Annotated in this window: 53 protein-coding genes, 1 tRNA gene and 1 pseudogene (1 of these 55 running past the window's edge); 27 read left to right on the forward strand and 28 right to left on the reverse strand. The window is 50.3% G+C overall.

Features of this window, described 5'->3' with window-relative positions; translation table 11 throughout:
- Window positions 1-337, reverse strand: a 337-nt coding sequence (gene larC / locus ACUVQO_RS01080; protein WP_445924047.1) for a nickel insertion protein, incomplete at its 3' end; no start/stop codon positions are given.
- A 78-nt stretch (window positions 338-415) separates the two neighbouring features.
- On the opposite strand from larC, the gene ACUVQO_RS01085 reads away from it, so the two are divergent.
- The 4 genes from ACUVQO_RS01085 (at window position 416) to ACUVQO_RS01100 (ending at window position 6,697) form a co-directional block, all read left to right on the forward strand.
- Window positions 416-1,075, forward strand: coding sequence for an L-threonylcarbamoyladenylate synthase (locus ACUVQO_RS01085; protein ID WP_445924048.1), 660 nt, complete (start codon window positions 416-418; stop codon window positions 1,073-1,075).
- A 162-nt stretch (window positions 1,076-1,237) separates the two neighbouring features.
- The gene (locus ACUVQO_RS01090; protein WP_445924049.1) at window positions 1,238-2,605 is read left to right on the forward strand and encodes a HetZ-related protein; all 1,368 of its coding nucleotides are present in this window, start codon (window positions 1,238-1,240) and stop codon (window positions 2,603-2,605) included.
- A gap of 235 nt (window positions 2,606-2,840) precedes the next feature.
- Window positions 2,841-5,165 carry an amylo-alpha-1,6-glucosidase gene (locus ACUVQO_RS01095; protein WP_445924127.1) on the forward strand — a complete coding sequence of 775 codons (2,325 nt, stop codon included), beginning with the start codon at window positions 2,841-2,843 and terminating at the stop codon, window positions 5,163-5,165.
- A gap of 302 nt (window positions 5,166-5,467) precedes the next feature.
- On the forward strand, window positions 5,468-6,697 hold the full coding sequence (locus tag ACUVQO_RS01100) for an S-layer homology domain-containing protein (RefSeq protein WP_445924050.1): 1,230 nt from the start codon (window positions 5,468-5,470) through the stop codon (window positions 6,695-6,697).
- Between the two features lie 67 nt (window positions 6,698-6,764).
- Here ACUVQO_RS01100 and ACUVQO_RS01105 read toward each other — a convergent pair whose 3' ends face one another.
- Window positions 6,765-8,234 (reverse strand): sensor histidine kinase, encoded by a 1,470-nt coding sequence (locus tag ACUVQO_RS01105; RefSeq protein ID WP_445924051.1) that lies wholly within the window; start codon window positions 8,232-8,234, stop codon window positions 6,765-6,767.
- Window positions 8,235-8,477: 243 nt separating this feature from the next.
- Between ACUVQO_RS01105 and ACUVQO_RS01110 the strand changes: the two genes are divergently transcribed.
- Complete coding sequence (locus ACUVQO_RS01110; RefSeq protein WP_445924052.1) at window positions 8,478-8,804, forward strand: DUF3155 domain-containing protein; 327 nt, start codon at window positions 8,478-8,480, stop codon at window positions 8,802-8,804.
- Between the two features lie 86 nt (window positions 8,805-8,890).
- On the opposite strand, the gene ACUVQO_RS01115 is transcribed toward ACUVQO_RS01110, so the two are convergent.
- From ACUVQO_RS01115 to ACUVQO_RS01125, 3 genes are all read right to left on the reverse strand, one after another.
- Window positions 8,891-9,430 (reverse strand): cofactor assembly of complex C subunit B, encoded by a 540-nt coding sequence (locus ACUVQO_RS01115; RefSeq protein WP_445924053.1) that lies wholly within the window; start codon window positions 9,428-9,430, stop codon window positions 8,891-8,893.
- Window positions 9,431-9,442: 12 nt separating this feature from the next.
- Window positions 9,443-9,829, reverse strand: a complete 387-nt coding sequence (locus ACUVQO_RS01120; RefSeq protein ID WP_445924054.1) for a PadR family transcriptional regulator — start codon at window positions 9,827-9,829, stop codon at window positions 9,443-9,445.
- A 512-nt stretch (window positions 9,830-10,341) separates the two neighbouring features.
- The gene (locus ACUVQO_RS01125; RefSeq protein ID WP_445924055.1) at window positions 10,342-11,016 is read right to left on the reverse strand and encodes a response regulator transcription factor; all 675 of its coding nucleotides are present in this window, start codon (window positions 11,014-11,016) and stop codon (window positions 10,342-10,344) included.
- Between the two features lie 189 nt (window positions 11,017-11,205).
- Between ACUVQO_RS01125 and ACUVQO_RS01130 the strand changes: the two genes are divergently transcribed.
- From ACUVQO_RS01130 to ACUVQO_RS01145, 4 genes are all read left to right on the forward strand, one after another.
- The gene (locus tag ACUVQO_RS01130) at window positions 11,206-11,784 is read left to right on the forward strand and encodes a DUF3611 family protein (RefSeq protein ID WP_445924056.1); all 579 of its coding nucleotides are present in this window, start codon (window positions 11,206-11,208) and stop codon (window positions 11,782-11,784) included.
- A gap of 199 nt (window positions 11,785-11,983) precedes the next feature.
- Window positions 11,984-12,415: a bis(5'-nucleosyl)-tetraphosphatase gene (locus ACUVQO_RS01135; protein ID WP_445924057.1), complete on the forward strand. Its 432-nt coding sequence runs from the start codon at window positions 11,984-11,986 to the stop codon at window positions 12,413-12,415.
- 43 nt (window positions 12,416-12,458) lie between these two features.
- Complete coding sequence (locus ACUVQO_RS01140; protein WP_445924058.1) at window positions 12,459-12,908, forward strand: peroxiredoxin; 450 nt, start codon at window positions 12,459-12,461, stop codon at window positions 12,906-12,908.
- A gap of 154 nt (window positions 12,909-13,062) precedes the next feature.
- Entirely contained in the window at window positions 13,063-13,323 is a 261-nt protein-coding gene (locus ACUVQO_RS01145; protein ID WP_445924059.1) for a hypothetical protein, read from the forward strand.
- Window positions 13,324-13,407: 84 nt separating this feature from the next.
- Here ACUVQO_RS01145 and ACUVQO_RS01150 read toward each other — a convergent pair whose 3' ends face one another.
- The 3 genes from ACUVQO_RS01150 to cysS all read right to left on the reverse strand — a co-directional run bounded on the left by ACUVQO_RS01150 (window position 13,408) and on the right by cysS (window position 15,971).
- Window positions 13,408-14,265 carry a tetratricopeptide repeat protein gene (locus tag ACUVQO_RS01150; RefSeq protein WP_445924060.1) on the reverse strand — a complete coding sequence of 286 codons (858 nt, stop codon included), beginning with the start codon at window positions 14,263-14,265 and terminating at the stop codon, window positions 13,408-13,410.
- An 11-nt stretch (window positions 14,266-14,276) separates the two neighbouring features.
- Window positions 14,277-14,358 (reverse strand) — tRNA-Leu (locus ACUVQO_RS01155).
- Window positions 14,359-14,522: 164 nt separating this feature from the next.
- On the reverse strand, window positions 14,523-15,971 hold the full coding sequence (gene cysS, locus ACUVQO_RS01160) for a cysteine--tRNA ligase (RefSeq protein ID WP_445924061.1): 1,449 nt from the start codon (window positions 15,969-15,971) through the stop codon (window positions 14,523-14,525).
- Between the two features lie 124 nt (window positions 15,972-16,095).
- Between cysS and ACUVQO_RS01165 the strand changes: the two genes are divergently transcribed.
- Window positions 16,096-17,223 carry a CobW family GTP-binding protein gene (locus ACUVQO_RS01165; RefSeq protein ID WP_445924062.1) on the forward strand — a complete coding sequence of 376 codons (1,128 nt, stop codon included), beginning with the start codon at window positions 16,096-16,098 and terminating at the stop codon, window positions 17,221-17,223.
- Between the two features lie 161 nt (window positions 17,224-17,384).
- Window positions 17,385-17,663, forward strand: coding sequence for a (2Fe-2S) ferredoxin domain-containing protein (locus ACUVQO_RS01170; protein WP_445924063.1), 279 nt, complete (start codon window positions 17,385-17,387; stop codon window positions 17,661-17,663).
- A gap of 92 nt (window positions 17,664-17,755) precedes the next feature.
- On the opposite strand, the gene ACUVQO_RS01175 is transcribed toward ACUVQO_RS01170, so the two are convergent.
- A complete protein-coding gene (locus ACUVQO_RS01175) occupies window positions 17,756-18,025 on the reverse strand; it encodes a hypothetical protein (protein ID WP_445924064.1) in 270 nt (89 codons plus the stop codon).
- Window positions 18,026-18,127: 102 nt separating this feature from the next.
- Here ACUVQO_RS01175 and ACUVQO_RS01180 point away from each other — a divergent pair, with 102 nt between their 5' ends.
- Window positions 18,128-18,343: a PEP-CTERM sorting domain-containing protein gene (locus tag ACUVQO_RS01180; protein WP_445924065.1), complete on the forward strand. Its 216-nt coding sequence runs from the start codon at window positions 18,128-18,130 to the stop codon at window positions 18,341-18,343.
- 91 nt (window positions 18,344-18,434) lie between these two features.
- On the opposite strand, the gene ACUVQO_RS01185 is transcribed toward ACUVQO_RS01180, so the two are convergent.
- The gene (locus ACUVQO_RS01185; RefSeq protein ID WP_445924066.1) at window positions 18,435-19,529 is read right to left on the reverse strand and encodes a class I SAM-dependent methyltransferase; all 1,095 of its coding nucleotides are present in this window, start codon (window positions 19,527-19,529) and stop codon (window positions 18,435-18,437) included.
- A 208-nt stretch (window positions 19,530-19,737) separates the two neighbouring features.
- Here ACUVQO_RS01185 and ACUVQO_RS01190 point away from each other — a divergent pair, with 208 nt between their 5' ends.
- The gene (locus ACUVQO_RS01190) at window positions 19,738-20,757 is read left to right on the forward strand and encodes a hypothetical protein (RefSeq protein ID WP_445924067.1); all 1,020 of its coding nucleotides are present in this window, start codon (window positions 19,738-19,740) and stop codon (window positions 20,755-20,757) included.
- A gap of 74 nt (window positions 20,758-20,831) precedes the next feature.
- Here the strand turns inward: ACUVQO_RS01190 and ACUVQO_RS01195 are convergent, their stop codons facing one another.
- The gene (locus tag ACUVQO_RS01195) at window positions 20,832-22,229 is read right to left on the reverse strand and encodes a sensor histidine kinase (protein ID WP_445924068.1); all 1,398 of its coding nucleotides are present in this window, start codon (window positions 22,227-22,229) and stop codon (window positions 20,832-20,834) included.
- A gap of 587 nt (window positions 22,230-22,816) precedes the next feature.
- Between ACUVQO_RS01195 and pilM the strand changes: the two genes are divergently transcribed.
- From pilM to ACUVQO_RS01220, 5 genes are all read left to right on the forward strand, one after another.
- The gene (gene pilM, locus ACUVQO_RS01200; RefSeq protein WP_445924069.1) at window positions 22,817-23,932 is read left to right on the forward strand and encodes a type IV pilus assembly protein PilM; all 1,116 of its coding nucleotides are present in this window, start codon (window positions 22,817-22,819) and stop codon (window positions 23,930-23,932) included.
- Window positions 23,933-23,934: 2 nt separating this feature from the next.
- Window positions 23,935-24,765, forward strand: a complete 831-nt coding sequence (locus ACUVQO_RS01205; protein ID WP_445924070.1) for a PilN domain-containing protein — start codon at window positions 23,935-23,937, stop codon at window positions 24,763-24,765.
- The gene (locus tag ACUVQO_RS01210; protein WP_445924071.1) at window positions 24,762-25,625 is read left to right on the forward strand and encodes a hypothetical protein; all 864 of its coding nucleotides are present in this window, start codon (window positions 24,762-24,764) and stop codon (window positions 25,623-25,625) included. The genes ACUVQO_RS01205 and ACUVQO_RS01210 overlap by 4 nt, the downstream gene beginning before the upstream one ends.
- Window positions 25,626-25,664: 39 nt before the next feature.
- Window positions 25,665-28,046, forward strand: coding sequence for an AMIN domain-containing protein (locus ACUVQO_RS01215; RefSeq protein ID WP_445924072.1), 2,382 nt, complete (start codon window positions 25,665-25,667; stop codon window positions 28,044-28,046).
- A gap of 184 nt (window positions 28,047-28,230) precedes the next feature.
- Window positions 28,231-29,556, forward strand: coding sequence for a PQQ-dependent sugar dehydrogenase (locus ACUVQO_RS01220; protein ID WP_445924073.1), 1,326 nt, complete (start codon window positions 28,231-28,233; stop codon window positions 29,554-29,556).
- A 92-nt stretch (window positions 29,557-29,648) separates the two neighbouring features.
- Here ACUVQO_RS01220 and ACUVQO_RS01225 read toward each other — a convergent pair whose 3' ends face one another.
- The 3 genes from ACUVQO_RS01225 to ACUVQO_RS01235 form a co-directional block, all read right to left on the reverse strand.
- Entirely contained in the window at window positions 29,649-31,121 is a 1,473-nt protein-coding gene (locus tag ACUVQO_RS01225) for a DEAD/DEAH box helicase (RefSeq protein WP_445924074.1), read from the reverse strand.
- 107 nt (window positions 31,122-31,228) lie between these two features.
- Entirely contained in the window at window positions 31,229-32,584 is a 1,356-nt protein-coding gene (gene rimO / locus ACUVQO_RS01230; RefSeq protein WP_445924075.1) for a 30S ribosomal protein S12 methylthiotransferase RimO, read from the reverse strand.
- Between the two features lie 356 nt (window positions 32,585-32,940).
- On the reverse strand, window positions 32,941-34,089 hold the full coding sequence (locus ACUVQO_RS01235) for a glycosyltransferase family 4 protein (RefSeq protein WP_445924076.1): 1,149 nt from the start codon (window positions 34,087-34,089) through the stop codon (window positions 32,941-32,943).
- Between the two features lie 287 nt (window positions 34,090-34,376).
- Between ACUVQO_RS01235 and btpA the strand changes: the two genes are divergently transcribed.
- From btpA to ACUVQO_RS01250, 3 genes are all read left to right on the forward strand, one after another.
- Window positions 34,377-35,225 (forward strand): photosystem I biogenesis protein BtpA, encoded by an 849-nt coding sequence (gene btpA / locus ACUVQO_RS01240; protein WP_445924077.1) that lies wholly within the window; start codon window positions 34,377-34,379, stop codon window positions 35,223-35,225.
- A 38-nt stretch (window positions 35,226-35,263) separates the two neighbouring features.
- The gene (locus ACUVQO_RS01245) at window positions 35,264-35,716 is read left to right on the forward strand and encodes a glutaredoxin family protein (RefSeq protein ID WP_445924078.1); all 453 of its coding nucleotides are present in this window, start codon (window positions 35,264-35,266) and stop codon (window positions 35,714-35,716) included.
- A 68-nt stretch (window positions 35,717-35,784) separates the two neighbouring features.
- The gene (locus ACUVQO_RS01250; RefSeq protein WP_445924079.1) at window positions 35,785-36,783 is read left to right on the forward strand and encodes a vitamin K epoxide reductase family protein; all 999 of its coding nucleotides are present in this window, start codon (window positions 35,785-35,787) and stop codon (window positions 36,781-36,783) included.
- Here the strand turns inward: ACUVQO_RS01250 and ACUVQO_RS01255 are convergent.
- The 4 genes from ACUVQO_RS01255 to ACUVQO_RS01270 all read right to left on the reverse strand — a co-directional run bounded on the left by ACUVQO_RS01255 (window position 36,767) and on the right by ACUVQO_RS01270 (window position 41,425).
- A complete protein-coding gene (locus tag ACUVQO_RS01255; RefSeq protein WP_445924080.1) occupies window positions 36,767-38,170 on the reverse strand; it encodes a cytochrome c biogenesis protein in 1,404 nt (467 codons plus the stop codon). The genes ACUVQO_RS01250 and ACUVQO_RS01255 overlap by 17 nt on opposite strands.
- 15 nt (window positions 38,171-38,185) lie before the next feature.
- Window positions 38,186-38,920 (reverse strand): cytochrome c biogenesis protein CcdA, encoded by a 735-nt coding sequence (locus tag ACUVQO_RS01260; protein WP_445924081.1) that lies wholly within the window; start codon window positions 38,918-38,920, stop codon window positions 38,186-38,188.
- A gap of 228 nt (window positions 38,921-39,148) precedes the next feature.
- On the reverse strand, window positions 39,149-40,351 hold the full coding sequence (locus ACUVQO_RS01265) for an FtsW/RodA/SpoVE family cell cycle protein (protein WP_445924082.1): 1,203 nt from the start codon (window positions 40,349-40,351) through the stop codon (window positions 39,149-39,151).
- Window positions 40,352-40,552: 201 nt separating this feature from the next.
- Window positions 40,553-41,425: a 6-carboxytetrahydropterin synthase gene (locus ACUVQO_RS01270; RefSeq protein ID WP_445924083.1), complete on the reverse strand. Its 873-nt coding sequence runs from the start codon at window positions 41,423-41,425 to the stop codon at window positions 40,553-40,555.
- Window positions 41,426-41,634: 209 nt separating this feature from the next.
- Here ACUVQO_RS01270 and ACUVQO_RS01275 point away from each other — a divergent pair, with 209 nt between their 5' ends.
- Both ACUVQO_RS01275 and ACUVQO_RS01280 read left to right on the forward strand, forming a co-directional pair.
- Window positions 41,635-42,489: a TPM domain-containing protein gene (locus tag ACUVQO_RS01275; protein ID WP_445924084.1), complete on the forward strand. Its 855-nt coding sequence runs from the start codon at window positions 41,635-41,637 to the stop codon at window positions 42,487-42,489.
- A gap of 136 nt (window positions 42,490-42,625) precedes the next feature.
- Entirely contained in the window at window positions 42,626-43,255 is a 630-nt protein-coding gene (locus ACUVQO_RS01280; RefSeq protein ID WP_445924085.1) for a precorrin-8X methylmutase, read from the forward strand.
- 29 nt (window positions 43,256-43,284) lie between these two features.
- Here ACUVQO_RS01280 and ACUVQO_RS01285 read toward each other — a convergent pair whose 3' ends face one another.
- From ACUVQO_RS01285 to ACUVQO_RS01315, 7 genes and pseudogenes are all read right to left on the reverse strand, one after another.
- On the reverse strand, window positions 43,285-44,175 hold the full coding sequence (locus tag ACUVQO_RS01285) for a phosphate ABC transporter permease (protein WP_445924086.1): 891 nt from the start codon (window positions 44,173-44,175) through the stop codon (window positions 43,285-43,287).
- Between the two features lie 344 nt (window positions 44,176-44,519).
- Window positions 44,520-45,341: a 4-hydroxy-tetrahydrodipicolinate reductase gene (dapB, locus tag ACUVQO_RS01290; protein ID WP_445924087.1), complete on the reverse strand. Its 822-nt coding sequence runs from the start codon at window positions 45,339-45,341 to the stop codon at window positions 44,520-44,522.
- Window positions 45,342-45,460: 119 nt separating this feature from the next.
- On the reverse strand, window positions 45,461-46,906 hold the full coding sequence (locus ACUVQO_RS01295; RefSeq protein WP_445924088.1) for a sensor histidine kinase: 1,446 nt from the start codon (window positions 46,904-46,906) through the stop codon (window positions 45,461-45,463).
- 210 nt (window positions 46,907-47,116) lie between these two features.
- On the reverse strand, window positions 47,117-48,481 hold the full coding sequence (locus tag ACUVQO_RS01300; protein WP_445924089.1) for a protein kinase domain-containing protein: 1,365 nt from the start codon (window positions 48,479-48,481) through the stop codon (window positions 47,117-47,119).
- Between the two features lie 151 nt (window positions 48,482-48,632).
- Complete coding sequence (locus ACUVQO_RS01305) at window positions 48,633-49,394, reverse strand: FHA domain-containing protein (RefSeq protein ID WP_445924090.1); 762 nt, start codon at window positions 49,392-49,394, stop codon at window positions 48,633-48,635.
- A gap of 123 nt (window positions 49,395-49,517) precedes the next feature.
- Window positions 49,518-50,240 (reverse strand): 6-phosphogluconolactonase, encoded by a 723-nt coding sequence (gene pgl, locus ACUVQO_RS01310; protein WP_445924091.1) that lies wholly within the window; start codon window positions 50,238-50,240, stop codon window positions 49,518-49,520.
- 102 nt (window positions 50,241-50,342) lie between these two features.
- Window positions 50,343-50,648 (reverse strand): annotated as a pseudogene (locus tag ACUVQO_RS01315) (DUF4437 domain-containing protein); the annotation flags it as partial.
- 178 nt (window positions 50,649-50,826) lie between these two features.
- Here ACUVQO_RS01315 and ACUVQO_RS01320 point away from each other — a divergent pair.
- A complete protein-coding gene (locus tag ACUVQO_RS01320; protein ID WP_445924092.1) occupies window positions 50,827-51,966 on the forward strand; it encodes a Glu/Leu/Phe/Val family dehydrogenase in 1,140 nt (379 codons plus the stop codon).
- Here ACUVQO_RS01320 and ACUVQO_RS01325 read toward each other — a convergent pair.
- From ACUVQO_RS01325 to ACUVQO_RS01335, 3 genes are all read right to left on the reverse strand, one after another.
- Window positions 51,938-52,177: a 2Fe-2S iron-sulfur cluster-binding protein gene (locus tag ACUVQO_RS01325; protein WP_445924093.1), complete on the reverse strand. Its 240-nt coding sequence runs from the start codon at window positions 52,175-52,177 to the stop codon at window positions 51,938-51,940. The two genes, ACUVQO_RS01320 and ACUVQO_RS01325, sit on opposite strands and share 29 nt — an antisense overlap.
- 256 nt (window positions 52,178-52,433) lie before the next feature.
- Window positions 52,434-53,915 (reverse strand): cobyric acid synthase CobQ, encoded by a 1,482-nt coding sequence (gene cobQ, locus ACUVQO_RS01330; RefSeq protein ID WP_445924094.1) that lies wholly within the window; start codon window positions 53,913-53,915, stop codon window positions 52,434-52,436.
- Window positions 53,916-53,952: 37 nt separating this feature from the next.
- Window positions 53,953-54,369 (reverse strand): Npun_F0494 family protein, encoded by a 417-nt coding sequence (locus ACUVQO_RS01335; protein WP_445924095.1) that lies wholly within the window; start codon window positions 54,367-54,369, stop codon window positions 53,953-53,955.
- 279 nt (window positions 54,370-54,648) lie between these two features.
- Here ACUVQO_RS01335 and ACUVQO_RS01340 point away from each other — a divergent pair, with 279 nt between their 5' ends.
- From ACUVQO_RS01340 to ACUVQO_RS01350, 3 genes are all read left to right on the forward strand, one after another.
- The gene (locus ACUVQO_RS01340) at window positions 54,649-54,867 is read left to right on the forward strand and encodes a hypothetical protein (RefSeq protein WP_445924096.1); all 219 of its coding nucleotides are present in this window, start codon (window positions 54,649-54,651) and stop codon (window positions 54,865-54,867) included.
- Window positions 54,868-55,030: 163 nt separating this feature from the next.
- Window positions 55,031-56,635: a peptide ligase PGM1-related protein gene (locus ACUVQO_RS01345; RefSeq protein WP_445924097.1), complete on the forward strand. Its 1,605-nt coding sequence runs from the start codon at window positions 55,031-55,033 to the stop codon at window positions 56,633-56,635.
- A gap of 135 nt (window positions 56,636-56,770) precedes the next feature.
- Window positions 56,771-56,904, forward strand: the 5' portion of a protein-coding gene (locus ACUVQO_RS01350) for a MarC family protein (protein ID WP_445924098.1). The gene runs 508 nt beyond the window's last position; only the first 134 of its 642 coding nucleotides appear in the window; its start codon is at window positions 56,771-56,773; the stop codon falls past the right edge of the window.

The following is a 56,904-nucleotide window of genomic DNA, read 5'->3' on the forward strand; positions in this document are numbered from 1 at the left end:
CAGGATGATGGGGGTGGGAGTGAGCGAAAGGGGTGTTGGAAGCTGCCTCTTCTGTAGCAGAATGGACGTGGCCTTGATGAGCTTCGTGATCGAAAGTCGTGAAGGCATCGGAATGGGTGATTTCTGTGGAGTTAAGGACGAGATCAACATGAAATTTGGTGGCCCGCTGGCTATTGCGACGGACTGTTTCCGTCCACAGTTTGTATTCCTGGGCGATTCCCAACCGTCCTAGCTGGTCGATTAAATACTCTAGAGGAACACCTAAATCGATCAGGGCACCCAGGCACATATCTCCAGCAATTCCCGTTGGGCAGTCTAGATAGGCAATCTTAACCATTGATGTCGTCCTTCCCCATCACAGTGTTTCTCGTTCATCTTTCCATTCTTACCTCTAACCCCCTACCTCGTTTAATTCATGGTAACTGTTTATACTCTCCACCCAGACAATCCGCAAACTCGAACTGTGGTCTCCATTGTGGATGATTTGCAGCATGGAGCAGTCATGTTGTATCCAACCGATACGGTGTATGCGATCGGGTGTGATCTTAACTCCAAAAGTGCCATTCAACGGGTGCGGCAAATTAAACAACTCTCAAACGATAAGCCGCTAACCTTTCTGTGCCCTTCTCTGTCTAACATTGCACAATACGCGGTTGTCAGTGATGAAGCCTACCGTTTAATGCGACGGCTGATTCCAGGGCCTTACACCTTTTTGCTGCCTGCTACAAAATTAGTACCGAAACTGGTGATGAGTCCCAAACGACGCACAACGGGAATTCGGGTACCCGATCATCCCATCTGTCAGGCTCTGTTGAGTCGTTTGGATCATCCCATCATTTCCGCCTCAGCCCATGTGCTGGAGGAGGAAAATTCTCATAAGCCAGAAACTTTGTTTCCCTCCCGCTTTGAGTTGTTTGACAGTCTAGAGAAGCTGGTGGACGTGATTGTGGATGACGGGCGAGATCCGGGATATCAGGTTTCTACCATTCTAGATATGACCAGTGGGGAACCTATTGTAGTGCGCAAAGGTCTGGGATGGGAAGCCATAGAAACATGGGTGGCAGAAGTGACTTGAATTTCTCCAGACAATTTTTCCAAGTTATCCGGATAACAGCCCATCGCATAGTTAATGGTTAATAGGGTTCACTAGCCTGTAGCTGTCCACTTTAAGAAGTGCCACACTACACGGGAAGATGACCGTAGTTGCTTCATTTGCCTGTGTAGCTAGTGATGACAGTTGGCCAGCACCCGATTGGGCCAGTTAAGCGCATTACTGAATGTCGCTTCTCCTTCTGTCCTGACGCTCCCTGTATATGTGCACTACCGGGTTATGAATACTGAATCTCTTGTATCTTGTTCTGGAACGGTTTCTGGTCAGCCTGCTGGTAAGGGTAAGCGATCGCCCGCCGACACTTCTCAAAACAAGCGGTGGCTGCGTGTAGAGCCACGACCGCTGCTAGTGGCATTGCCCTCGTCCAGTCAGTTTCTAGATCAGAAAACACTTACCGAATTGCTGGCCCAGGAATTAAGAGCGGAAGTCAAAAATATTAACGACAACGCAGAAATTTTAGCCGCCCGGATCGCCGCAGAAGTAGAGCGAGTTTGTCAAAAAAGTGGCCGGATCCAGATTTCAGAAGATGCTCAATCCTGGCAAATTTCTCTGGCCAGACATCGCCTGCAAAAGTGTCTGACCTATTACCAGTTGGGTTCCCAGCGGGGTCGCGTAGAACTGCACAGTACCCTGGGATCGATCGTCTATCGCTATGTGGCCCCTGCCCGCCTGCAGTTGGGGTTTCAAGCCCGATATAACTTAATTGAAGATTTTCTCCAAGGGTTTTACACTGAGTCTCTCAAAGCATTTCGCCGGGAAAATGACCTGGCAGAGACGTATCAACCCCGCACTCGCTTAGAGTTGGCCGAGTATATGGCTTTTACTGAACAATATGCTAAGCGGCGGATTGGTTTACCGGGTGGTCAGAATCAGCAGTTAATTGTGCTGCGTGCTCAACGGTTTGGTCAGCGGCAACCGATCGAAGTGGCGGTGGACATTGAACAGGCTCTGGAGTCAGCTAAGGGAGAAGAAGCAGAAGCGCATAACCGGGAACCAATTGTGCAGCAACTGCGGGAACACATGGTTACGGACGCTGTCGATTCCTCAGAAAGTGTGCTGCGCGATCGAGTGATTTCTGAACTCATCCAATATCTCAAGTCAGAAGGGCAGAATGACTGCATTGACTATTTAGTACTCAAACTGAAAGACCACTCTGCACCTGAAATTGATGACATTTTGCAACTGACTCCGCGCAAACGGGACTATCTACAACAGCGCTTTAAGTATCATGTCGAGAAGTTCGCCCGTTCCCATAACTGGAAACTTGTTCACCAGTGGTTAGGAGCCGACCTGGATCAAAATTTGGGCCTGTCTACTCAGCAGTGGGAGGTGTTTCTGAGCCAACTGACTCCTGAACAGATCAACCTGCTGCACCTGAAGCAAGAACACCAGGATGACCAGCAAATTGGGGCAACTCTCAAGATCACTGCCAAACAAGTACAGAAGCGCTGGGGGAACCTGCTAGAACGAGCCAGAGAATTTCGGAATCAATGACGGTTTGTTGCAAACTATTTTTCAGGCTCTAGGATTGCGATCGCTACTGATGGCATTCCTGCAGCTTGAGGAATTTCACCATGCAACAGTGCGGGCCATCCGCGCTTTTGCATCACCTAAATTCGAGGCTTTTCAAAATTCCCCGCAGGTAATTTCAAACCTTGTATAAACCGCCCGCCATTCTGAATCGATCGACTACGCTAAGAAAGGCGGTCGATTAAGTTGAATGGATAGCATGACACTAGAGACGATTGAAATTGATGGTCGGACTTTTGTACGAGCCGACCAGTTGATGATTCCGGAATGGCCTTGTGTACTCAGTGAACGTCCTCAACCGACGCTCACGCTCAAAGATGATGACCTATTCTTGCTGACAGATACGCTGGGCAATATTGGCGGCTGCGTAGAAGCCGATCGCAGCGCTGGTATGGGACTGTTCTGCAAAGATTCTCGCTTTCTCAGTCGCCTGGAGTTGCAGATTGAGGGGCGATCGCCGATTCTGCTTAGCAGTACAGCCGATAAAGGATTTGCCATTTCAGTGCTGTGTACTAATCCTTACATTGGCGAAACCATTCAAGCCAAATCGATTGGTATTAAGCGCGAAATGGTTTTGAATGGCGGCCTATTTGAAGAAATTGAAATTGCCAACTACAGCACTACCCCTGCTAGTTTCGAAATCAGCCTCAGCTTCGATGCTGACTTTATTGACCTATTTGAAATTCGTGGCTTCAATCGAGAACGCCGGGGACAACTGCTGCGTGTTCTTCCTCCCCAACCACCTGACGACTTGCAGCTAGAAAATCCCACGATCGCAGATGAGCCTCAAGCAACGACTCAAGACTCTCAGTGCATTCCCTTCCACTCTCACTCACCCTTCCCCTCGTCCACTGCCTCCCCCTCTGAACTGATCCTCGCCTACCAGGGGCTAGATGGCTCCCTCATGGAGTCTCAAATTTCCTTTGTGAACCGTTGCCCCGATTACCTGAAAGGCAATACAGCGATCTGGCGGTTAGACCTGCAGTCCCACGAGAAGCAACTTCTCGGTTATCGGCTACAAATGCTGATTAATGGGCGATCGGCTTCTACCGTTAGCCCTCCCGTGACTCTAGGACAGGCCAAAGCCGCTGAAGTCATGGAAGAACAAAGCTGGCGGCAACAGGTGACGCAAATTCGCGCCGACAAAAATACCTTTAATCAAATTATTGAGCGGGCAGAGCAAGATATTTATCTCCTGCGGCAAACCTTTAGCCAGGGCAAAGCACTTTCTGCTGGAGTTCCCTGGTTTTCCACGCTGTTTGGTCGGGATTCTATCATTGCGGCTTCTCAAGTATTGATGCTGGATCCGCAAATTGCCCGTGAAACGCTGAAAATTCTGGCTTATTACCAGGGGCAAGAAGATGACGAGTGGCGAGATGAGCAACCGGGTAAAATCTTGCACGAAATTCGCTTTGGTGAGATGGCCCGCTGCCAGGAAATTCCCCATACACCCTACTATGGCACCGTGGATGCAACCCCGCTCTGGATCATGCTGTATACCGAGCATTTCGCCTGGACGGCTGACCAGGAAACCCTGGAGGCCCTGTGGCCCAATGCTCTGGCAGCGATGGACTGGATCGATCGCAGCATGAAGGAAACCGGTTACCTGAGCTACTTCCGTAAATCTCGGCGGGGGCTGGATAACCAGGGCTGGAAAGACTCTGGAGATTGCATTGTTAATCGTCGCGGGCAACTGGCTCAGGGGGCAATTTCCCTCTGTGAAGTGCAGGGTTATGTGTATGCGGCCAAGGTTCGGTTAGCCCAAATTGCCCGGATGAAGAAACGAATTGACCTGGCCGATCGCTGGGAAGAAGAAGCCCGCGACCTAAAATTCCGCTTCAACCGGGATTTTTGGATGGAAGACCAGGATTACTGTGCTCTGGCGCTGGATGGGGAAGGCAAACCCGTAGACAGCATCACCTCTAATCCAGGCCATTGTCTGAGCCTGGGAATTTTCACTCCGGAGAAAGCTTACAGTGTCGCTGAACGGTTGCGGGCACCCGATATGTTCAATGGTTGGGGAATTCGCACACTCAGCAGCCTATCTCCAGCCTATAACCCGATGGGCTATCATATCGGCTCCGTCTGGCCCCATGACAATGCTTTAACTGCCATGGGATTACGCTCTCTGGGGCTGATTGACCAGGCGCTGGAACTGGCTGAAGGAATTCTGGATATGACCAAGCGCCAGCCTTATCAACGTCCACCCGAACTCTTTTGCGGATTTGAGCGTACCGACGATAGTGATCCGGTGCAATATCCAGTCGCCTGCACCCCGCAAGCGTGGGCTACGGGCAGCATCTTCCAATTACTGCACATGATGGTCAACCTGGTACCTGATGCTCCCAGTAATACCCTGCGCATTATTGACCCAACATTGCCTGCCTCGATTTCCTCCCTTTCCCTGCATAATCTCCGGGTTGGCCCCACCCTGTTAGACCTGGAATTTGAGCGGGCCAACGGTGCAACAGCCTGCCGGGTTTCTAAAAAACGCGGCAATTTGCGGGTGATTATCGAGGCTTAAGAATAAAAAGCAGCCTCTGGGGTTAGCAGAACTTTGATACTCCCAAAGTAAACGTCGATTAATCGTTCAGTAGACGTTTCTGGGAGTATCATGCATTTGCATCCTCAATAGGCTTTCTGGAATAGCTCAGTCTAGTAGGGGAATTTAAGGTATTTCCCGGTCTATGTACCCGATTCAGAAAGTTCCTTAACAACCCATTTGGGATAGCGGTCTTGTTATTTTACTCTGCTGAATATTTTCAGTATGGCAGGAGTGCTCCCAAAAAAGACGCTGCTAATCGCCCATTCTCGGAGAATCCACCCATGGTGAAATCCAGTACTTTGAAATCAGGGACGGCTCTGCTAGTTGCCCTGACTCTTACAACAGGGACAGTTGCACCGTTTGTCATGGCTGCCCCAACCTCTGCCCAAACTGCTGCTCAAACTGCTTTCCCGGATGTATCGAGGGACTATTGGGCAGCCCCATTTATTTATGGATTAGCGGCACGTGGGATTGTGGTGGGATTTCCCGATGGCACCTTTCGTCCAGAGCAACCCGTCACCCGGGCTGAATTTGCGGCCATGATCAATCGGGCTTTCAATATGCCCAAAATTCGAGAGCCGATCGAATTTCGAGATGTACCGCCGAATTTCTGGAACCGGGGAGGAATTGAGCGAGCCTATACAATGGGCTTTATGTCCGGCTACCCCGGTGGCAACTTCCGACCCGAAGAAAACATTCCCCGTGCTCAAGTATTGGTATCTTTAGCCAGCGGCCTGCGATATCTCCCTACCACACCCATTGATACCACTCTATCCATCTTTGCGGATGCCAGTACCATCCCTCCCTATGCTCGTACTGCGATCGCTGCTGCCACAGAACGTCGGATGGTGGTCAATTATCCCGATATTCGCTACTTGAATCCTAACCAGACCGCCAGCCGTGCCGATGTTGCAGCGTTTGTATATCAGGCATTGGTCAGCACTGGACAACTGCCGCCCGTGCAATCCCCCTACATTGTGGGAGGCCCGGTGGGGATCAGAATTCCTGCCGGCACCGTCATTCCCATTCGATATCCAGGGGTAGATAGACTGTTGTTAGCGAAGAACGAGCCACCGATTCCGCTGACTATGAAGGTGGCTCAGAACGTGGTCACTTCCCAGGGGCAGGTATTGATTCCCGCTGGCAGTGATGTGGTCGGTCAACTGAGAACGACTCCCCAAGGGGTTCAATTTGTCGCGGGTGAACTGGTGTTACCCAATGGCAGACGGTATCGGATCGATGCTGCGTCTAACCTGATTACCACCACAGAACAGATCCGCAAAGGCGTTTCCAATGACAAGATCGTGGCTGGAACTCTAGTCGGTGCGGGTGCGGCACTAGGCATTGCAGCCGTCACGGGCGATCGCAAAATTGAGGGCTGGGAAGTCATTCCTGGAGCCGTGGTAGGCGCTGGGTTAAGCCTTTTGTTTGCCGATCGCATTGACCTCTTCACTGTCAATCCCAATGCAGACCTGAACCTGACATTGAACTCAGATTTAGTGATTCAGTAAGTGTTAGTAAAGGGGTAGAGGAGTAAAGGGGTAGAGGAGTAGAGGAGTAGCTAGAAGCTTCACTCCCTCACCCCTTCACCCCCTCACTTCTTGACTCCTCTCCCTCCAACGCCACAGGCAGCTTGACTACAAAGCTAGTTCCTGACCCCTGATCAGATGGGAGAACAGCACCGGGAAGGTTCAGGTACTCCGGTAACGCCGGACTGAAGACCTGAATAGTGCCATGCATTTGAGTCACTAGGGTTTGGGCGATCGCCAATCCCAGGCCACTACCGCCAATCTCCCCTTGAGCCTGAACACCCCGAAAATGACGTTCAAAAATATGGGGTAAATCCTGTTCTGGAATTCCTGGCCCGGTGTCGGTGACAGAGATAGTGAGCCAGGGTTGAGTCTCTGTTGCCTCCACCTGGACGAGAATCAACCCGTTTGCAGGAGTGTATTTGACGGCATTTTCCAACAGGTTGTTCAGCACTTCTCGTAATGCCTGGGAATTGGCCCACACAGGGGGAAGGTCGTCTGGTACAACAGAATGCAGAGTCAGCGATTTTTCCTGCGAGATCGTCTGGGTCGCCGACAGTAAGGGGTCTAAGATGTCCTCTACCAGGCACCGCTCCACAGGCAACCGCATTCCTGGTAGGAACCCGGTATTTTGTAAGGAGGTAGGAGGTGGAGCTTCCAGAGCCGCATTTCCCAGATCGGCAGGTTGCTCAGCAGATGAACTGGCTAGCGGTAGCAAGGAAGGCGAATAGCCTGCCTTCAAGACGAACTCTAACTGCTGAGAAAGCTCTCGTAATCGTTCGGTTTCCCGCGTCAGATTGATGGCAATGTCACGGTTGGGATTTCCCGGTTGCAGGCGTTTGAGGATCAATTTGCCAAAGGTTTGTAAAGCAGTCAAGGAGTTACGAAATTGATGCAGCAGGTTATCCATCAAATCATGCTGCTGCCGTTGCATCAGATGCTCTTGCCGATGTTCCTGGGCCAACCACTGGTAACGTTGATCCATCACACAGGCGATCGACAGGGTTTTGGCAATTTCTTCAATCTGCTCCTGTTCCCATTTCTGCCAGGCGCGATCGTCTCGTCGAGCCAGCAGCACCCCCATCATGATCTCTTCATGCACCAGGGGCAGGGCAATTTGCCGTTGTTCTACCAGAGTTGTTCCTGGCAATACCAGGTTTGGCAGGCCGATCTCTGGATGGCTCTGAGCGCTGGGTAACGACCTATTTCCGCCTGGCAACAGGGGCCTTGGAGTCAGGGTTGAAGGTTCCGGTGATGAAGCAAGGGGTTGGGCGTTGGCGGGTAACTGAGCGATCGTATCCTTGGGCAGTACCACTGGCGGCAGGGATAACCCTTGATAAGTATCTCTTCCCAATCCTCCCTCTGGATAGACAACCACGGGCACCAGGGAAGCTTGAGATCCCTCTACCAGTTCTTGTGTGAGGTAGACGACTGCGATCGACGCTCCCAGGGCTTGGGTGAGAATGCCAATTTGGGCGCGACAGAGGGCAACAAATTCAGAACTGGCGGGCATCAACATGCCATTAGCGATCGCGAAACTACCTTGAAATGAAATACCCCTCAGCTAGGGGTCACTAATCCTATTCTCCATTTTTAGATTTCTTTCTTTGTAGATCAGAAAAGTTATTTTTTAATTTGGAATAATTTAATCTTTGTATCAAAGGGTTAAGACAAATTGAAATTTTAGCTTCAAATCGATATACTTAGCGTCGTATTTTGTAACCATCACTACATTTGTCCATTTAGTAAGGGGGTAGCAGGATTGGCTAGGAGACGCAAGCGTAAAAGCCGTCGTCGGCAGGAGGGTCGTCGGATTCTGGAGAATGTACCTCAATTTAGTATTGAGTGTGGGGAAGACAAGCCTGTAACAGCAGCTCGGAAGTTCATTCATGCAGAAGGAATTGTTCCTCCAGCGCTATTACTGGTTAAGCGTAATGAGCATACCACGGATCGGTACTTCTGGGCAGAGAAAGGATTGTTCGGCGCTCAATATGTCGAAGAAAATCATTTTCTGTTCCCTAGTTTGAGGCCCTCAGAGGAAGAACCAGCCGAGAAGCAGTTTCACTTCGTTAGGTCTGCATCAGTCTGAATCGGTTTCATGATTTCAATGAATAAGCCTTGCTCAAAGGTTTTTCAACCTCTGGGTAGGGCTTATCCAATATTCATCAGTGCTACTTACGGGGCTTGTTTAAGGGGTAGCGCACGCTCTAGTTCAATTAACTCATCCCGATGCGCTGTGATCGTAATGAAGGATTGAAATGATGATTGGGGCCATTCATCATGGTCAGATTCAAGTCTTAGTAGAACTTGCTCAGGACGTTTCGCTCGCTGCCAGTAGAAAAGACCAGCAAGTGGGGAAATCAAAACCAGTGCATAAGGTGCGCCAGATAAATGAGGAAAGGCGATCGCCAGCACCAGAGCCAAACAAAGCAGCCCAATGGTAGCCAGTAGAGTTAAAAACACAGCCAGAAAAACGCTGGGTCGAACGATCCCCTCAAACACGAAGTGCTGAGGGACTGCTTCTGTGGTTTGCATCTGATAGGAGCGTTCTGCAAAGTACCGCTGTAATTGGGATATAAGAGACTCTTCTGACAAATCAGACCCGTATCGGATTGATTGAGTCCGATCTTTAACCGAAGCCTGGATAAAGAAGAATAGCCCCACACCCAGAAGCATCGTCAACAGAAACGTTGACGATAAAACAGGAATGTCCATGAACCGCAGAAACTAGACTGTACCACTATGGGCTAATCCCGGAGCTTTGGGAACCGTACGGTACTTTTTTACATAGTTCAGCCACAACTGTGCCAAATCTTGAGCACGCTGGGCTGCATCAGCCTGGATCTGGTACATCCGACGAGGCCGTCCCCGCCCTTCAACCTTCTTCCAGTAGCCTGTAATCATGTCCTCTTCCTCCAGGAATTTTAAGGCACTGTACAAAACCGTGTCCGAAAGTCGATAAGCCGGATATTCCGTTTCTAGCAGTTGAATCAATTCAGTTCCGTAGGAATCGCCACGAGTTAAAACCGCCAGAACATAGCAAACAGCTAGTTCCTTGTTCAGATAGAACGGTGGCGGAGCTTCGAAAAATTTGTAAATGTCGTCGAATTTCATCTTTCCCATCCAGCAACAATCATTCAATTAGCAATTGTGAGCTTGATGTGCTCACTTTTACAGGAATACCTTAACTTAACAAGGGATTCCAGACACTTGACTCAATCTAAAGCATAAATTTACCTGAGGAGGTAAATACAGATTTAGTGTAGATTGAGCCATGGCAAACCTGCGTCAGTCTGAGCTAAGACGAGGTAAACATTTTAGGGTTCCCGGAACCATGCAGATGGCAGATCAGCAGTAGTCAGATACCTCACGGTTAGAATAACCCCAGTCTCTTTCATTGTAGAGAACAAAATCTGTAACACTTACAAACATTGTGACAGTAAGATATTAATAATTAATAAGGCTTTGCCTACCAGAGTAAGTTTCCTAAAAGGTATGCGTCCAAAACATTTACAACTAGCTCTGGCAATCGAGAAACCCCTGAACTTTATAGTGATTTTGTACTCTTAATCTGTTGCCAGTTGCTTAATCTGTTGCTAGTTGGATGTATCTAAGCACTAAGCCAGCTAAATCAAGCCAGTACGCAGAGCTACTACAGCCGCTTGAACTCGGTCATCTACAGCTAATTTGTTCATGATCCCCCGGATGTGAGTCTTAATGGTATTGGGGCTGAGATAGAGAGCCGCCGCAATTTCTTGATTGCTGTAACCTTCTACGATTAGCTTCAATACATCTAACTCCCGCTGAGACAACTGCCCTACAGGTGCGCTCGATAGTGGAAGTTTGAGGTGGTTGATAACACGGCGGGCGATTTGGGGATCAAGATAGGTAGCTCCTTCTTGTGCAGCGGCGATCGCGGCCAGCAGGCGATTAACATTCGTCCCTTTGATACAATAAGCATCTGCACCACTCGACAGCGCGGCAATCACTTCCGTTTCCGTGGTATGAGAAGTGAGCATTACAATTCGCACATCAGGCAACACAGCTTTAATTTGTTGAGTCGCAGCAATGCCATCTTGGCGGGGTAGGCCAATGTCCATCACAATCACATCCGGTTGCAGTTGCTGAGCCATTTCTACAGCAGTATGGCCGTCTGCGGCCTGACCTACAATTTGAAAGTGTGCCTGATCCCCTAAGGTTTGTTCTAGCCCTAACTGCATCATGGGGTCATCTTCCACAATCAAAATTTTGACGAGTGGCAATTCGCCGGAAACAGATTGAGCAGAAGTGGAATTTGACATGAGCCACCATAGGAACATTTGACTCAGATCCTAATGCAAAGTGCTTTGACTTCAAACCCTACTAATCCTGGCTTGATCCACCAACAGAATGCTGCGATCCGTGCGAAACTAAAGCATGATTTCAGCCGCCTACTCTGACAACTTTGTAAGATGGAGCCAGGTGACTGTTAAGCCAGGTTCTGACCAGATATGATACGTAATCTGATCGCCCGTGACGATGCCCCACCCAATATTCAGCAAATTGCCAAATCCTTTCGCCTCACAGGCTGGATTAGCTTCTGGACGCAGCTTGTTTTAACCGTGGTGTCTGGTATTACTTTGATCTTTGCGGTTGCTGCAGGCCGGACTCCCACGGGAGTGAGTACAAATCCAGGAACAGGGGTGGGCGGTTTGCTGACAATCGTTGGAATTGGCATCCTGGTGTTCAATATGTACTGGGCCTTGACCCGCTATGTGGTTGTGGGTCGTCGGTTAGCTGGCAGTAAATCCGATCGCCCCAAGAAATCAGAAACAATTCAATCAATTCGGTTGGGGTTAATGGTCAGTCTGGTGGGGATGCTACTGGCCATTTTGGGAGCCGAGACGATCGTTGGGTTATTGGTCGGTAAGGCACTCAGTCAGGGCATTGGTGGGTTTGTCAATACGGATCCCTCCCGATTTATTCAACCCGCTGATACATTTGTGGTGCAGGCCAGTATTAATGTGATCCTAGCTCAGTTTGCCGGAATTGTTAGCGCCCTCTGGTTGCTCAACCGGATCAGTCGGTAAAAAGTTGTTTCCAGTACAATTTTCTCTTTTTCGCGCTCCTTTCCAATTCACCATGAAGCGTTTATTGAAGCTGTCACTCTAATTGGTGAACGACTGATCGCCTCCTCGCCCTAATCATTTAGTAACATTTCGCCATGATAGGTTGCAGGATCACCTAACCGGATCTAACATCAATATCCATTGATCATGACAACTTAGCATGGCGGGTTCATCAATCGCTAAGGATGAAGCGTTTGGCATCGTCCCAATTTTGAACCAGAACGGCAGTTATCAGTTTCTGCTGATTCAGCATCATGCCGGACATTGGGGCTTTCCTAAAGGCCATGCTGACCCAGGAGAATCGGCTGTACAGGCGGCCTGCCGGGAATTTGTCGAAGAAACTGGAATCACTGACTACACACTGATTGACGGAATTACCCTCTCCGAACAGTACAGCTTCACCCGGAATCACCAAAAGTTTGAAAAAACCGTGCTGTACTATCCAGCCTTTGTACAGTCAGAAGCAGTAACCTGCCAGCCCGAAGAAATTCGCAACTTTACCTGGCTCCCCTATGAACAGGCTCTACAGCGCCTCACTTTCGAAGGTGCCCAACGGGTTCTAACGGAAGTGCATCAATATCTATCGCATTAATATTACAATCCGTAATAGTTTCGTAACCAAGGGAATTTGCACTATGCCTTTATCCGTCGGTGATACCGCCCCCAACTTCACTGTCAAAGATACGAACGGCAACACCGTTACCCTATCTGACTACGCAGGTAAACCCGTCGTTCTCTATTTCTACCCCAAAGATGATACCCCCGGTTGCACCAAAGAAGCCTGCAGCTTCCGTGACAACTACCAGCAATACCTTAGTAAAGGGATTACCGTATTTGGGGTGAGCATGGATGATGAAGCCTCTCACCAGGCATTCACCAACAAATTCAACCTACCCTTTCCACTGCTGGCCGATACCGATGGAACGATTACCAGAGCCTATGATGTACTGGGCGATTACAATGGCACTCCCTACGCTCAACGGGTAACCTACGTGATCGGAGCCGACGGCAAAATCAGCCAGGTTTATACCGCAATTAATACCGAAACCCACGCAGCGGATATCCTGGCTGGAATTGGCTCCTGAGGAGTTAAGAGTTAAGAGTTGAAAGTTAAGAATTAAGATAGTTTGTGTTCATCTACTACATTTTAGTTGGGAGAGGCTTCACTTCTAACTCTTTACTCTGAACTTTTCTCGACTCTTCACTCTTAACTTTTAACTCTTAACTACAGAGGTTCCTATGCCCCGTTTCAATCCTTACACCCTGCAGATGCAAATTACTCGTATGTTCGAGCAAGGTCAGTCCTTGTTTGCCGTGATGAAGGTACAGGATTGGTTGAAGGAGCGGAATGAGGATCCGAATGCTTACACGATTCAATTTCACCAAAAACCTGCTCCCCCTGGTTTAGGAGAGGTGATGGTCGTGGAGATTGAACTGCAGCGTAAGGATGGTCAACCTGTGGATTCTTGGCTTCAGCAGGAAGTGAATCGGCATTCTTAGCTCGATGGTGCGCTAATGGAGCATTACTTGTAGAAGCAGGGATGGAACGAATCGAGGTTTTTCACCCTAGATTTTTTGGTTTTTCTACGACTTGAGGGTCAAAAACTTCTCCATGGCAGCGACCATTTTGGGAGGCCAACGGCGGACGTTTTTGATCCAATTCAAATCCTTGTAACGAGAATCTAGTTCAACTGCAGAGACCCATTGACTTTCAGCTTCGCCCTGCTTGCCGTCTACCCATAAAGTGGCTGTCAGGGCAGCTCTCATATCCGCAAACTTAGGGTACTTGCGAACCAGGCTGTACATGGTGCGAAGTGCATCATCGGATTGGCCGGTCTGGTAAAGTGCTAAAGCATAGTTAGCACGGGCGAAGGCGTAATCAGGAGCGAGAGCGATCGCTTGCTTAAAGTCTGCGATCGCTGCTTCCCATTGGCCCAAGCCAGCTTTTGCATTCCCTCGATTGTTGTAGGCCACCGGATCTTGCGGATCGAGTTCTAAAACGTGGTTATAGTCTGCGATCGCCTCATCCCATTTGCCTAATCCTTCCAGCGCCGAGCCCCGATTCAGGTAAGGATCGGGAGCTTCCGGTAACAGTTCGATCGCTTTGTTGTAGTCTGCGATCGCCGATTCCAGTTTGTGCTGACTAACCCTGGAATTTCCCCGGTTACTCCAGACCGCGGGATTTTTGGGGAACCGCTCCAGCATTTGCGTCCAGTACTGTTCTGCTGTGGCAAAGTCGCCCTGATTAGTAGCCTCCAAAGCCTTTTGATAGAGCACATCCAGATCTTTAAACAAATCGGCCAGTGCGGGTTGCTCGATCTCTGATGGCTGAGGAGCAACAGAAGACGTTAAGGTTTCAGCCGCGATCGCCACCGTTGACCAGCCTGTAAAACTGACAATCACAGCACTCAGAAAAGCAATCAGGATACGAATCATTTTCATTATCTCAACAATGCGGATGAAAGGACTTGAACCTTCACACCTTACGGTACTAGAACCTAAATCTAGCGCGTCTACCAATTCCGCCACATCCGCAAAAACCTAGTTTAATTATCATAGCAAGGTCACGAGCGAATAGCATTAAAAAGGCGGTTCAAAAATCAATCAAAACCAAGTACAGATAGAGATTTGATAAACATCAGGAGCAATCTCATTATTGCCCTGGGATCGCTTCGGGGTAGAGTCAGAAACGGATTTTCTCAACTCCGGTACCAGCGAGTTTCGCCGCCAGCTTGATCAACGAGTGTGACGCCGTGGGCCTGGAGTTCGTTACGGATGCGATCGGCCTCGACAAAATTCTTGGCTTTGCGGGCTTCCTGGCGTTGTTGAATCAGGGCTTCGATTTGGGAGACTCGCAGGTCGCTGGCAGGTTCGGGTTCAGCGGTAGGTTGGGCTTCCAGACCGAGAACCTGAGCCAAGTCTACCAGTTCGTGCCAGAGGCTTTCCAGTTGGTTGGCATCGGTTTCGGTCTTGCCTTCGTGAGTGAGTAGATTGCGTTCTCGCTGCAGGATCTTGGCGATCGCAAACAGCACCGCCAGGGCTTCCGAGGTGTTGAAGTCATCATCCATTGCGGTTTGAAAATCTTCTGCCCAGGGGGATGCCGTAGATTTCGCACCCGTGGGGTCGGGAATCCAGGCCAGTTGCACGCCGAAGTCATGACCAAATAGGAGAGCTTCTTTTAGAGTTCTCCAGCCATTTTCGGCAGCCGAGATCGCCTCATCGGTAAAGTCGATCGGACTGCGGTAGTGGGCTTGCAGCACAAACAAGCGCACCACCATTGGATCGGTGGTTTCCAGGAGCGATCGAATGGTGGTGAAGTTTTTCAGGGATTTGGACATCTTATCGCCCCGGATCTTCACAAAGCCGTTGTGCATCCAGTAATTCGCGAGAGGTTTGGAGAGGGCGGCTTCCGATTGGGCAATTTCGTTTTCATGGTGAGGAAAGATCAGATCTTCTCCCCCCGCATGGAGATCGATGCGATCGCCCAGCAAGTCCTTCACCATTGCCGAGCATTCAATGTGCCAACCCGGACGACCTTTACCCCAGGGAGAATCCCATTCTGGTTCCCCCGGTTTAGCGGCTTTCCAGAGGGCAAAATCTAAGGGATGACGTTTTTTGGCTTCCGCTTCGTCTTCTACCCGACCGCTGGCTCCCGCTTCCATTTGCTCCAGTTTGCGGCCTGAGAGTTTGCCGTACTGAGGAAAGCGCTCCACGGCGTAATACACATCTCCCCCAGCGGCGTAGGCATAGCCCTGATCAATCAGGATTTGAATCAGGTCAATGATCTGAGGGATAACTTCCGTAGCTTTGGGATAGGCATCGGCAGGCAGGATATTCAGCCGTCCCATGTCTTCCAGGTAGGCATCCATATATTTACGGGTGATTTCCTGCCAGGGCAGTCCTGATTCCTGCGATCTCCGGATGATTTTGTCATCAATGTCGGTAAAGTTCTGCACATAGTGCACCTGATAGCCGCGCCAGGTGAGGTAACGGCGTACCGTATCCCAGACGATGTAAGAGCGTGCATGTCCCAAATGGCAGTAGTCATACACCGTCACGCCGCAGACATACATCCGTACCTTCCCCGGTTCCAGGGTTTCAAAAGGTTCTTTGCGGCGGGTCAGGGTGTTGTAAATCATCAAGGACATAGGGCAAGTTCATCCAATCATAGATCGGCAATAATGGGAGGAAGTAGAGGCTGACTTGATCAGGTTCAGTCTTACACTACCCATCCCCTCCTGATATTTTCTGACGTTATCGCATAACTACGCCATGCAATCAGCAGCGACTACTGAATCGACGATGGATGCGCCCAAGGTTGGTCTTCCCGTTACCATCATCACGGGCTTTTTGGGCAGCGGCAAAACGACTCTACTGAACCACATTCTCGCCAATCAGCAGGGACTGAAGACGGCTGTGTTGGTGAATGAGTTTGGCGAAATCGGGATTGATAATGAACTGATCATCTCGACCGACGATGACATGGTGGAGTTGAGCAATGGCTGTATCTGCTGCACCATCAACAACGATATGGTGGAAGCCGTTTACAAAATTCTGGAGCGGCAGGAGGCGATCGACTATCTGGTCGTAGAAACCACAGGATTGGCGGATCCCCTGCCCGTCGCCCTCACCTTCCTGGGTACGGAACTGCGGGATATGACACGCCTCGATTCGATCGTCACTGTCGTCGATGCCGAAAATTTCAGCCTGGATTTGTTCAACAGCCAGGCCGCCTACAGTCAGATTACCTACGGAGACATCATCCTGCTGAACAAAGCGGATCTGGTGGATGAGGCTAAGTTAACCAATCTGGAAGACCGGATTCGGGAGATGAAAGAAGGAGCCCGAATTCTACGAACAGTGCGGGGAGAGGTGCCGCTGGGAGTGCTGCTCAGCGTGGGATTGTTTGAGTCGGATAAATATTTTGATGAAGAGGAGGCATCAGGGCACGGGCATGATCATGACCATCATCATCATGACCATGATCATGATGATCACTCGGCTTGCGACCATGATCATGGCAAGTGTGTACATAACCATGACCACGACCACCATCATCATCGCCACTCTAATCACTTAGAAGAAGATGGCTTTACCTCGGTATCGTTCCAGAGCGATCGCCCCTTCGACATCAAAAAATTTCAATACTTCCTGGATCATCAACTGCCAGAGAAGGTTTTCCGCGCCAAAGGGATCCTCTGGTTTGACGAAAGTCCCAAACGCCATATCTTCCACTTGAGCGGCAAACGTTTCTCCCTGGATGATGATGAGTGGAAAGGCACCCCCAAAAATCAGTTGGTGCTGATCGGTCAGGATCTCGACCATGAGCAGCTGCGATCGCAGATCGAACACTGCCTGGGCGCTTCTACTGAGAACCGGGGTAAAGGATTTGGCAAATGAAAAGTTGAGAGTGAAGAGTTGAGAGTGAAGAATTAGAGGCCGTTTAAAAAGCCCCAATCTATACCATGAACCTTTAGGGGAGCGGCATTCGGCCAATGCTCCCTCAAAAACGCCGGAGAATTACTACCCGAATGCCCAGCCCTTACGCAAAGTGATTGCTCATGAAACAGGTGCTTGTTTGTCAGTACATTAGTTGTTCCGCCAATGGATCCAGAAAAGTTCTGGAGAGCTTTCAGGCAAATCAAACACCAGACTTTGAAGTTATCCCCAGCGAGTGCCAGGGGCAATGCAACATGGGGCCAACGGTGCGGGTGCTGCCGGATGAGACCTGGTATAGCCGGGTGAAGCCAGAGGATGTGCCGGAAATTATGCAACAGCACTTAAAGGATGGAGAACCTGTGGAACGGTTACTCCATCCTCGTTTTCATCCCCGCTGGTAAGTTTTACCGAAAGGGGGTGGTTTGGTGCGATTGACAAATATCATCCAGCATTGATCGTGCAGCGGCAGAATTGGCTGGAATATAGCGGCCACTCACAATCCAGCCATGATCCAGACAATTTGTCCGCCCTCGCACGGGGGCACCGTCAAGCAGGCAGATAACTCCACGCGATTCGGAGTGATATGCAAGGAACAGGCATCTAACCGCAAACAACTTCCTTGAGTCGTCCGCCCAAAACGGGGAAAACAGTCTCTAGCATCTGCCTGATCTGGCAAAGCCGGAGGACGGCAGGTCAAAACCTGGGCGATCGCACTCGGTTGCGCAATCAAGGACACTAAAGCCATACTAAGGAACAGAGGCATGGGGGGCTGCATACAAGTTCTCCAACAAATAAAAAAAGCTCAAAGCTACTCCCTGAGACCCTACAACCCTTCAGGACAAGGCAGGAAACGGGTATCAATAGTTTGCATCCGACAACGGTGACGCATCAATTTGTGGCTGAAACCGCCTATGAAGCCATCAGTGCTTCCGCCATTCCTGAACCTCCCGCAACTGCAGGTCTAGTCCTGTTTGGAGCCTTTTTAGCTGGATTGACAGCCCTTAAACGGAAACGGAAACTGGAGATCGCGATCGATCCCCTAGAAGCAAAACCCTTGCTCAACCTGAATAGTAAAGAATAACTGTAGGGGCAAAGCATTCGGCCAGTGAATCTAATTTCATGACTGAGATTTATGCCCGCATGCTGTGCCCTCACCGAATCTCAAAGCCGTTCTAGTCGTCTTCGCTTCTGACCTTCGCCACGATCGTCCGATGGCGGGGACTGTTACAGATGATCGCAGGCCGCTCAAAGCCAGCGTCGTAAATTGCCTGTTCCATATCCAGCGCAAAGTATTGATCCAGATAGGGTTCTGTACTTTTTAAAAGCGTCAGGATATGAGGCGGCATCCTGGCAAATACCTCTGACCGGGGATTCATATCCATAATCGCCAGATGCCCATTCGGACGCAGCAACCGCTGAGCCTCCTGGAGAATGGCGAGCGCGGCTGACTGCGGCAACTCATGAAACACCAAACAGGCCGACACAAGATCATAGGAGGCCGCAGGCAGGCCAGTCGATTCAGCCGCGGCGTGAACCCAGGTTAGGGAGGAAGGCTTTTGGCTTTTGGCTTTTGGCTTTTGGATTGACTCTGAGAAATTTTGAATTTTGAATTTTGAATTTTGAATTTCTCCTGTCTCTTCCCTACCTTCCCCAATCCCTAATCCCCAATCTCTAATCCCCGATCCCTGATCCCTGATTCCTGATCTCCCCTGCCTCTCGTCCGATCGATACTTCGCCACGGCCAGAAAATAGGGAGACAGATCTACTCCCGTTAAATTCGCTTCCGGGAAAGTAGCTTGCAGGGCAAAGGTACTCATCCCCACACTGCAGCCCAGATCCACAATCTCCTTAGGTGCTTCAGGAAGTTGAGCTTTGAGTACATCGTGATAACTCTGGCGAAGTTGGCTATCTCCGGCGGCTCCAGCTTCCGGCCAGATGCGGGCATGAACGGCATAAGCGGCGACTTCCACTTCTAAGGCAGGTTCCCAGCCCAGATTACCTTCTTCATAGGCGTGGAAGGAGGTGACGTAATAATCGGGATACTGCTCTCGATGTTGCAGATTGGGATTTTGGACAGCGGCCAGATCGGCACTCCAATCCCGGGCTTTCAGGGCTGCGACTTCCTGCCGCCAATTCACACCAATCGATTCGGCCCGCTTGATCATCATGTTACGAGCGCGATTTTTGGCAAGCTTGGCCAGGGGTTTAATCGACAGAACCCCATTAACAAGGCGAGAAGCCAGGGTGGGAGCAGCAGTCGCAGTCATGATCAATACCAGTAGCAGCAACTATGAGGGGTCAGGCTTCATTATCTCAGGTGTGGGCACGATCGCAAGAGGCTGAAATTCCTGTCAGAATAGAAGGCACCCTCTTAAGGAAGACCCTGGAAATCCGTTGTTTATAGCTATTACTGAAGTTCAGGATGTCTGAAACGTACTTGAGACTGCTCATCACTGCTCCTCACGCTGTATTCTGATGAAACTCTCCTTGCACTGTCCGGCCTGCGATTGCCCAATTTCACCTGCCAATCGCTCTTTCCAGACAGAAATTGATTGCCCATCCTGTGGTCGTCACTATGGGGTGTTGTACGGCAAGCTATCTAGATTGACTTCTATTCAAGAAGCAATGCTCTACCTGAACGCGAAGCTACCTAGCTTTTACAAACGCCATTACACTTTTCAAATCATTACCCCCGATCGCACCCTCACCAACCTGCAGTTTTCCATTCCTGGCAAAGCCAATGTGATTCCTGTGCGTCAGGGCGATGTGGTCTCGGTGCTGTATACCATGCAGGGCTATGTGATGAGCAAACTGGTGGCGATCGCAAACCATACGACGGGGAAACGTTATGTGTTGTCCACTCCCATTCCCAGCGTCGACCGCAAAATGACCACTTTGGTGATCCTGCTGGTTGGCTTTATCACCTTTTCTGTGTTTGCGGGGCTGGATCTGTTTCTGGTTGCTATTACAGGAACTGCAGGCGTTCTATCTTATCTGAAACTGATTTCTGCAGTGCAACTGACCCAGCCTTCCCTGGAGACAGAACGACATATCGGCAGGCGGTTGCTGGCTGACCAACAATTAATCGCCCAGCAACGCCGGATTGAACACCGGATTACCGAATTGCAACACGAGGATAAGGCCAGCCAACTGTTGATTGAGCAGCTTGAAGCCCTGAAGCAAAAAATGGCGAATCTAGATCCAGGGTTGTACGCCACCCGCATTTATCGCTCCACCACAGCGATCACTATCTTGAAGCAACAAATCGCCAACATTCACCGTTTGGTTCGGGAATATAAGCGTACCCAGAAAATGATCGAAATTGAAATTGACACTTCCTGGGTTGCCGATCAACTGCCGGAAGCGGAAAACTTTACTCGCACGATCGTAGAACGGCTGGCAGAACTGAAAGCGATCGAAGACCAGAACCAGTCCCTGAAACTGCAACTTGCGGCCTATAAAGAGATGATGGGGGGAAGAGAGAGCAGTGAGTGAGGGGTTACACCTACTCACTTACCCACCCACTCTCCTTCCCTTCTACTCCTCCACCCCTCCACCCTTTCCCTCCCTCATCCTGACTCCTCTCGTTGCGGCAGGGTCACTGTCACCGTTGTGCCCTGATTTAATTCACTCTCAACCTGAATCTGTCCCTGGTGATTCTGGACGATCGCCTGAGCAATTGCCAAGCCCAGCCCCGACCCAGTGTTAGAGGTTTGGCTACGAGCAGGATCGACGCGGTAGAAACGGTCAAATAAGTGAGGAATAGCTTCGGGAGGAATGCCCACTCCGGTATCTTTCACCTTCACCTGTAAGGCATAGCTTCCCACGCGGCCAACCCGTTGCAGTTCCAGGTTGACCCGTCCCTGAGCGGGTGTATATTGCACGGCATTGTCAACCAAATTGGTGAAGAGGCGGACTAATTGATCCCGGTCTGCCGTTAGTGTCCACGGATCGGAGGGAGGCTGAGATGGCACAAGCGCGATCGCGCCCCCGCGATCGGGTTCGGTGTCCAGGAACGCAGAAAGGCTGGCAGTAGGGATGGAGTTGGGAGATAATAAGGTCAGCGTGATCCAGATTCCCTTCTCAGCAGAGAGAGTTTGCTGCTCTTCTATCACTTCCTGAAGCAACTTATCCAGTGCGATCGCTTGCCAACGAGATTGCACAATGCCGCTGTCCTGACGGGCCAGAAACAACAAGTCATCTACCAACCGTCCCAATCGCCGTGTCAACCGTTCCACCACCCGTAAATGCTGCAGCAACGATTGAGGATCGGGGTTAGGATCTGCCAGCGCTACCTGGACATTGGTTTGAATGACCGCGATCGGGCTACGTAATTCATGGGACGCATCCGCCGTAAATTGTTTCAATCGCTGATAGGACTCTCTCACCGGTTCCATTGCCAGACCAGAGAGAAACCAGCCGATCGCCCCCACAGCTACCACCATGGCCCCAATGCCCAGCGCCAGATCTACAAAAAACTCTCGACTGGGCTTCGTCACCTCAAACCAGGGATGGCTAACCCTCAGGTATCCCAGCACAGAACGACCGACTTCAATACGCTGGGTAATTTGCCGGAGTACTAAAGGAGATGAAGAAACTCTCGCCGTCTCCCCATTCGAATTGGGATGCAGAGGAACGTCCAGAGGTTGCCCAAGTGTTGACCAGATCAATTCCCCGCTGGGACTGAACCATTCAATATCAATGCGATCGTCCTCCGTAGTGGCCTGATTACCGCGAAAACTGGCTTCAATGTTGACGCGCAGTAGCCCCCCTTCAGAGTGCGGATCAACGGGTTCGATCACGAGCGATCGGCGCACTACCTCCACCACATGGTTGAGGGTGTCGTCCACCCGTTCAATTAACGTACTGCGAACATATAGATAAACACCACTGGCAAAGAACAACAGCAGTATGGCCGTGATTGTGGTATACCAGAGTGCTAAACGACGCCGAGTAGCCTGAAACATAGCTCCGTTTCAAAAATAGCAACCAGAACAGCGGACAGCAGCAAGTATGCGACCCTACAAAATGGCAACGGGGGGAAGCCTGCTGGAAAACGTCGATAAAAAATTTGTGCTCATTTTTCTAAATTGTGTGTACTATCGCTGTAAAGAACCTCGATAAAAGCAGTGTGAGAGGAGTTTCAGCTAACTTCTTCCTGTCAAGGACATTTTTGTTGAAGATGGAAATGCCAAAGCAAAGTTTTATTTCAGGGTAATCCCTGACTAAAAAGTTTTGGTATGCCATAGCAGTTTCTCGGTGTATTTTTTCAGTACGAGATCAAAGATTGGAGTTTTTTCTGAAAGCGATTTAATTTCAGCGATCGCATCTATAATTGATTTTTTTGATTATTAGAATTCCCCTATAAATTAGTTTTCCCTGAAACTAGTTTTCCCGGAAACCAGCTTCCTAAAGGATTACATCTTTTTTCAAACGTTATCATTCTTCCTAAAATTGAGTACCATACATTAGCGTTCAAATGGTTTCAGCAGGGTTAAGTTGACTGGTTTTGCCCGTTTTGTATTCCTAAACCTTTAGTTGAGTCAGCAACATTGTGGTTAAAGCTCTAAGTGGTCTACTGTCTGGTAAATCAAAAGGTATCGGTGTTGAGCTTGCTCCAGACCGAATCAACGTAGCACAGCTACGGAAGCAGAAGCAGGCACTAAAGCTGGTCACTCTAGCCTCTACTCCCGTGCCGGAGGGAATGTTTCAAGAGGGGCAGATTCTGGATCCTCCAGGAATGGCTGAGCTGCTGCAGGAGGTTTTGACAGAGCAAAAAATCAAAACCAGGAAAGTTGCCTCAGCCGTTTTAGGTGGGCGAGATACCGTCACTCGAATTATTCCAGTTCCCGCAGAATTAGATGATATTGAACTGCGGGAAATGGTGTTAAACCAGGAAGCTGGCCTTTATCTTCCTTTTCCTCGTGAGGAAGCTGATGTTGACTATCAGAAATTGGGCCTATTTGTAGATGATGATGGCATTGAAAAGTTTCGGGTATTACTAGTAGCAACTCGTAAGGAAATAACTGATGCCTACATCCGCACCTTTGAAGCGGCTGGTCTCAAGTTAGATGTGCTAGAGATTGCCAGTTTTTCCTTGATTCGCACCATTCGTGATCAATTGCGTCAGTTCTCTGCTCAAGAAGCTGTCGCGATCGTGGATATTGAATTTGAAAGCACCGAAATTTCGATCGCAGTAGACGGCGTACCAGAGTTTTCACGAGCGGTTCCCATTGGCACCTACCAGATTCAAAGTGCCCTATCACGGGCGATGAACCTGCCGCCCTCTCGGAGTACTGATTTGTTGCAGGGAATGACTATTCCGATCATTCCTTCTGATACGATCGGCAGTACTAGTAAGATAGGTGGCACCAATCCGGGGTCAGCGGCGATGCTCCGGATTATTGGTGAGTTGGCAGATGAGTTACGGCGTTCTATCGATTTCTACCTGAATCAGGGAGACAACCTGGAAGTCGCACAGTTGTTGCTGGCAGGGCCAGGGGCCGCGATCGGTCAATTAGATGAATTTTTTACCCAGCGACTAAGCCTGCCTTGCAGTCAGGTGGATCCAGTTACTGCATTAGGGTTGGAAGTTGAACAGGAAATTCCGCCATCTCAACGGCCTGGATTAAGTGTGGTATTAGGTCTAGGGTTGCGGGAGGCACTTTGATTATGTATGGCTTAGATATCAATTTTCTAAAGGAACGCCCGGAGTATCGATCGCAAACGGTTGATCGCCGGAGACCCAGAGGCGGAGCCGCCCCTGAGAGTCGGCAACCCCTGATTTTGGGTTTGCTGACGGCATTAGTGCTAGTCGGTTTATCAGCAGGAGCATGGCTCTTCTTACAGAGCCAGAATGCAGCTTTAAGAGAGCGACAGGCCCAGTTAGACACTCGACTGGGTACTTTGAAAGCGGAACAAGCCAAACTCACCCAGATTACCAACCAAACCAAGCAGATTAAGGAGGAAACAGCCGCTCTGGCAGGAGTATTTAATACGATCAAGCCCTGGTCTGCCACGTTTAATGACATCAGTAGCCGCACACCACCAAAGGTACGGATTATGCAAATTCGTGAGCTGCCGCCTAATGAGATTCCGATCGATAAATCCTCTCCCAATCCCAGTCCATCTCCTGGTGCAGCTGCAGCCCCAGCTCCACCCCCTTCAGGGGTGATCCAAATTTCTGGAACAGCCACCAGTTTTAATGATGTGAATGACTTTTTGCTGGTACTGCAAGAATCCAAGTTTTTGAAACCAGAGAAGACACGGATTGTGAAGGCAGAGTTGGGTCAACCTCGATCGCCCCAACCCATTCAAGTGGGAGGCGGTGCCCCAGCGGCCGGAGACAAGATCAAGTTGCCTGCTGAAGTTGAGTTCACGATTCAAACCGTACTCAATGATGTACCTGCCTCTGAATTGCTCCAGGAACTGGAGAGCAACAAGGCAACGGGGCTGGTGACGCGGATTGAAGCATTACAACAGAAGGGGGTCGTCAAGCCATGACCATTAGTGGAGATTTTATTCCAGATCAAACCTTTGAGGCTGCACCAGATTACCCGGTAGTGTTTGGTGTGCGGTTGACTCCCAGGGTCAGTGGGATTTTGTTAGCCCTTGTAGGACTCTTGGGAGCAGGAGCCTTGCTGTACTACCTGGCTTTACCAGAATGGGAGCAATACCAGGAACTGAAAGCCAAGGTAGATGAAACCGAAGCAGATATTCAGCAGCAAGAGGCGATCGTCCGGCAGATTGATACGGCGAAGCGAGACCTGGAAACAGCCAAGCAACAGCAACAGGATGTACTGACCCTGTTTGCCAACGAGTCGGCTTTGGACACCTTGCTGTTGGATTTGAATCGCCAAATCGATGCTCGGAATGCAGACTTAGCCAGACGTAAAGAGCAGCGGTTAGCTCAATGCCCTCCAGAGGTAAAACGGAATGTTCGTGAATTTGAGGACAAGTATGGGGATCTAGCCACCAAGGCAGAACTCAGGAGGTTTGAGCCGAACAAGGATGCCTCTGGGATTATCAAGGATAGTTCCTATGGCCTGCAGGTCAACAACAAATTGAAGCGGCAGGCGGTTTCGGTTGAGTTGGTTGGTAATTTTGACCAAACTGCCGCCATTCTTCAAAGTATTGAACGTTTGCAGCCCTTATTAGTCATTCGTCAACTGACATCGAGCCTGGATGATAAGTCAAAAAATGTAACGTTCTTTCCGGGATCAGGCAATTTTGTGCGGTTATCGGCTTGCCAGCCTGAACCCAAAATTACGACTAAATTTCAGTTGGAGGCTCTCTTGCCATTGCCCCCTGAGGAAGCAGCACAGGCGGCTCCGCCTCCTCAGGCAAATCAACCGCAGAAATAAGAGTTTATGCATTAGTCTTATGATTGTGAGGAGGGTACTGTGAAATCGGCTCAGGGATTAAATGGAATCTGGCTCAGTGGAGTGATGAGTGGAGTCGCCATTTTGATGGCAGCGCAGGCGGTGCAGGCATCAGCACAAGTAACGGATGTTCGTGTAAATTCTACCCCTATGGGAATGGACATTCTGTTGCAAATTAGCGGGAGCGAGCGGCCTCAGGTGTTCTCTGTGAATCGAGGCAATACCTGGACAGCCGATATTATCAACACACAACTGAAGTTACCTCAAGGAACCTTCAAGCAAGCCAATCCAGCTACTGGAATTGCCATGGTGACAGTTGCTCCCCTGGATGGTAAAAGTGTACGAGTCACTGTTACCGGGCACAAGTTTGCCCCTGTAGGTAAAATTAGTCGTTCCCAGGATGGCAAGCTAGTATTCAATCTCACTCAATCGGCATCTAGTTCTGCAAAAGCTACTTCTGCGGCTAATTCCTCTGCAGTGGCTCAGTCCGCTCGTGTTAATGTGTTACGCCGCGAAAGCCCCGCTTCATTACCGGCTTTGCCTCTATCTGTTGCCCAGACTGGAACAGTTCCCCAGGCTTCCCCTTCGATAACCCCAAGTTCAAAGCCTTCTCTCCCGCTGGTGAAGCCAGCGGCTCCCTCCCAGGTGGCTCAGGTGCCCAGCCCTCTGCCACCTTTTCAAGGAGCGACCCCTATGGTGCCCGCTCCGCAAGTGAGATATCAGCCGGATCCGAATACTCGTCCCATTCCTTCGCCCCCTCAGGCTCCCAACCCCTTGCCTCGAGCGATCGCACCCCCAGTTGGCGATATTGCCATGGGGCAGATTGACGCATCGCCGGGAGTGATTGACCTGGGCACAGCAGAGCGAATTCCCCGATTGGTTCTGCGGGATGCCTCCTCGCGGGAAGTCCTCTCCCTGCTGGCCCGGTCTGCCGGACTAAATATCGTCTTCACGGCGGATCAGGGAGGTCAGCAAGGGGGACAACAGCCAGGACAACCAGGACAACCAGGACAACCAGGAACACAGGACGGCCCCAAAGTCACTTTAGACATTGTGAATGAGCCAGTCCAGAACGTCTTTAACTATGTTCTGCAAGTCACCGGATTAGAGGCCAGCCGTCGCGGGAACACCATTTTCGTTGGTCCCCGGCTGCCTAATTCGGCCCGCAATTTGGTGGTCAGAAGCCTGCGCTTGAATCAAATTCCAGTTGCCAGTGCCTTAAATTTCCTGGTCGGTTTAGGAGCAGAAAGCTCAATTAGCCGGGAACGATTAGTCACCAGTGTGAATGCTGTACCCGTTACCCAGTTGCAGGGAGCAGCAGCTTCGGCGATTACGCAAACCCAAACGACAACAGAGACACGGGTGGAGACGCAGCGTGTGGACTTCAAAGACTCTACACCGTTGCTACGAGGGGTGCAGGTGGCTGGAGATGAGCGGACGAATACCATTACGATCATTGGCGAAGCCAGGAAAGTTGATGTGGCGATCGGCCAACTCACCCAACTGGATGTGCGTCGGCGTCAGGTGGCCGTCAACGTTCGTGTAATCGACATTGACCTACTGGCACTCAATCGGCTTGGGGTGAGTTTTTCCTTTGGAGTCGATAACACCCAGGTAATCAACCAAGGGGGGATCGGGATCGTTAATTTTGGTACCCGCATTCCTGCAGGGGCAGGGGTAACGGCTGACCTAACCAGGAGTACTGTTGGTACCACAGTACCTATTACCGGGCTTAGTCAATTTCCAACGGGAAGCTTCAACAACAATTTCTTCCTGCAACTGCAAGCGGCGGTCACGAATGGATCTGCCAAGATCCTGACCGATCCAACTCTGGTGGTACAAGAAGGTCAGAAAGCAGAAGTGCGGTTGACCCAGGAAGTAGTGACCAATATTGTGCAAAACGTTACAGGCGGAACCAACAATACGCCTGCTACGGTAACGATCACAGTACAGAAAGCGTCTGCTGGGTTAATTCTCCCAGTTCAGGTAGACCGGATTGATGACAATGGCTTTATTTCTCTGTCGGTCGCGCCTTCGCTGGCCCGTCCTGATAGGTCTTTCCAGATTAACTTGCCCGGAACTGGAGGTAGTCCTGGTAGCAGCAACCTGATCACCTTGCTGAATGAGCGACGGGTAGAATCGGGCCAGTTCCGCCTGAGAGATGGTCAAACTCTCGTGCTATCTGGAATCATTCAGGATGAAGACCGCTCCACCGTTACCAAAGTTCCGATTCTAGGAGACATTCCCCTACTGGGTGCGCTTTTCCGGCGTACCGATCGCGCCAATCAGCGTCGGGAAGTTATTGTGATCGTAACTCCCAGAGTGCTGGATGATTCCGATCGCAGTGCCTTTGGCTATAGCTATACTCCTGGTCCCGAAGTTCAGAAAGTTCTGAGCAAGTAAATCTCCGAAGATTTGACCTACGTCTCCGACTTCTCCAGTATCTTCCTAAGAGTTAGGGATTTTCTTGGGAAGTCGGAGATTTTGTCTGTAAGTCAGAGATTTTTGTGCGAATTGATACTGAGGGCAGACTGAGCCGCGATCGCAATTCGTTAAGGTGGTAAGACAGTACAGCGCGTCTAATCCTATGGGTCGAGTCTTCAGTATCCTGGTTGGCAGTATGTTTGCGGGAAGCCTTTTGGCGGCCTGTCAAACAACCAGCCCTTCTCAATCTCAACTTTTTCCCGCTCCTACTCCGGTGGCCACATCGGCTTCAGCAAAAGCTATTCAAACTCAGCCTCTTTCTCCTCAACCAATCCGCATTACTCCTGAGAGTCTACCCGCTCCTTACAGCAGTTCCAGCGCCAGCAAGTCCCCTCAGGTAATTCCGATTCCGGCGAATCCAGTACTGAATGCGCCTTCTGGCTTTGTGGTCAATATCTTCGCTGAAGGGTTGGAGCGTCCCCGTTGGCTGGCACTGACTCCCACCGGAGATGTACTAGTGACAGAGACCCCAAAAAATCAGATCCGGTTGCTACAGGATACTAATCGGGATGGAGTAGCGGAAGTACAAAAAATTTTTGCTGGCCCAGATAATGGGTTAAATCAACCTTTTGGGATGGCTTTTACCGATACAGCCTTCTTTTTAGGCAATACAGAAGCCGTGCGGCGTTTTCCCTATACAAAAGGCCAGGAGCAGCTTTCTGGGCAGGGAACTGAAATCACGACCTTACCGGGAGGCGGTTACAACCAACACTGGACAAGGAATGTCATTGTCTCACCGGATCAGCAAAAGCTGTATGTGCCGATCGGTTCCCAGTCCAATAACAGCGAAGAACCGTTGCCCCGTGCGTCAATTCAGGTGATGAATCTGGATGGCTCCGATCGCCAGACCTTTGCTTCTGGCCTACGAAACCCCGTAGGACTGGCATTTCATACCCAAACCAGAGGATTATATACCACCGTCAATGAGCGAGATGGCCTGGGAGATGATCTAGTACCAGACTATCTCACACAAGTACAGGCTGGAGAATTCTATGGGTGGCCCTATACCTACCTAAAACCCAATCTCCTAGATCCCAACCATACTCGGAATGGGCAGAGCACTCGCCCTGATCTCGCAGCCAAAACTAAAATCCCAGATGTCCTATTTCAAGCTCATTCTGCCGCTTTAGGACTGCAATTCTACACAGACACTACCTTTCCAGAGAAATACCGCAATGGCGCTTTTGTCGCTTTCCGGGGATCCTGGAATCGGAGTCAGGGAACAGGGTACAAAATTGTGTTTGTGCCATTCGGCCAAGATGGGCGACCGCAGGGCTATTACGAAGATTTTCTCACTGGATTTCTGACCGATCCCCAGGGGCCAACTACCTGGGGCAGACCTGTTGGCTTGCTGGTCTTACCCGATGGCAGTTTACTGGTGACGGAAGAAGCGAACGGTCGGATTTATCGCATTCAGTACCGGAGTTAGAAATGTAAAGATCTCTGACTTCTCCTGGGAGTAGCATAAACTGCGGAAGTCCCATTAAGAAGTCGGAGATCTAGAGAGTTTCAGCTTCAGCGTTAACGATCGGCTGAGGATGAAACCTCACTGCCAGGTTTTGCTTTACTCAGGGAGGAATCGCCTGTTTTCGCTTGCCGCTTTACTGGTTTAGGTTTAGGGCCAGAGGAGTACCTGGGAGAGTCGTATCGGGGAGCCACCTCGTCGGCATAATCCGCTGCATCCTGACTGGTACGCATCCAGGACGGACGGGTTTGATCGTAAGCCATCTGTAAGGCCGCTGCCGCGATTGCGTGGGGTTCATACTCCTCAGACAATTGGGCCACGATCGGCAGGAAAGAGGCCATCCGTTCTCCGGCCAGGGCTTCTTTCATCTGAGCCTGCAGTTTTTCTAACTGACGAGCTTCAATTTGGGCACGGGTGGGAATGGAGGCGATTTCCAGTCGCTGTCGTATGTGGTGCTCAATATCCCGCAGCTTACGGCGATCAAGGGGATGAATGATCGAAATTGCCGTTCCTTCTTTGCCTGCCCGCCCAGTCCGTCCAATTCGGTGCACATAGTTTTCTACACTATCGGGCAGGTCGTAGTTAATCACATGGGTCAGGTCGTCCACATGAATCCCCCGTGCAGCGATATCGGTGGCTACTACCCAACGCACCTGACGCTGACGTAAGCGCAGCAACAATCGTTCCCGCTGGGTCTGGCTGAGGTCGCCATGATACTCATCCACACTATGGCCAGCAGCTTGCAGTTGGCTGGTCAGTTCCGCCGCCGATTTCCGAGTCCGCACAAAGATCAGGGCTGAATCGGGATCTTCCAGTTCCAGAATCGGTAGCAGAGCACGGGCTTTCGTCCAGCCTCTGGGAACCATGTAAGCCACCTGATTGATGCGGATAGGGGCAGCTTTCGGTTGTTCGATCGTCACTGTTACGGGCGATCGCAGAAACTTAGTGACCAGCTTTCGGATTGAGGGATCCATCGTGGCCGAGAAGAAAGCGGTTTGCCGTTCCGTGGGAGCCTGACTCAGGATCTTTTCCACATCCTGAATAAAGCCCATGTTCAGCATCTCATCGGCTTCATCCAGTACCAGCCAATTGACCTGATTCAGTTTCAGGTCGCCCCGGCTGAGTAAGTCCAGAATCCGTCCGGGCGTTCCCACGACAATTTGAGCGCCTCGTTGCAGCCGACCAATTTGAGTTTCGATCGCCTGTCCACCATAAAGAGTGACGACTTTTAAGCGGCGATCGTCAATAAAGCTGCGAATGGCCTGACAAACTTGCAGAGCCAATTCTCGCGTAGGGGTCAGGATCAACGCTTGAACCGCATTTGACTTGATATCAATGCGTTCCAAAATCGGGAGCGAAAAAGCTGCGGTCTTACCTGTTCCAGTTTGGGCCTGACCGACCACATCTCGCCCAGACAGGAGGTGGGGAATGGCCTGGGCCTGAATCGGCGTTGGCACTGTAAAACCGAGTTCTTCCAGATGACGGGTACGGGTTTCAGAAAGGCCCAAGCTATGAAAAGAAAGGGTCATTGAATCTCCTTAAGGATAGGGATTATGTAGTTACACGATAAGAACGGGTCAGCGAAAACCCGACGGGGAACAGCGATGCCACGGGGATCGCTGGGTTGGTAGTCACCTCATAGCACAGTCAGGGGGTGAGCACAAAACAAATCTGCTGCAACAGCAACACGACCATAGAGGTCATACACATCGGCATCCTGAATCACAACCGGAACTAAAGTTCCAAGCTGCGCCTCTCCCGATACGTATACGAGTCCATCAACTTCTGGAGAAAACCGGGCCGAGCGGCCAATTAACTCGCCCGTGTCAGGGTTTTCTTGTTCAATCAGCACATTCACAACCCTGCCAATCTCTAAACGATTTTTCTGCAAAGAGATAGGTTGTTGAATCTGCATCAGTGCCTCTCGCCGGGACTCCATAACGGCTTGAGGCAATTGCTGGGGTAAGTCGTAGGCTGGAGTTCCCTCTTCTGGAGAAAAGGTAAATACGCCTACATGGTCAAACTCGTGACGCTGAACAAACTGCATCAAATGCTCGAAGTGCTCCTCCGTTTCACCAGGAAATCCAACGATGAAAGTGGTTCGCAGCACGGCATTGGGGATCGCAGCTTTGATGCGTTCAATAATCTGGTCATTTACCTGCCCCTGCCAGGGACGATTCATTGCCCGTAACACCTCTGGGTGAGAGTGCTGCAAGGGCAAATCGAGGTAGGGCAGGACATTAGGCACTTCTCGAATCGCAGCGATCACATCGGAAGTGAGGCCCGTGGGATAGGCATAATGCATCCGAATCCAGGGAATATCCACCTCACCAAGAGCACGCAGCAACTCGGCCAATTTTGGTTTCCCGTAAATATCCAGTCCGTAATTGGTCGTAATCTGGGAAATCAAGATCAGTTCCTGTACTCTTTCTGCGGCCAATTGTTGGGCTTCGGCAACGATCGACTCAATCGTACGAGATCGTTGATTTCCCCGCAGGTGAGGGATGATACAGAAGGCACAACGATAGTCACAGCCTTCAGCAATCCGCAGATAAGCAACACCTTCAGTGGTCGTGCGATAACGAGGAGTAGTTTCGTCAGCAATGTAAGTGGGTTCAGGAGAAACTTCCTTGACCCGTTCCCCAGACTCTGCTCGCTCAATCACCTCGACGATTTTGTGATAATCCCCAGTTCCAACCAGAGCAACCGCCTCAGGAATTTCTTCTAACAGTTCTTCCTGAAAGTGCTGGGCCATACACCCGGTAATCACAATTCGCTTGCGGGCTTCTGCCAGTTCTACCAGGGTACGCACTGATTCCTCACGGGCTGCCTGGATAAAGCTACAAGTATTGACAATGACGTAGTCTGCGAGATCTTCGTTTGTATCGACTGAGTATCCGGCTTGTACCAGTAGACCCAGCATATGTTCTGTATCAACCCGATTTTTCTCGCATCCCAGGTGTGAGACAGCAATTGTTGGCTTGTTGCCCATGCAGTAATAATTCAGTTAGTTATTAAGGACAGTCGTCAGCAAAGCTGTAGCGATCGCTCGTGCGACGGATCGGTCCCTCGCTTGAAACTCAGTAGCAGCAGTTGATTGCTACTGTCTAGTGCAATCGCCCAGACACATTCTGTAAACCATAGTAACGCAAAAAAGCAAATATTACGAATTTTTACGAAAATAATTGATGACTGCTGTAGTCGCTTGTTATCAAAGCCTGACTACGACAGTCATCAAAATACAAAGGTCTAATCTCACTTTGGATTCTGGATTTGCGATTTTGGACTGTAAAACATTTAGATGGCTAAAGGCGTTAGACAAGCCAAAATCCAAAATCGCAAATTAGATCAGGAAGCCCAACGTAGACTGAGATTGATTAACTTACGTTGAGGCTGGGGACGCAGACGAAACTCATGAGAGCGCTGGATAGCAGTATGTAAAGCGGCTTCAAACAATTCTGTCGTTTCTCCCCAAGTGTACTGCATCGCTGTTGCATGAGCTTCATCAGACATCGCTTGCCATTCTGCCTCTGAGGATTGGCACACTTTCACGATCGCGGCGGCCATCGCTTCAGGATCTTCTGGCGGAACCAACAGGCCACCTCCTTTCGCCAGCAGTTCGGGAGCAGCTCCGGCAGGGGTACCAATGACTGGAGTGCGGCAAGCCATTGCTTCTAAAATGGGCAGGCCAAATCCTTCAAACCGACTGCCAAACAACCAGGCATCACATTTGGCATAGAGATCCTTCACCATTTTCTGGGGTGGACATTGGACATATTCTGCGCCTGCTGGAAGGGGTAAATGAGCCAGAGGAGGACAATGACCAAAGGCCACTAATCGCAGTCCAGGAATCTTTTCTGCTGCTAAGGAAAATGCCTTTAAACTGATGTCACACCCTTTCCAATACGGCTCGGCATACATCATCCCGATCGTTGGAGTGGCTTGCTTGCCGCGAGGGATCGCATGGAATTGTTGAGTATCAATCCCATTGGGAACACAGGAAACATGGAAATCACCATATTCCTGAGCTGCAACATCTGCTAACCACTGAGCAATTACGATTTTGTGCATGGGCAAAGACCAAGTGCGCTTGACCCGCTCCTTGGGCAGGTAGTCGAAAATTTCATAATGCTGAATTAAGTAAGCCTTTGCACCCTTTGATTTTGAAAGTCTTGCCACCCATTCTGCCGTCTCCCACCATGTCGCAATTACCACATCCGCATCGGGCACATCAGCATCGGTAATGGGGCCAAAGCGATCGAGGGAACGACATTCAAACTCCACTCCATCAAAATGGGAGGGTTGCTTTGCAGGAGGAGAGATTAAGCCTTGACCTTTAAGTAAGCTCTTTGTCTGCCGCACCAGACTGGGTTTATTGATGGCCGCCGCAACGACAGTGACCTGATGGCCCCGCTGCTGCAAACGGTTTGCATACATAGCGATGATCCGCATTCCGCCAGACAAGTTGAATTCAGGTGTGACAAAGGTAATTCGCATATTGGAGAGTGCTGAGCAACATGGTTGTAGAATGCCCAGGAGCATTAAGCCGCCAATTATTTTTTTTAAGCGTATTTAAATTCAGTATTTTCTCAGGCCAACTTATTTTGAAAACTCGGTGCTGTCAGCATTTTCCACTGCCTTTTAATTAAAGATTGCATCAAGCACTTTGAAGAGTTGGCGCGATCCAAGGGGTAAAATTTACTTTGCCGTCAATAGAGAGACGCTAAGACGGTATGATCTGGAAGTATTGACCCTTGCTCAGATGAGTCCGAAGCAAAAGAAACGTGGACTTAATCCAGATTTTTAAAACTCCCAATCCGATCATTGGCGTTGTTCATCTTCTGCCGCTGCCCACGTCACCCCGGTGGGGAGGCAGCCTGAAAGCTGTGATTGATCGCGCCGAACAGGAAGCCGTAGCTCTTGCCTCCGGTGGTGTTGATGGCATTATCGTGGAAAATTTTTTTGACGCTCCCTTTACCAAGGATCACGTTGATCCCTCGGTAATCAGCGCCATGAGCTTGATTGTGCAGCGTCTGATGCAGATGGTGACGCTCCCGATCGGGATCAATGTGTTGCGGAATGATGCTCAGAGTGCGATGGCGATCGCCACCTGTACCCAGGCTCAATTTATCCGTGTCAACGTCCTGACGGGAGTCATGGCCACCGATCAGGGTTTGATTGAAGGCCGTGCCCATGAGTTGCTGCGCTATCGCCGGGAACTGGGTAGCGATGTCAAAATTCTGGCAGATGTGCTGGTGAAGCACGCCCGTCCCCTGAGTTCTCCCAATTTGACCGTGGCGGTTCAGGACACGATCGAACGGGGATTAGCCGATGCGATCATCCTTTCGGGATGGGCCACGGGCAGTCCACCGGATCTGGAAGACCTGGAGCTAGCCAAGGCGGCGGCCAACGACACGCCGGTTTTTATTGGCAGTGGGGCAGACTGGGAAAATATCTCTACCCTGATGCAGGCAGCAGATGGAGTAATTGCTTGCAGTTCTTTGAAACGGCGCGGTCGTCGAGATCAACCTGTCGATCCCATTCGGGTGAGTCGGTTTGTGGAGGCAGCCCGTCGGAGTGCAGCCGCTAAAGTAGAACTGCAATCGGTTTCTTCAGTCAAGCTGCACTCCTAATCAACGATTACAGCTAGACGTAAGAGGAGTGATGCAGTATGAACAGATGGTTTCAGCCCTTTGATCGGAGGACAACGGTGCTGGCCACGATCGCGCTCACGATCGTTGGAACCAGTTTTGTCATTCCCGTTGGCCATCCCCTGATCGCCCGGGCAGAGACGTTGCGATCAACCCCACCATCTTTGTCGATTGCCGATAATCGTTCCATTGCTGGCTTAGCTACCCATCTGAGGAAGATTGGGGCCAAGATGTATGGCGCTTATTGGTGTCCCCACTGTAGTCAACAAAAAGAATTGTTTGGTGCCGCCTTTCGCAGTATTGACTATGTGGAATGCGATCCTGGTGGAGCGAACGCCAGACCTGACCTCTGTAAAAGCGCTAAAATTACGGGCTACCCGACCTGGGAGATCAAGGGCAAGCTCTATCCAGGAACCCAGTCTTTAGAAGACCTGGCGAAATTATCTGGCTATTCAGGCTCCAGCAATTTCTAGCAGAGATGAGGCAGAATGGAGCATGATCCTTCGATTGCAGAAAACCCCTTAAACCGTAGGGATGGTTTATGTCTAAAAGTCTTGCCAGTCGCCGCCGTAATACTCCCTGGATCCATCGCTGGTCCCGCCCGCTGATTGGCGCGATCGCCGCTCTGGGAATTCTCAACACTGGCTATATCACCCTCAGCAAATTAACCAGAACCACCGCGATCTGTCCCACTGAGGGTTGCGAGCGAGTGTTAGAAAGTGATTACGCCACCGTTTTTGGGCTACCGCTTTCCTTATTCGGTTTGCTGGCCTATATTGCGATGGCAGCCCTGGCTCTCGGCCCACTTCTGGTCAACAAGGAAAGCAATAAAGCCCTGCGCACGAATTTAGAGAACAAGACCTGGCCTTTGCTTTTCATCGGGGCCACAGCGATGACCGTGTTCAGTGGCTATCTGATGTACATCATGACCTCCCAGTTTGTGACCAAGTTCGGCATGGACGGGGTATGTTTCTTCTGTATTGCCTCCGCCGTGTTTGCCTTCAGTATGCTGGTGCTAACCTTGCTGGGCCGGGATTGGGATGATTTGGGGCAAGTAGCTTTTATCGGGGTGATCACGCTGATGGTGACGCTGATTGGGACTCTGGCCATCTATGCTCCCATCAACGCTAAACTCACTCCCCAACCTACTGCATCTGGTAGCCCGGCTCAGGGAATTGAGTATCCGATCACCACTACGTCTTCAAAAGCTGAGATTGAGTTAGCCAAGCACTTGAAGCAGATTGGAGCTAAAATGTACGGGGCTTACTGGTGCCCTCACTGCCACGATGAGAAGGAAGCCTTTGGTAAGGAAGCGGCGGCAATTATTAACTATGTTGAGTGTGACCCCAGTGGGGTCAATCCTCAGACAGAACTTTGTCAGCAGGTTCTGGAAAAGGCTAAGAAGCAGAATCAGACAGATACGGTTGGCTTCCCCACCTGGGAAATCAATGGCAAGTTTTATATTGGTACCCAAACTCTGACTGACCTTGCCAATAATTCAGGCTATCAGGGACCCCGAAACTTTAAGAATGGTTCGTGATCAGCGGGTAGGACACCTGAAGGTCAGAATTAGACTGGCCGAACTGATCGAGAAGGTCAAGCATTTCGCGTTCAAAAGCGACCTGAGCACGATTCGTTTTGCCGCCGACAAAGCACTGACCATTCGTTTGCAGTGCCCAGATTTGGGAATGGGAGACATAACTCATGATTACCCCCAGCATCAGTAGGGCAAACCCAGCATAAACGATCGGAATCCCAGGATCCGCCTTAATCTGTAATCCCGTACTGCCAATCAGGTCAAGCACTTTCAGCGTGACTCCATTCACCTCAGTGGCCATCCCCGATCGCACTGTAGCAACCAATTTGCCTGACGCATCATAAATAATCACAGTTCCCTGCAAGTCTTTAGCAATCAGGGAAACACCTTCGCTTAAGTCCGGTTTAGTGGGTATCCAAGTGCCCCAGAGCCGTCCTTTACCGCCTGTATCCAATTGGGCCATTGGCAATTGAAAAATGGGGCTGTTGTTCAGACGCACCCGCACACCCGCGATCGCCCAATCCGCCTGATACAGGGTCACACCTCGATAGCGCAGTGGCTCATTCACATGGATCGTCTTCCGCTTCACCTCCTTGCCAGCTTGATCAAGAACGGACATATCCGAGTAGAATTGATCGATCGTGCCATCCGGAGTGTAATCAATCCAGAAGCGGTTAACTTTGACTGACCAATCCTTGGGTACCTGCCGTTCTGCGAAAGGGCCAGCATCGGTAATATTGCGAATCTGGAAGGTAGCACCACTGGGGATCATCTCCTGGGCGATGAAGCCGGTCATGGCCCCCCAGATCCCTCCCAGCAGAATGACCAAAATTCCGACATGCACTACGATCGGCCCCACTCGCCCGACAATTCCTTTGTGGGCATACAGAGAATTATCCTGACGAAACACCTTGTATCGCCGCTGTTCCAATAAAGGAACCAGATCGTCCACGGAGCCTTGATTGAACTCAGCACTGAGGGCAAACTTCTGGAACTGGCGTGGCTGAGTATAGAAATTCCAGGTGCGGGAAAACCAGCGCAGAGCCGGAAGCTGCCGTTTGAAGGTGCAGGCCGTGAGACTGGAACCAAACAGGATCAGCAAGGCCAGAAACCACCAGGTGCGATAGACATGATCCAACCCGGTCTGCAGGATCACTTTCCAGGTCAAAAAGCCAAACAGGGCTGGTTGTTCTGGATAGTTGGCCTGATAAAACGCGGCAGATTGTCCCTGTTCAATGACGGTTCCGGTGATGCTGAAGAGGGCGATGAGCAGCAGCAGGACGATCGCCAATCGCAGATCGGCCAGAAAGGGGATCAGTTCGCGCTTAAAAAAAACTTGGGGAACGGTAAAGACGGAGGTAAGGTAAGAGGAAAAATTTTTGGCATTCATGTAATTTCAGGCCGCTCAAAAACTTGTGACTCTGGACAGCAAGGAAAACAGGCCAAAGCCAATCAACAAGACGCCACTGGCAGGTGTAATCCAACCCGACCAGCGGCGTAATTCCAGCAACTTTTTGACTAAAGCGGTAAAGGTGCCTGCTAGTACCAGAGGAGCTACATAGCCAACGGTGTAAGCCAGCAGCATGACACTACCCAGAATCGGATCTTTCGTGCTGGAAATCCAGGCCAGCAGGGTGGCTAACACGGGAGTACTGCAGGGAGAGGCCACAACGCCGAAGGTTAAGCCAATCAGATAAGCCTTGACACCGGCTGGCAGTTCTTGGGAAATCCAATCGATCCCCCCCGTAGACGGCAAGCGCAAAGGCAAAGCTTCCAGCAAGTTGAGGCCCATGAGAATCGCAATCACACTGACGATGATGGGAAGGCCAAACCCAATCTGGCCATAAATTTGCCCCAGTACTCCTGCCACAAGCCCCAAGGCTGCCAGAGTGGTCGCTAATCCCAAGGCAAACCAGGTGGATTGGGCTGCGGCTTGCCAGCGAGTTTGGGTTTCATAACCGCCCATATACCCGATCGTGATTGGCAGCATGGAGAGCATACAGGGAGTCAAACTGGTCAACAATCCCGCCAGCGCAATAATACCTACACTGACAGGCGTGAGATGGGTTAGCTGGTTAGAAACCAGGGTATTGGCAAAGTGAGCCAGTTGATAGAGTTGGGTTTGCAGTGTGTCAAGCATGGAAGTTGGGAATCGCGATCGCCAGGAGCCATATCTATCCTAACGATAGGAGTCACCCTAGCGGCTGAAGTCGCGGCTATACGGAAAAAACCTGAAGACGCAGGTTACTGAAAACCTTGATTTTATTGAGTCTGTATCGGCAGACTGGGTGAGTGTAGTCGCGGTTTTAACCGCCGGATACTTAATTCCTATCTAATATATCTTCACTCCTGGACTTAATTTTTAACACTAAGTGGCCCGACGAGTGATGCGTTGATTGGTTGAGGCAGTTGCTTGACGGCGATCGTCCAGGCTCACCACCTTGGCTTCGCTACTTTCCCGCGCCACCCGAATCAGCAGACCAGCGGCAATCAAGCTGGAGATCATGGAACTGCCCCCATAACTCAAGAGGGGAAATGGTAGGCCAGTTGTGGGCAATACTCCCGTGGCCACCCCAATGTTGAGCAGGGATTGACCAATCAGAAGCACCATAATGCCGATCGCCACCAGCCGGTGAACCGGATAACGGGCCTTCAAAACTACCTTAAGGGCCAGCGTTGCATAAACCACCAGCATCAGGAGCAACAACAGGCAACCGACAAACCCAAATTCCTCAGCAAAGACAGCAAAGATAAAGTCGGTGTACTGAATTGGCAAATAGAAGAGCTTTTGCTGAGACAGCCCAAATCCACTTCCGAACCAACCTCCAGACCCCACTGCCAGTATACTTTGAATGAGTTGATAGCCATTCCCAGTCGGATCTGACCAGGGATTCAAAAAGGACAGAATCCGCTTTAGCTGGTAGGAACGCAGACTCACACTCAGGGTCACGACCACCAGCCCTGCCAGAGCCGTTCCGCCCAACTGGGTATAAGGTAAACCTCCTCCCAGAGCAATCAGCCATAGAATCATGCCACAGAGCGCGGCTGTACTCAGGTTGGGTTGAATCAAGATTCCGCCTACTACCAGAGCGAAGATACCTAACCAAATCAGGCGAATTACCCAGGTGAGGCGGTTCCACTGAGCAAAGATACGAGCACTTTGCAAAACGAGAAACGGTTTAATCAATTCGGAGGGCTGTAACGGAATCGGCCCAATGTATAACCAGCGGGTGGCACCATTCACCTGAATGCCAATCCCCGGAATCAGCGTCACCAGAATCATTCCTAGAATCAGCAGCAACCCCCAATCGGCAACTCCCAGAATAAAACGGATGGGAGTATGCACCATCAGATTAAACCCCACCAGACCGACCAGAATCCAGGCAATCTGAAGTTTGAAGTAATACAGTCCATCTCCATGCTCCGCATCGGCGATCGCATAGGAAGCTGAAAATACCATCGCCAGACCGATGAACAGCCAAACGAAGGTCATCCAGCGCAAGAGGCGGGCTTCGATCGCCCAATCTTGAGCAGTAGTATCAAAGAAGGGGATGAGTTGGCGTAGGTTCACAGCGATGGTACAAGAGCGAGACAGAGCAGATTTAGCCAGAAGGAACAGAGTTTTCCCTCATTAAGCCCCTCAGTCTACGGCAGCTTCTCGCATCCGGCAAGCCCTGAAAGCACTTTTTTCTGCCTTCTCAAACTTGAGCTAAAGCAGGCTCTCCAACATGCTTGTCATGCAAATCGCTGATCACTTTTTGGATCAAAGTTCTCAAACTTGAGCTAAAGCAGGCTCTCCAGCATGAGCAAACGTTTCCGGGATCTGAGGTTCAACGCAGTAAACTTCACAAGAGTTATTCGGACTTTCGATCAACTTCACCTTATGTAACTGCGCTCCGATTTCCCGAATGGGGGCTTGCAGCAGGTCACGAATATGCACGGCGATATTCTCGGCAGTAGGAACCACTTCAGCAAAGTAAGGAACGTCCTTATTTAAGAACTTATGGTCAAACGGCTCCACAACGTAATCATCAACCGCTTTTTGGAAAGCCACCAGATCGGCAATCATGCCAGTTCGGGGGTCGATATTGCCCTTGATGGTGACTTCTAGATGATAATTGTGGCCGTGTCCATTGGGACGAGCACACTTGCCATAAATCTCACAATTTTGCTCATAGCTGAGGTCAGGACGGGCAAGGCGGTGAGCCGCACTGAAATGGGTACTGATCGTTAAGTAAGCTTCCATAGAATTTCCGTAGTAATCGGCCCAGAGGTCAGGGTGTTCAAAGAGTTGAATACGAACCAGTGGCAGGTGAGGGGCCAGCCGCTGCCAGATGACCCGTGCAACATTTTCCGTAGTCGGTAAAGTGTGCTGAAATTCTTCCCAAACCTGATTCAGGTAAGAAAAGTCAAGCTGGCTGGTAACTTCCCGCTTGATGATGTGTTTCACATCCGACAGGTTCAGCACCATGCCATACTCATCCAACTCACCGACCATTGATACATACAGAACATAGTTATGGCCGTGGCCAGGAAAATGGGTACAGGCACCAAATCGCGCCCTGTTTTCGGCATTGCTCAGTTCAGGTAGCCAGTAGCGATGACTGGCAAAGAACTGAGCACGGCGATTGATGATGCATTTCATAGGGAAGGTGAGGTTGAAGTGTAAAGTTCTGCTAAGAGTACCAGTCTTAGCATAAACCATTCAGGCAACTCGAGGCGATCGCAAAATTCCCAAGCCATTGACGGGTATGCCCCAGGTTTTTAGTATTAGATTATGTTTAACAAGTGTTAAGAAAAGTTTCGTGTTGTACTTGCCCGTCTGTTAGTCCTTCTCGCTGATTCAGCCCGCTTATGTTGAACCCTGAACTTGCCACAAAACTGCGATCGTCCTCCTGGCTTTCTCAGAAATGGGTGATCTATTCCCTGGCCTGCCTGCTGGCTGTATGCACCTGGGTTTACTCTGGAGCCATTTCAGGAGCTTCAACCGCCTATGCTTTTGATAATCCCGACCTGTTGCCAGCAGAAAAAACCACGGTCATCGATCTGGCCAAGTTTTTGAGCAGTGATCAAGAGACAGCTCTGGCCAAAGATCTGGAAGAATTTGAACAGCAGACGGGCTGGAAGTTGCGCGTGTTGACGCAGTTTGATCGCACTCCAGGATTGGCCGTAAAGGACTACTGGGGACTCGATAATCACAGCGCCCTGCTGGTAGCCGACCCTCGCGGCGGCAACATTCTCAACTTCAGCGTGGGTGATGATTTCTATCCCCTCATGCCACGGGTGTTCTGGATTGAATTGCAAACTCGCTATGGCAATCAGTTCTATGTCCGAGATCACGGCGAAGACCAGGCGATTATCCGGGCGATCGAGTCCATTAAAACCTGCATCCGTCAGGGAGGCTGCAGAGTGGTTCCCGGTTTGCCCAGAGAACAGTGGATTCTAACGCTGGTCACGTCGATCGCAGGGGGCATTGTTTTTGGTTTTGCAGGGCATCCCCGCAAAGAAGGTCAGGTGTTTTCCTGGCAATGGGCACTGATCTTCTCTCCCCTGTGGGCCATGTTGTTTATTGCCTTTGGCATTGGGCCAGTGATTTCTCGCACGTCCGATTGGCTGCCTTTGTTCCGTAATTTTGCAGGGTTCGCGATCGGGGCATTAGTTGCTTATTTATCTCCGACCTTCAATCGGTCTGCACCGTCTGAGACATGATTGCTGAGGATAAGGGCTGAAGGTCGCAGGTAAGTTTTGAGTTTTAAGGTCTAAGTTTTAAGTTCTTAAGTAGATGGACGGAATTTAGAGTTAGGATGCCTTAGTGCTAGCGTAACGCATCAATCTTTGAAGCCGTATGGAATGGCATGTGACCGATGCCCAAAGCCTCGCCATCATTGACCGTGAAATTGGCGACCACTCCTTCTCTCCCGCCGAGTATGAAATTGTTCGGCGAGTCATTTATGCGACTGCAGACTTTGAATATAAGTCGTTAATTCGCTTTTCTGACCTGGCGCTACAGTCGGGAGCCGCGGCTCTGGCCGCTCGTACCACGATCGTCGTGGATGTCCCAATGGTGCAGGTGGGGATTGCGCCTCATATTCAAAGTACGTTTGCGAACCCGGTGTACTGCAGCATGGAGGCAATTACCCGTCCGCAAAAAGAGAAAAGCCGGGCAGCCTGGGGAATGGAAACCCTGGCTCGGCGGTATCCAGAGGGAATCTTTGTGGTGGGGGAAGATCAGACAGCTTTAACCACGATCGCAGAGCTAATTAGAACCGAGGAAATTCGTCCGGCCCTGGTAATTGGGACTCCTTCAGGCTTTGTGGGAGTGGAGGCAGCAAAAGAGCAGTTGGCCGAATCCCTAATTCCCCATATTCGGGTCGAGGGGCGTAAAGGGAGTGCGGTAGTGGCAGCAGCGATCGTCAATGGGTTAATTGACCTGGCCTGGCAGGCGTATGGTCAGAACCAACATGGCATTGGTTAACCCTGTAGAAATATTCCAGCGAAATGTCTCTACCAATCGGTTTTGGGGCGACGACGGGATGGCCGGCTGGGACGATCGCGGTCTTGATCAAACGGCTCTTCATCCTGGTCATACTCCCAGTCTGATCTGCCTGGGTTAACGAACTCGCGTGAGCGGCTATCATCTCGTCTAGTCAGGAAAGAACTGGAACTGGAAGGTTTAGATGCGGCTGAGGTTCTGGGAGTTCGCTTCTGGGCTGGTCGTGCTGTTCTGGGAAGCGGTTCATCCACTGGTTGATAGGTATCCAGGCGACGGCTGATCTCCACAAACGCCTCTCGTTGCACGGCAGGATAGTCACTCACCCAAAGATTGTGATCGGGCAAGTAAATATCTGAAGTGCGGGCAATGCGGCCCAGATCTCCCCGATTCGAGAACACCAGCATTTCGGCATGATCGCCGATGTCGATCGCTCGATGACTCCGTTTCAACGGTACACGCAGTTCTGTAGAAAAACCACTTTCATCTCCTACGACCAAGTTCAGACAGCGTTCTCGGTTCTCTACCACCACCAGATCGCCCCGTTTGTTGACAGTTTCTTCTGTCCCAACTAATTCTTCTGAGATGAAGACATCCAGCACCTTACCTTGCCAGAAGCCACAATAGCCATATTTACGATATTCCCGGTTCCGCAGGCTGGCCCATAACACAGGCCCCCAGAGCCAGTACAGTCCTACCGTAATCCCAATTGTCAGGAGAATCTCATCAAATCCTTCCTGGAGAATTAGCAGCCGCACCAATAGCACAGCAAACATTCCGACTACTGAGATTAGTACGCGGCTGAGTAAATCTGGCAGCTTTCCCCAACAATAGGCATATTGCGCTCCTGTAGCTACTGCTGGAACGAGTTGTTCAAATGCTTTGCGAGTCAGAGGAGTTAACATACTGTTCAGCCTAGCACTGCCTGACGGTTTCTGTCTGATGTCGTACAGGACAAAAACGTCCTTTGGTACTCTAAAAACGGAGAATTTTTTTGAAAAAAATCACATTACGAGTAATTTCGGATTGATCTATCGCGAAAATAAAGCAAAATTAATGTACATCTGAGGAACGCACTCGGAAGAGCTAAACAACTAGGGGGCAACTATGTTGGTTTAGTTTTTTCGTATAGGAAAGCGTCCTTACAAGTAGACTGCCTGACCCTGGGGGCTTTAAAGGGTCAGGCAATTTTTTTGCAAATTTTTGGATGGTGGATAGGATTCCGTAGAGACGTTCCAGCGGAACGTCTCTACAAGATTTTCTCCAACCCATAAACCAGTGTTTTCAACTGGCGGACTTTGCGAATGGCCAGGAGGACACCAGGCATGTAGCAGGCCCGATCGCTAGTGTCATGGCGCAAGGTGTAGATCTGCCCTGCTGCACCAAATATCACCTCCTGATGGGCAATTAAGCCAGGGAGCCGAACGCTATGAATCCGAATGCCATCTCCAACTGTACTTCCCCTGGCACCAGGAATTTTTTCTGTTTCTTCGACAATTTTGGGATTGAACGTTTTTCCCATCTCAGCCAGCATTTGTGCTGTTTGAATCGCAGTACCACTGGGAGCATCCGCTTTCTGGTTGTGGTGGAGTTCGATGATTTCCACATGGTCGAAATATTGAGATGCCTGGATGGCAGCCTGCTGGAGGAGCACCATACCGATCGAAAAGTTAGGAATCAACAGACAGCCCGTACTGGCTTTATCGGCAAAGTCTGCTAAATCCTGAATCTGCTCTGGGCTAAGTCCTGTCGTTCCGACCACGGGCCGCACCCCGTAGGCGATCGCAGAGCGGATATTGTCATAGACCGAATCTGGATGGGTAAAGTCCACCATCACCCCTGCTTCCTTTTCCTGGGATACAAGCGCCAGCATGGGTTGAAAATCGTTGGTAATTGGAACTTCTAAGGGGCCACATCCAGCCAACTCACCAGCATCCTGGCCGAGGTACTCTGGGTTACGGTCTACGGCTCCCATCAGAGTCATATCTTCAGCTTGAGCGACGGCCTTGATCACCTCCCGCCCCATTTTGCCTGCTGCACCGTTCACCAACACCGGGATAGAGCCTGCCATAGTTTGCTACCAAAGTAATTGTTTAGAATCTGACCTTTGGTATTCTACGGGAAATAAACCCTGCCCAAGTAAAGCCATTCTGGCGGAACATTTCTCCGAAATAGGTCGCACGAAACAGGTCACGTCAGTGGTAGCCAGATTTCAAATACGGTGCCAGTCTGACCATCCAGTTCAGGGATGGAAGGAAGCGAATGACTGACTTGAGACGGTTGCCCTAAGGTCAGACCCCGTGATCGCACGCGAAACTGCCCCCCGTGCTTGGCCGTTATGATTTGATAACTGACTGCCAGACTGGTTTCTTTTTCGGCGCGTCGTTTGACCGAAAAAGATTCTTCCAGTTCTTGCTGAGTTTCGGTAGATAAGCCAGGGCCATTGTCGGCAATGCAAATGGCCACCCAGCGGCGATCCTGATCTGAACTGGACTCTAGAGAACAAACGCGACTGATAATGGCGATCGCAGGTTTGCAGGCTGGTGTAGATTTTCCTGCCTGGTTACGATTCACCTTCAGTTCCAGATCCAGTTGCTGGCTGACGGCTTGATTGAGCAAAGTATCTAAGGAACGGCTAAGAATGTTCATGAATACCTGATTCAGTTGACCAGGGTAGCAGGGGACGGGAGGCAAATGACCGTAGTGTTTAATAATCTGGATTTCGCTTTTTAATCGGCTTTTAAGGAGCAGCAGAATGCTATCGATTAACTCATGCAGATCGGTAGGTTTGGGATACACCTCATCAATGTGGCAAAAGTTTTGCAGACTGGTCGCCAGTTTGGAAAGGCGCTCTGCCCCCGTCTTGACACTCGCGATCGCTTGGGGCAAATCTTGCTGGAGATAATCCAGTTCTAATTCGGCTCGCAGTTCAGCTAACTCAGTGGGCAGATCCGGGACGGCACGATCGTAGGCGGCTAATAGCTCCAGTAATCTTTGACTATAGGTGGCAATGTGGCTCAAGTTACCCCAGATGAAACTGACTGGCTCCAAAATTTCATGGGCGACTCCATCCACCAATCGGCCCAGATTCGCCATTTTGTCGCTCTGAATCAGTTGGGCCTGGGTGCGTTCATACCGCACCTGAGTTTCAATGCCGCGAATTTGCCAGTGGGCAATGTTGAGTTCGTGAACATCCAGTAAGCAGTAGGACTGATTGACCTGGACGACAATCGGCTCCCCCAGCAAATCGGGCGATCGCCGCAGGGCTTGTTGGGCGGCGGCTAAAATCGGCGTTTCGCCTGGTAGTAACAACCATTGGCAGCGGGCGTAGCTGTGTAGTATTCGCAGGGGTTGTGTCAGAAACAGGTCGAATCCCTGGGGACGAATCAGATATTCCAGAAAGCGGTGCCGGGAGAGTAAACCGACGACCGTTCCGCGATCGATCAGCAAGGCACCAGGTAACAGAGGCCATTGCTCAAACACCTGAGCGAGTTGGGATCCCAGATTATCCAGTTCAATCGCAAAGGAGTAAAGTGGCAAATCCTGAAGCACAGACTCCAGATGGAGAGCTTCATTACTCCCTTCAGCTAAAACTGGATCTGGAGACAACTGGCAAGATTGAGTGAACACGCGCATACCAGCTCTGAATCGTATTTGGTCAGTAGGGATATAAACCTTGTCCAAGTTCAGAACCGTAGTTTCTCTGATCGGAAAATGACCGTTCTCTAGCTAGACTCGGTTTAAAATCCTGTGCGTTTTGAAAATCTTAAGTTGCACGGCAGGAATTATAATATTATCCCTTATTCAGACTGCCCAAAAAATATTTATCTTGTGCCTCGTGCCATCCTAATGAGCCACATTGCGGAGTACTTCTGCCAGTTCCTGAGCACTACTAAAGCGCTCTTCAGGTTGGGGATTGGCCAGCTTGCGAAGAATAGGAACAAGAGTTGAGGGCAGGCCAGGAATATATTCTGGATAGAAGCGATATCCTTGTTCTCGCTGGGCGTAGAAGTTAGCTGGCTCCTTGCCCGTCAGCAAGTAAACCAGGGTAGGCGCGATCGCATACAGATCTGTGGCGGGACAGACCTGGCCTTGCTTTTGTTCAGGAGCCATATAGCCAGCGGAATTGTAATGCAGACTGGCCTCTAAACTGCGATAGGGGGTAAGACCAACCAGAGTAATGGCGGCAGATGCAGCATGAGAACGCCGAATCACATGGGTCGGTTGAATGGTCTGATGAATGATTGGCACGGGTTGGTGATGCAGATAATTCAAGGCATCACAGATTTGGAGGACAATGGCGATCGCCTCGTTAATGTCCAGTGGCCCCTGCTCTAAAACAAACTGATGCAGGGTTTTGCCGTAAACGGGCTGCATCACCAGATAGGGCTGCTCTTTCAGGACAAACCGATCGACAAAATGGGGTAAAGCTGGATGGTTAATCGACATCAGATGTTCTGCTTCCTGGGCAAATAATTCTGCGACTTCTGAATGCCCAACCCAGTCAGAACTAACTGTGATCAGAAGCAAGGTTTGTCCATCTCGCCATGCCAGTTGGATCAGGTCAACGTCTCGCTCTTCCAGTGTTTTAAGAACTTGATAATCTCCAATGGTTGCAATGACCTGTAAAGGCTTGCCACAGGTCAAACAAAAGAGATAGTCAGAGCCAACATATTGCTGGCAACAATCCGATAGACTGATGGCGTTATTAGCCGCAGTCACCGCGCTCTGTGATGATGCAACCTCAGGAGAGTCGGAGTCAGTAGGGTGTTGGGTTTTGTCAGGCTCATCCGCTACGGCCTGCGTGGGAGGTTGAGCCAGATCAAGATGAAGCGCAGCATTCCCATCTGAGACGGCACCAGGGACATCAGAGCGAGCCGCTTTTACCTGACCCACTGTTTTTTCGCCTAATAACCCACGCACTGCTTCAGATTCTGGAATTCCCAGGTGAATTTGAATATTGGGGCCAGAGCGTGCCAGTCGGATAATTACCCCATCCTGAACCGGGACTTGAGTAATGCGTCGGCCCTCCAGATAAGTACCGTTCGCTCCTAGGTTCACAATTTCCCAGCCCCGATCGACCTTGCGGATTTCCACATGATGTCTGGAAACCACAGCGCTATAAAGAATGACGTGATTATTGGTCGATCGCCCAATCCGAATGACAGGCTCCTGTTCAAACGTCCAGCTTTGAACAGGAATTGACTGCATGGGATGCAAGAGGGTTAGAGTAATCACACTGACAACGTGTAGCCCAACTCTGAGATGGAAACTAGATTTTTACGATGACGAGCCGGAAGACTGTTGAGAAGGACACAAGCTTCTCGGATCATGTCTTAACCTAAGCTAACATTTGTCTGTTCTAAGAAAGCTGAAACAGAAAGGAGACTTTATCTCCCTTCCCTAACGCAATGCGATCGCCCGGTCTAAGCCGATGGCGATTGCCGATCGACAACGGTAGGTTATTAATATAGGTACCATTAGAACTGCCTACATCCTCAATATAGTAAGCATCTCCCTCAATCCGAATATCGGCATGGATGCGCGAAACAATCTCCGAGTTAGGAAATCCTGACACATCCAGGTCAGGTGGAATGCGATCGTTGGGTTTACCAATGTGAATCACCGATAATCCTTGAGGCAACTCCACGATCGTATTGGTTTGAACATGCAGCAGCCGAACCGTTTGCTGTTGCAGTTGAGTTCTCAGGCCAGCCGTCCCCGAAGCCGACGTTGAGGCTGGTGCAGGAGGAGTGGCCGCTACCACAGGCTTAGCTGCAGGCGTAGATTCTTCAAGATCGGGATAGGATAGGATGGGATGGGATGGAACAGTCGCTTTGGGGTCAAAGGCTACAGGTTCTGGGGCAACCAGAGGTTCGGGAGGCACGAGTTCTGGAATATCAACTGCAACAGGGGGAATTCCAGATTCTGCGGGAGTAGCCGCCGCCGGAGTACTAGCCAGCGATCGCAGATCAAACCCACATTGACCACAAAAGCTAGCATCTGCCTGAACCGTTGCTCCACAATTGGGACAGGCCATTGTTGCAGGCAGAGGGGTATAACAGGCCTCACACTGAACCGCACCATCAGGGTTTTGATGATTGCAATTAGGGCAGACAATCATAGACTCATTCCATCACTCAGCACCATCATAGGTGAATCTTTAACCTGCAACTGTGTCCAGTTTGAAGTTGTTTATCCTTTGTCTTTTGCGAAGGACGAATGACCAATGACCAGTACCATCCCCCTACCCCTGTATCCCTTCTCCTGCAGCCTGATCCAACAGCCACCAAAGCTCTCCCTGCGGCTGGATTAAGCGTGAGGGATACTGACTGTTGTCTGCAACATCGGCAAACACTTGAGCAAGGGCGGGACGCTTACTGGCTCCAGCCACCACAAAGATGACCGTCCGAGCTTGATTGATCAGAGGAGCCGTAAATGTCAGCCGGGGTTGGCCGTCTTTATTGCCCACGGTAATCAGGCGATCGCGCACCTGTAAAGCATCGGTATGAGGGAATAGAGAAGCCGTGTGGCCATCATCTCCCATGCCCAGAAGAATAATATCCAGAGTCGGAAATTCACCCGGTTGAAGCTGGAAGAATGCCTGTAAATCGACTTCATACTGGTTGGCATCCTGGGCGGGATCGCCTGAACCGGTTGGCATGGGGTGAATATTGCTAGGCGGCATCGGAACTTGATCCAACCAGGCTTGTCGCGCCATCCTCTCGTTGCTGTCGGGATGGGTGGGGGGAACGTAGCGTTCATCTCCCCAAAACACATGAATTTTGTCCCAGGGCAGATTTTGTTGAGCAATTTTTTCGTATAGGGGTTTGGGAGTACTGCCTCCCGATAACGCGATCGTGCAGAGTCCCCGCTGAGTGATCGCTGCCTGCATTTTGGTAAGCACCAATTCCAGCGATCGTTGGATTAAGGCTTCTTTGTCCGGTAATACTTCAACAACTTTGTTCATGCAGTTGAATGATGGAAGGACTAGGGACATTAGACCACAGGCCCTGAGAAATGAGCAAAAGCGATGGGATAGAGTCTTCAGGTTTGAGTGCTGAGTTTTGAGTTAATCGGCATAGGACAAAACAGTTCCAGATTGGGATAAATCTCTATCAACTCGAACGAAGAATAAACCTCCCTCTTCTGAGATGTGTCTGGGAAGCGTACTAAAGCTAGGACAATAGCCAAAGTGATCCTTAGTGAATCGGTATTCCCCAAGCTTGAGGCATCCCGTCAGACAATAGTCCTCTTCGTTATAAGACTGAATCATGGCCTGCTTGCCGTCATAGTGAGGCAAGAGGTTGAGTAGCCATACTCCACCACCATTCACCGCTTTTCTCAGCCACTTCTTGCTCGATTCAACAAACTGCGTTGTGTCTGTTTTGCCCTAGGGCAGCAATTTGCTGTCTAGCACAGGAATAAATTCACCCATTTTTGCCTTTGGGTGGTTTGGTAAATCCTGATACTGAAGACAATTGTTTTCCATCCACAGAATTTCTGCCGCCTGATCATCTAGAACTTTCCAGGGGCCAACCCTAACTCCTGCTGGAATGAAGCGGCCCAGGAAAGGGGGGGTTCGTTACCATCCCAAGGTTTCGATGGGTAAAGTGCAATCCCTGGCGTTCTGGATGACGTTTAAGTGTGCAGCCCTGGGACTACCGTTTGGCGGAGCCAAGGGCGGCATTACGGTGAATCCTAAAGCACTATCCCGGATGGAGTTGGAGCGGTTAAGCCGGGGGTATATTGATGCGATCGCCGACTTCATCGGCCCCGATGTGGATATTCTGGCCCCGGATGTCTACACCAACTCGATGATCATGGGCTGGATGATGGACGAATACAACATCATTCGTCGTCACATTTGTCCTGCTGTAGTCACGGGCAAGCCGATTAGTATGGGGGGCAGCCTGGGACGGGAAGCAGCAACAGCCATGGGAGCTTATTTTGTCATTGAAGCGATGCTGCCCAAATTTGATCAGGTACCACAAGCCACCACCGTGGCTATCCAGGGATTTGGCAATGCAGGAGGCATTCTGGCCAAACTGATGTTTGCCGCAGGCTATCAGGTTGTGGCTGTCAGTGATTCAAAAGGGGGCGTTTATGCGAAACAGGGCCTGGATATTCCCAGTGTATGGCGACGGAAACAAGCCACTCGCGGCATCCAGGAGCCTTACTGTGATGGCAGCGTGTGTGAAACCAAGGATTATGATTTGCTGACGAACGAGGAGTTGCTGAAGCTAGATGTAGACGTGCTGATTCCTGCTGCCCTGGAGAATCAAATTACTGAGGTCAACGCTCCTGATATCAAAGCAAAACTTATTTTTGAGGTGGCCAACGGTCCGACGACCTCTGGCGCCGACAAAATTTTGGAATCACAAGGAATTTACGTCTTTCCCGATATTCTGGTAAATGCAGGCGGGGTAACGGTTAGCTACTTTGAGTGGGTACAAAACCGCAGCGGCCTGTATTGGTCTCTGGAGGAAGTGAATCAACGCCTGAAAAGCCGGATTGTGGAAGAAGCCGAACACATTTGGGCGATCGCCCGTGACCTTACCGTTCCTCTGCGAACCGCTGCCTATATTCATGCGATCAGTCGTCTGGGGGAAGCCATCAGCACCAAAGGAACGAGAGATTATTACCTGAACGGACATAGCAAACAGTTTACCAGCTTGGATCCGAGAACAGATTGACCGTCAGGTGCGATCGTCCAGGGGGGACGCTACTGATACAGCTGCAAATGGTTTCGCCGCCATCTAGTTCGACTTCGCAGGCGTGGCAGGATCCCATCAGGCAGCCGGTGGGAATGGTGATGCCAGCGCGGTGAGCGACCTGTAGAAGGGGTTCTCCTGCTTCTGCCTCGATCGTGATGTCATCCGGTAAAAATTGAATGCGAACAGCCATAGCCAAACAGGTCGTAACTATTAGTTAAGAGGATCCTAAAGAATATCTAAACGGAGGACCGTTTCTTAAACTTAGCCTTTACTGTATGAATCAAGGACAAACGGGTACGTTGCACCGAAAGGGTTAGGGATTAAGCGCGCTAGGTTTTCTAAGCTGCGCTTATTTTGTTTTAAACCGTCGTCCCCGTTCAAACCTGTAGTTTCTCTGATGGAAATACTCCAGTTCTCTAATCGGCTTTGGTTTCAAGCGTCTCCCATTATGACTCCTCCGGTGGCAAGAAGGGAGCTAGATTTAGGTGGGGTTCTACCAGATCGGCTAGCGTATCCAGCATCATTTCGCGTTGTTCCCGATAATTGGATACCCCAGTCGGCAAGGATTTGAGTCCACGTTGTTGCCGCAAATGGTTCAACCAGGCTCGTCGCCAGGGGCCATTATCAAAAATGCCATGCAGATAGGTTCCCCATACCGATTGTCCAGTATCCACCAGACCCAGACTAGGATCATCAAATAGAAAACTGGTTCCGGTGGCATCTTCCATTAATCGGGAGCGACCTTGATGGATTTCGTAACCCGTAACCGGCAGACCTTCTTGAGGAAAGTTGGAGGTTACGCTTCGTTGTCGTGCCACTCGCTGCCCTGCAATCACAGTTTTGATGGGGAATAGACCCAGTCCCTTGTAACGGCCTTCTTGCCCTTCGATGCCTTCTGGATCAGCGAGAATCTTACCTAGCATTTGAAAGCCACCACAAATGCCTAAAACTGTTCCTCCGGCTGCAATGTAGTTCTGGATCTCTTCGGCCATGCCAGTGCGATGTAACACAATCAGGTCGGGGATGGTAGTTTTGGAACCCGGAATAATCACGGCATCAGGATGACCAAGGGGCGGCTTGGGGCTGATGTATTTCACGGAAACAGTGGGTTCTGCTTCTAGGGGGTCAAAGTCGGTGAAGTTAGAGATGCGTGGCAACCGGATGACAGCGATGTTGATATCGCTGGTGGAGTTGCTCGATCGCAGTTCCATCAAGCTTAAGGAATCTTCTGCTGGAAATGCCTGATCCAGCCAGGGAATGACACCCACTACGGGAATGCCTGTGCGGGCTTCTAGCCACTCAATGCCGGACTGTAACAGCGATCGCTGTCCCCGGAACTTGTTAATCACAATCCCTTTAATCAATGCCCGTTCCTCTGGCTCCAGTAACTCCAGAGTGCCAACTACATGGGCAAAGGCTCCCCCGCGATCGATATCTACAACCAGCATTGTCGGGGCATTCAAATGCTTGGCCACCCGCATATTAGTCAAATCGCGGTGTTGCAGATTCACTTCTGCTGGACTGCCTGCCCCCTCACAGACCAGCATGTCGTAATCCTCTGACAGGCGATTGAGCGACTCGACAATGGCCTGCCAGCCCGGTTCAAAAAACTGCTCATAATAATCTGCGGCGCTGATCCGTCCAACAGGTTTCCCTTTGAGAATTACCAGCGAGGTCATATCCCCCTGAGGTTTGAGCAGAATTGGGTTCATTTCCACCGTTGGCAAAATCCCTGCGGCCCAGGCTTGTACGGCTTGAGCATGGCCAATTTCACCACCGTTACCAGTAACATAGGCATTCAGGGCCATGTTCTGTCCTTTGAAAGGGGCAACCCGCCACCCTTTACGATTGAGAATGCGGCAGATTGCTGTTGCGAGTAATGATTTACCTGCATGGGATGTTGTCCCCACCACCATCATGGCTTTCATGAAAACCCCCAGAGACTTTGACTAACCTGTCACCCTTTTAGAGGGTAATTCCCAACCAGCGGCTCAAGGCATTATAAAAACGATCGCTCAAACTAGGGGCGGCAAGTTCTGATGCAAGCCCTTGCTGCCATTGGTCAATAATTTGGCGACCCAAGGGAGTTACTCTAAAACTGTCTGTTAACCCCTGTCCATCTACTTCTCTTCGCAGCACACCCACCCGGATCAGCCAAAGTAATTCATTTTCCACTGCAAATTCTGAGAGCACTTTGCAGGTGTATTGATTTTGCACACCTGCCAGATTGACGATCGCCAATAAGGGAACACTTTGCCACACCATTGTTTTATAGAGTTGCAAGCGGAAAGGAGCACACCGCATGGCTCGTTCTGCTCGCAATACCGTCTTTTGAGGATACCGAATGGATGGAGAGACACTGGGCAGGGGGGGTGCAGTCATGGAAGTTTAACTAAATAACCAATAAGGGACGTTGAACAACAGAGCCAAGTCCAGCTAGAGAACGGTCATTTCCCTATAGAAACAACAATGGTTCTGGACTTGGACAAGGTTTAGAGCAGACAAAATTGGCTCCAATGGCAGAGCAAAAAATTAATCATTTTTTCATCCAACCATATCTTAGGCAATTTCTTCCCGTTCGGCATGACCTCGACCGTTGGAAGCATGATCTGGTGAAATAAAATCTAGAGGAATGCAACGATACACGATCGCGCTAGGCCTATGGCTATTTCTAGAACAGAAGCTCAACAACTCCTCGAACGGCTGATTTTTGATGATTCTAATCCGGCAGATTGGGTGCAGGATGTCTGGGGCCTCAGTCCCCCCCTGGGAGAAAGTGCTGCCAAGTTATTACAAATGTTTCATACGTTACTAGAGTGTTGTTCGGAGGACGAGTTAGAGAGTTTATTGCAATCCATCTATCAAGAGCAGATGCTCTAACCACTGCACGGAATTAAAAAGGCAAATGAAAAATTAAAATTTGTTAGCTTTACCTCTGCCCGGAATCGCACTTGAACCGATGTCGCACAGTCCTGTAGCCTGAGAATTGGGGGGGAAGGGTAGAATCTCCTTAAATAGGCTCATCGAGCCGTGGCAGGTGATTATGGACAACCCCTGTGCTTTTTCTCCCAAAGCGGTGGAGCAATTCCATCAGCTTCAGCAGCAACTGCGGAATCTCTGGCGATCAGTTGAAACCCTGGATATCAGCGATGTGGATATTGTGGTCATCCCTTCACTGAGTTTAGACCAGCGAGAGCTTCAGAAAATTGAAGGCTTTCATCATTATGAAGAACGTTTGCTATTCTCCTTGATTCGATTGCGTAATCCCCGGACTCGTCTGGTTTATATCACATCCCAACCGCTGCACCCAGGCATTGTGGATTATTACCTACAACTATTACCGGGGATTCCCTTTTCCCATGCCCGCGATCGCCTGCTTCTGCTCTCCACCTACGATTCGTCCTTAAATCCCCTGAGCCAGAAAATTCTTGATCGGCCTCGCCTGATTGAGCGGATTCGGCAGGCAGTACGCCCGAATTGCTCGTTTATGATCTGCTACAACTCGACCAATGCTGAACGGGAGTTGTCGATCAGAACGGGAATTCCGCTATATGCATTGGATCCCGATTTGCTGATTTGGGGAACCAAGGGAGGGAGCCGACAAATTTTTGTCGAAGCCGAAGTGCCTCACCCCGATGGCAGTGAGTCTGTTTGGAGTGTGAGCGATTTAGCGATAGCGGCGGCAGAATTATGGGAGCGGCAACCCTACCTGCGGCGGATGGTGGTCAAACTCAATGAAGGCTTTTCGGGTGAAGGCAATGCCTTGCTGGACTTACGCTCGATTCGAGAAGTGGCTCCTGGAAAAGGTTCTCACCAGGCACGGGTGGATGCAGTGAGCGAGCATTTCCATTGTCTGCAATTTGAGTCAAAGGGAGAAACCTGGGAGAAGTTTAGCAGTCGCATTCCTGAACTGGGTGCGATCGTAGAAGCCTTTCTAGAAGGAGACAAGCGATCGCCCAGTGTGCAGGGCCGCATTACTCCTTTGGGAGAAGTCGAAATTCTATCCACCCATGACCAGATTCTGGGTGGCCCCAGTGGTCAGATCTATCTGGGCTGTCGTTTTCCTGCGGATGCAGCCTATCGCCTGCAGTTACAGGAGCTAGGCATGAGGGTAGGACGCTGTTTGGCGGAGAAAGGAGCGATTGAACGATTTGGGGTAGATTTTGTCGCGGTACATCAACCCAATCAGGATGATAAACCAGAATGGGATATGCAGGCGATTGAGATCAACCTGCGTAAGGGTGGCACCACTCACCCCTTTATGACTCTGAAATTCCTTACCAATGGCCGCTATGACGTATCCAGTGGCCTGTTTTATAGTCAGCAGGGACGACCCAAGTACTATATTGCCACCGACAACTTGCAGAAAGACCACTATCGCGGGTTACTGCCCAATGATTTGATGGATATCATTGCCCATCACCAGTTGCATTTTGATACGGGTACCGAAACAGGCACTGTATTTCATCTGATGGGCTGCCTGTCGGAATTCGGCAAGGTCGGATTAACCAGCATCGGCAATTCTCCTCAACAGGCAGAGGATATCTACAACAAGCTGGTGAATGCAATGGATGAAGAAACCCGATCGCCAGAAGTATTTTCTGAGGAAAGCATGCGGTTGCCCATGTTATGGAGTGGTGGTTATTAGCAAAGCTTTGCAAGCATTTTGATTTGTTGACTCTATAATCATGCAGAGCGGTGTTCTGGATGCTCAACCGCTTCCGTTGGCATGAATCCGATGCCCAGTCCTCCAAACCCATGCATCACTAGCAAGATAGGTGTTATGGAAGTTCTTCTGTCGCAAGTTGCTGGAACTCTGGTCACTCTGTTCCCCATTACTAATCCGATTGGGGCTATCCCAATTTTCTATACCTTAACTGAAGGTGACACGCCCAAATTCCAACGCAAACAGGCTCT

It is taken from the genome of Leptodesmis sp. (genome assembly GCF_052746595.1).

Excerpts from the sequence above, each read along its gene's own strand:
- ACUVQO_RS01285 (WP_445924086.1), bottom strand. The coding sequence starts at position 44,175 with ATGTTAACTCCTCTGACTCGCAAAGCATTTGAACAACTCGTTCCAGCA.
- ACUVQO_RS01175 (WP_445924064.1), bottom strand. The coding sequence starts at position 18,025 with ATGCCTCTGTTCCTTAGTATGGCTTTAGTGTCCTTGATTGCGCAACCG.
- cysS (WP_445924061.1), bottom strand. The coding sequence starts at position 15,971 with ATGTCCTTGATGATTTACAACACCCTGACCCGCCGCAAAGAACCTTTT.
- dapB (WP_445924087.1), bottom strand. The coding sequence starts at position 45,341 with ATGGCAGGCTCTATCCCGGTGTTGGTGAACGGTGCAGCAGGCAAAATG.
- ACUVQO_RS01295 (WP_445924088.1), bottom strand. The coding sequence starts at position 46,906 with ATGCGCGTGTTCACTCAATCTTGCCAGTTGTCTCCAGATCCAGTTTTA.
- ACUVQO_RS01325 (WP_445924093.1), bottom strand. The coding sequence starts at position 52,177 with ATGGCTGTTCGCATTCAATTTTTACCGGATGACATCACGATCGAGGCA.
- ACUVQO_RS01280 (WP_445924085.1), top strand. The coding sequence starts at position 42,626 with ATGGAATGGCATGTGACCGATGCCCAAAGCCTCGCCATCATTGACCGT.
- pgl (WP_445924091.1), bottom strand. The coding sequence starts at position 50,240 with ATGAACAAAGTTGTTGAAGTATTACCGGACAAAGAAGCCTTAATCCAA.
- ACUVQO_RS01320 (WP_445924092.1), top strand. The coding sequence starts at position 50,827 with ATGAAGCGGCCCAGGAAAGGGGGGGTTCGTTACCATCCCAAGGTTTCG.
- ACUVQO_RS01210 (WP_445924071.1), top strand. The coding sequence starts at position 24,762 with ATGACCATTAGTGGAGATTTTATTCCAGATCAAACCTTTGAGGCTGCA.
- ACUVQO_RS01300 (WP_445924089.1), bottom strand. The coding sequence starts at position 48,481 with ATGCAGTCAATTCCTGTTCAAAGCTGGACGTTTGAACAGGAGCCTGTC.
- ACUVQO_RS01245 (WP_445924078.1), top strand. The coding sequence starts at position 35,264 with ATGAACAGATGGTTTCAGCCCTTTGATCGGAGGACAACGGTGCTGGCC.
- ACUVQO_RS01125 (WP_445924055.1), bottom strand. The coding sequence starts at position 11,016 with ATGTCAAATTCCACTTCTGCTCAATCTGTTTCCGGCGAATTGCCACTC.
- ACUVQO_RS01165 (WP_445924062.1), top strand. The coding sequence starts at position 16,096 with ATGCAATCAGCAGCGACTACTGAATCGACGATGGATGCGCCCAAGGTT.
- ACUVQO_RS01235 (WP_445924076.1), bottom strand. The coding sequence starts at position 34,089 with ATGCGAATTACCTTTGTCACACCTGAATTCAACTTGTCTGGCGGAATG.
- rimO (WP_445924075.1), bottom strand. The coding sequence starts at position 32,584 with ATGGGCAACAAGCCAACAATTGCTGTCTCACACCTGGGATGCGAGAAA.
- ACUVQO_RS01130 (WP_445924056.1), top strand. The coding sequence starts at position 11,206 with ATGATACGTAATCTGATCGCCCGTGACGATGCCCCACCCAATATTCAG.
- ACUVQO_RS01345 (WP_445924097.1), top strand. The coding sequence starts at position 55,031 with ATGGACAACCCCTGTGCTTTTTCTCCCAAAGCGGTGGAGCAATTCCAT.
- ACUVQO_RS01145 (WP_445924059.1), top strand. The coding sequence starts at position 13,063 with ATGCCCCGTTTCAATCCTTACACCCTGCAGATGCAAATTACTCGTATG.
- ACUVQO_RS01260 (WP_445924081.1), bottom strand. The coding sequence starts at position 38,920 with ATGCTTGACACACTGCAAACCCAACTCTATCAACTGGCTCACTTTGCC.
- ACUVQO_RS01115 (WP_445924053.1), bottom strand. The coding sequence starts at position 9,430 with ATGGACATTCCTGTTTTATCGTCAACGTTTCTGTTGACGATGCTTCTG.
- ACUVQO_RS01095 (WP_445924127.1), top strand. The coding sequence starts at position 2,841 with ATGACACTAGAGACGATTGAAATTGATGGTCGGACTTTTGTACGAGCC.
- ACUVQO_RS01250 (WP_445924079.1), top strand. The coding sequence starts at position 35,785 with ATGTCTAAAAGTCTTGCCAGTCGCCGCCGTAATACTCCCTGGATCCAT.
- ACUVQO_RS01105 (WP_445924051.1), bottom strand. The coding sequence starts at position 8,234 with ATGTTGATGCCCGCCAGTTCTGAATTTGTTGCCCTCTGTCGCGCCCAA.
- ACUVQO_RS01150 (WP_445924060.1), bottom strand. The coding sequence starts at position 14,265 with ATGAAAATGATTCGTATCCTGATTGCTTTTCTGAGTGCTGTGATTGTC.
- ACUVQO_RS01140 (WP_445924058.1), top strand. The coding sequence starts at position 12,459 with ATGCCTTTATCCGTCGGTGATACCGCCCCCAACTTCACTGTCAAAGAT.
- ACUVQO_RS01190 (WP_445924067.1), top strand. The coding sequence starts at position 19,738 with ATGAAACTCTCCTTGCACTGTCCGGCCTGCGATTGCCCAATTTCACCT.
- ACUVQO_RS01195 (WP_445924068.1), bottom strand. The coding sequence starts at position 22,229 with ATGTTTCAGGCTACTCGGCGTCGTTTAGCACTCTGGTATACCACAATC.
- ACUVQO_RS01335 (WP_445924095.1), bottom strand. The coding sequence starts at position 54,369 with ATGACTGCACCCCCCCTGCCCAGTGTCTCTCCATCCATTCGGTATCCT.
- ACUVQO_RS01220 (WP_445924073.1), top strand. The coding sequence starts at position 28,231 with ATGGGTCGAGTCTTCAGTATCCTGGTTGGCAGTATGTTTGCGGGAAGC.
- ACUVQO_RS01340 (WP_445924096.1), top strand. The coding sequence starts at position 54,649 with ATGGCTATTTCTAGAACAGAAGCTCAACAACTCCTCGAACGGCTGATT.
- ACUVQO_RS01275 (WP_445924084.1), top strand. The coding sequence starts at position 41,635 with ATGTTGAACCCTGAACTTGCCACAAAACTGCGATCGTCCTCCTGGCTT.
- ACUVQO_RS01305 (WP_445924090.1), bottom strand. The coding sequence starts at position 49,394 with ATGATTGTCTGCCCTAATTGCAATCATCAAAACCCTGATGGTGCGGTT.
- ACUVQO_RS01170 (WP_445924063.1), top strand. The coding sequence starts at position 17,385 with ATGAAACAGGTGCTTGTTTGTCAGTACATTAGTTGTTCCGCCAATGGA.
- ACUVQO_RS01205 (WP_445924070.1), top strand. The coding sequence starts at position 23,935 with ATGTATGGCTTAGATATCAATTTTCTAAAGGAACGCCCGGAGTATCGA.
- ACUVQO_RS01100 (WP_445924050.1), top strand. The coding sequence starts at position 5,468 with ATGGTGAAATCCAGTACTTTGAAATCAGGGACGGCTCTGCTAGTTGCC.
- ACUVQO_RS01120 (WP_445924054.1), bottom strand. The coding sequence starts at position 9,829 with ATGAAATTCGACGACATTTACAAATTTTTCGAAGCTCCGCCACCGTTC.
- ACUVQO_RS01225 (WP_445924074.1), bottom strand. The coding sequence starts at position 31,121 with ATGACCCTTTCTTTTCATAGCTTGGGCCTTTCTGAAACCCGTACCCGT.
- ACUVQO_RS01270 (WP_445924083.1), bottom strand. The coding sequence starts at position 41,425 with ATGAAATGCATCATCAATCGCCGTGCTCAGTTCTTTGCCAGTCATCGC.
- ACUVQO_RS01255 (WP_445924080.1), bottom strand. The coding sequence starts at position 38,170 with ATGAATGCCAAAAATTTTTCCTCTTACCTTACCTCCGTCTTTACCGTT.
- ACUVQO_RS01135 (WP_445924057.1), top strand. The coding sequence starts at position 11,984 with ATGGCGGGTTCATCAATCGCTAAGGATGAAGCGTTTGGCATCGTCCCA.
- cobQ (WP_445924094.1), bottom strand. The coding sequence starts at position 53,915 with ATGAAAGCCATGATGGTGGTGGGGACAACATCCCATGCAGGTAAATCA.
- ACUVQO_RS01185 (WP_445924066.1), bottom strand. The coding sequence starts at position 19,529 with ATGACTGCGACTGCTGCTCCCACCCTGGCTTCTCGCCTTGTTAATGGG.
- ACUVQO_RS01085 (WP_445924048.1), top strand. The coding sequence starts at position 416 with ATGGTAACTGTTTATACTCTCCACCCAGACAATCCGCAAACTCGAACT.